The sequence below is a fragment of the bacterium genome (assembly GCA_030649025.1).
In the GTDB taxonomy this organism is placed as follows: Bacteria; Patescibacteriota; Minisyncoccia; order JAUYLV01; family JAUYLV01; genus JAUSGO01.
Map to the genome: position 1 here is coordinate 1 of JAUSGO010000002.1, position 57671 is coordinate 57671.

Annotated in this window: 57 protein-coding genes, 3 tRNA genes and 1 pseudogene (1 of these 61 running past the window's edge); 46 read left to right on the forward strand and 15 right to left on the reverse strand. The window is 48.3% G+C overall.

The annotated features are described in order from the left end of the window. The 9 genes from Q7S09_00025 to Q7S09_00065 form a co-directional block, all read left to right on the forward strand. The coding region (locus Q7S09_00025) for an NADH-quinone oxidoreductase subunit D (GenBank protein MDO8557567.1) at positions 1–387 on the forward strand (387 nt) is incomplete at its 5' end. A 27-nt stretch (positions 388–414) separates the two neighbouring features. Further along, positions 415–1353: an NADH-quinone oxidoreductase subunit H gene (locus tag Q7S09_00030; protein MDO8557568.1), complete on the forward strand. Its 939-nt coding sequence runs from the start codon at positions 415–417 to the stop codon at positions 1351–1353. A 1-nt stretch (position 1354) separates the two neighbouring features. Further along, a complete protein-coding gene (locus tag Q7S09_00035) occupies positions 1355–1657 on the forward strand; it encodes a hypothetical protein (GenBank protein MDO8557569.1) in 303 nt (100 codons plus the stop codon). Between the two features lies 1 nt (position 1658). After that, positions 1659–2135 (forward strand): 4Fe-4S binding protein, encoded by a 477-nt coding sequence (locus tag Q7S09_00040; protein ID MDO8557570.1) that lies wholly within the window; start codon positions 1659–1661, stop codon positions 2133–2135. A gap of 90 nt (positions 2136–2225) precedes the next feature. Beyond that, positions 2226–2717 (forward strand): NADH-quinone oxidoreductase subunit J, encoded by a 492-nt coding sequence (locus Q7S09_00045; GenBank protein MDO8557571.1) that lies wholly within the window; start codon positions 2226–2228, stop codon positions 2715–2717. An 18-nt stretch (positions 2718–2735) separates the two neighbouring features. Then, the gene (gene nuoK / locus Q7S09_00050; GenBank protein MDO8557572.1) at positions 2736–3032 is read left to right on the forward strand and encodes an NADH-quinone oxidoreductase subunit NuoK; all 297 of its coding nucleotides are present in this window, start codon (positions 2736–2738) and stop codon (positions 3030–3032) included. A gap of 344 nt (positions 3033–3376) precedes the next feature. Beyond that, complete coding sequence (locus Q7S09_00055) at positions 3377–5344, forward strand: NADH-quinone oxidoreductase subunit L (protein MDO8557573.1); 1968 nt, start codon at positions 3377–3379, stop codon at positions 5342–5344. A gap of 50 nt (positions 5345–5394) precedes the next feature. Continuing rightward, positions 5395–6834, forward strand: coding sequence for an NADH-quinone oxidoreductase subunit M (locus Q7S09_00060; GenBank protein MDO8557574.1), 1440 nt, complete (start codon positions 5395–5397; stop codon positions 6832–6834). A gap of 3 nt (positions 6835–6837) precedes the next feature. Then, entirely contained in the window at positions 6838–8256 is a 1419-nt protein-coding gene (locus tag Q7S09_00065) for an NADH-quinone oxidoreductase subunit N (GenBank protein MDO8557575.1), read from the forward strand. A 67-nt stretch (positions 8257–8323) separates the two neighbouring features. Here the strand turns inward: Q7S09_00065 and Q7S09_00070 are convergent, their stop codons facing one another. The 9 genes and pseudogenes from Q7S09_00070 to rpmE all read right to left on the reverse strand — a co-directional run bounded on the left by Q7S09_00070 (position 8324) and on the right by rpmE (position 15985). Beyond that, on the reverse strand, positions 8324–9571 hold the full coding sequence (locus Q7S09_00070; GenBank protein MDO8557576.1) for an FAD-dependent oxidoreductase: 1248 nt from the start codon (positions 9569–9571) through the stop codon (positions 8324–8326). 95 nt (positions 9572–9666) lie between these two features. Then, entirely contained in the window at positions 9667–9939 is a 273-nt protein-coding gene (locus Q7S09_00075; protein ID MDO8557577.1) for a ferredoxin, read from the reverse strand. Positions 9940–10051: 112 nt separating this feature from the next. Then, positions 10052–10708, reverse strand: coding sequence for an alpha/beta fold hydrolase (locus Q7S09_00080; protein ID MDO8557578.1), 657 nt, complete (start codon positions 10706–10708; stop codon positions 10052–10054). A 26-nt stretch (positions 10709–10734) separates the two neighbouring features. After that, a complete protein-coding gene (locus Q7S09_00085) occupies positions 10735–11766 on the reverse strand; it encodes a cytochrome b N-terminal domain-containing protein (GenBank protein MDO8557579.1) in 1032 nt (343 codons plus the stop codon). Continuing rightward, entirely contained in the window at positions 11738–12199 is a 462-nt protein-coding gene (locus tag Q7S09_00090; protein MDO8557580.1) for a hypothetical protein, read from the reverse strand. Before Q7S09_00090 ends, Q7S09_00085 begins: the two co-directional genes overlap by 29 nt. Positions 12200–12296: 97 nt before the next feature. Continuing rightward, a complete protein-coding gene (locus Q7S09_00095) occupies positions 12297–13544 on the reverse strand; it encodes a hypothetical protein (GenBank protein MDO8557581.1) in 1248 nt (415 codons plus the stop codon). Between the two features lie 136 nt (positions 13545–13680). Beyond that, positions 13681–13983, reverse strand: coding sequence for a hypothetical protein (locus tag Q7S09_00100; GenBank protein MDO8557582.1), 303 nt, complete (start codon positions 13981–13983; stop codon positions 13681–13683). A 620-nt stretch (positions 13984–14603) separates the two neighbouring features. Then, positions 14604–15656 carry a peptide chain release factor 1 gene (gene prfA, locus Q7S09_00105; GenBank protein MDO8557583.1) on the reverse strand — a complete coding sequence of 351 codons (1053 nt, stop codon included), beginning with the start codon at positions 15654–15656 and terminating at the stop codon, positions 14604–14606. A gap of 128 nt (positions 15657–15784) precedes the next feature. After that, positions 15785–15985 (reverse strand): annotated as a pseudogene (gene rpmE / locus Q7S09_00110) (50S ribosomal protein L31). Between the two features lie 312 nt (positions 15986–16297). Here rpmE and rpsB point away from each other — a divergent pair. The 10 genes from rpsB (at position 16298) to uvrA (ending at position 25368) form a co-directional block, all read left to right on the forward strand. Next, on the forward strand, positions 16298–17083 hold the full coding sequence (rpsB, locus tag Q7S09_00115) for a 30S ribosomal protein S2 (GenBank protein MDO8557584.1): 786 nt from the start codon (positions 16298–16300) through the stop codon (positions 17081–17083). Positions 17084–17103: 20 nt separating this feature from the next. Continuing rightward, entirely contained in the window at positions 17104–17691 is a 588-nt protein-coding gene (locus Q7S09_00120; protein ID MDO8557585.1) for a translation elongation factor Ts, read from the forward strand. 3 nt (positions 17692–17694) lie between these two features. Beyond that, entirely contained in the window at positions 17695–18366 is a 672-nt protein-coding gene (locus tag Q7S09_00125; GenBank protein ID MDO8557586.1) for a hypothetical protein, read from the forward strand. Between the two features lie 252 nt (positions 18367–18618). Then, positions 18619–18690: transfer RNA gene (locus tag Q7S09_00130), tRNA-Thr, on the forward strand. A gap of 247 nt (positions 18691–18937) precedes the next feature. Next, positions 18938–19021 (forward strand) — tRNA-Tyr (locus Q7S09_00135). A 265-nt stretch (positions 19022–19286) separates the two neighbouring features. Then, positions 19287–19682 (forward strand): hypothetical protein, encoded by a 396-nt coding sequence (locus tag Q7S09_00140; GenBank protein ID MDO8557587.1) that lies wholly within the window; start codon positions 19287–19289, stop codon positions 19680–19682. 339 nt (positions 19683–20021) lie between these two features. After that, complete coding sequence (locus Q7S09_00145; GenBank protein ID MDO8557588.1) at positions 20022–20318, forward strand: hypothetical protein; 297 nt, start codon at positions 20022–20024, stop codon at positions 20316–20318. A 62-nt stretch (positions 20319–20380) separates the two neighbouring features. After that, positions 20381–21610: an SPFH domain-containing protein gene (locus Q7S09_00150; protein ID MDO8557589.1), complete on the forward strand. Its 1230-nt coding sequence runs from the start codon at positions 20381–20383 to the stop codon at positions 21608–21610. 182 nt (positions 21611–21792) lie between these two features. Then, positions 21793–22398 carry a hypothetical protein gene (locus Q7S09_00155; protein ID MDO8557590.1) on the forward strand — a complete coding sequence of 202 codons (606 nt, stop codon included), beginning with the start codon at positions 21793–21795 and terminating at the stop codon, positions 22396–22398. Between the two features lie 96 nt (positions 22399–22494). Beyond that, complete coding sequence (gene uvrA, locus Q7S09_00160) at positions 22495–25368, forward strand: excinuclease ABC subunit UvrA (protein MDO8557591.1); 2874 nt, start codon at positions 22495–22497, stop codon at positions 25366–25368. Between the two features lie 63 nt (positions 25369–25431). Here uvrA and Q7S09_00165 read toward each other — a convergent pair whose 3' ends face one another. Further along, positions 25432–26049 (reverse strand): PH domain-containing protein, encoded by a 618-nt coding sequence (locus Q7S09_00165; protein ID MDO8557592.1) that lies wholly within the window; start codon positions 26047–26049, stop codon positions 25432–25434. A gap of 95 nt (positions 26050–26144) precedes the next feature. On the opposite strand from Q7S09_00165, the gene Q7S09_00170 reads away from it, so the two are divergent. From Q7S09_00170 to Q7S09_00190, 5 genes are all read left to right on the forward strand, one after another. Beyond that, positions 26145–27059 carry a nucleotidyltransferase domain-containing protein gene (locus Q7S09_00170; protein ID MDO8557593.1) on the forward strand — a complete coding sequence of 305 codons (915 nt, stop codon included), beginning with the start codon at positions 26145–26147 and terminating at the stop codon, positions 27057–27059. 63 nt (positions 27060–27122) lie between these two features. Continuing rightward, positions 27123–28421 (forward strand): hypothetical protein, encoded by a 1299-nt coding sequence (locus tag Q7S09_00175; protein ID MDO8557594.1) that lies wholly within the window; start codon positions 27123–27125, stop codon positions 28419–28421. A 271-nt stretch (positions 28422–28692) separates the two neighbouring features. Then, positions 28693–28983 (forward strand): co-chaperone GroES, encoded by a 291-nt coding sequence (groES, locus tag Q7S09_00180; GenBank protein ID MDO8557595.1) that lies wholly within the window; start codon positions 28693–28695, stop codon positions 28981–28983. Between the two features lie 206 nt (positions 28984–29189). Beyond that, entirely contained in the window at positions 29190–30848 is a 1659-nt protein-coding gene (gene groL / locus Q7S09_00185) for a chaperonin GroEL (protein ID MDO8557596.1), read from the forward strand. Between the two features lie 249 nt (positions 30849–31097). Then, positions 31098–31976: a hypothetical protein gene (locus tag Q7S09_00190; protein MDO8557597.1), complete on the forward strand. Its 879-nt coding sequence runs from the start codon at positions 31098–31100 to the stop codon at positions 31974–31976. Positions 31977–32132: 156 nt separating this feature from the next. On the opposite strand, the gene priA is transcribed toward Q7S09_00190, so the two are convergent. After that, positions 32133–34067 (reverse strand): primosomal protein N', encoded by a 1935-nt coding sequence (priA, locus tag Q7S09_00195; protein ID MDO8557598.1) that lies wholly within the window; start codon positions 34065–34067, stop codon positions 32133–32135. 55 nt (positions 34068–34122) lie between these two features. On the opposite strand from priA, the gene thpR reads away from it, so the two are divergent. Further along, complete coding sequence (thpR, locus tag Q7S09_00200; GenBank protein ID MDO8557599.1) at positions 34123–34752, forward strand: RNA 2',3'-cyclic phosphodiesterase; 630 nt, start codon at positions 34123–34125, stop codon at positions 34750–34752. Continuing rightward, a complete protein-coding gene (locus Q7S09_00205; protein MDO8557600.1) occupies positions 34749–35471 on the forward strand; it encodes a WecB/TagA/CpsF family glycosyltransferase in 723 nt (240 codons plus the stop codon). Before thpR ends, Q7S09_00205 begins: the two co-directional genes overlap by 4 nt. Here the strand turns inward: Q7S09_00205 and Q7S09_00210 are convergent. Further along, a complete protein-coding gene (locus Q7S09_00210) occupies positions 35460–36077 on the reverse strand; it encodes a hypothetical protein (GenBank protein ID MDO8557601.1) in 618 nt (205 codons plus the stop codon). The genes Q7S09_00205 and Q7S09_00210 overlap by 12 nt on opposite strands. 49 nt (positions 36078–36126) lie before the next feature. Between Q7S09_00210 and murC the strand changes: the two genes are divergently transcribed. The 4 genes from murC (at position 36127) to Q7S09_00230 (ending at position 38790) form a co-directional block, all read left to right on the forward strand. After that, positions 36127–37614, forward strand: coding sequence for a UDP-N-acetylmuramate--L-alanine ligase (gene murC / locus Q7S09_00215; GenBank protein ID MDO8557602.1), 1488 nt, complete (start codon positions 36127–36129; stop codon positions 37612–37614). An 80-nt stretch (positions 37615–37694) separates the two neighbouring features. Continuing rightward, positions 37695–38039 carry a hypothetical protein gene (locus Q7S09_00220; GenBank protein ID MDO8557603.1) on the forward strand — a complete coding sequence of 115 codons (345 nt, stop codon included), beginning with the start codon at positions 37695–37697 and terminating at the stop codon, positions 38037–38039. A gap of 62 nt (positions 38040–38101) precedes the next feature. Beyond that, positions 38102–38174 (forward strand) — tRNA-Lys (locus tag Q7S09_00225). A gap of 64 nt (positions 38175–38238) precedes the next feature. Beyond that, positions 38239–38790, forward strand: coding sequence for a methyltransferase domain-containing protein (locus Q7S09_00230; GenBank protein ID MDO8557604.1), 552 nt, complete (start codon positions 38239–38241; stop codon positions 38788–38790). 116 nt (positions 38791–38906) lie between these two features. On the opposite strand, the gene Q7S09_00235 is transcribed toward Q7S09_00230, so the two are convergent. After that, on the reverse strand, positions 38907–39230 hold the full coding sequence (locus tag Q7S09_00235; GenBank protein ID MDO8557605.1) for a hypothetical protein: 324 nt from the start codon (positions 39228–39230) through the stop codon (positions 38907–38909). Between the two features lie 79 nt (positions 39231–39309). Here Q7S09_00235 and Q7S09_00240 point away from each other — a divergent pair, with 79 nt between their 5' ends. From Q7S09_00240 to mraY, 9 genes are all read left to right on the forward strand, one after another. After that, complete coding sequence (locus Q7S09_00240; protein ID MDO8557606.1) at positions 39310–40344, forward strand: 7-cyano-7-deazaguanine synthase; 1035 nt, start codon at positions 39310–39312, stop codon at positions 40342–40344. Positions 40345–40466: 122 nt separating this feature from the next. Next, positions 40467–41822: a Glu/Leu/Phe/Val dehydrogenase dimerization domain-containing protein gene (locus Q7S09_00245; GenBank protein ID MDO8557607.1), complete on the forward strand. Its 1356-nt coding sequence runs from the start codon at positions 40467–40469 to the stop codon at positions 41820–41822. Positions 41823–42007: 185 nt separating this feature from the next. Beyond that, positions 42008–42805, forward strand: coding sequence for a HAMP domain-containing sensor histidine kinase (locus Q7S09_00250; GenBank protein ID MDO8557608.1), 798 nt, complete (start codon positions 42008–42010; stop codon positions 42803–42805). 42 nt (positions 42806–42847) lie between these two features. Beyond that, complete coding sequence (aspS, locus tag Q7S09_00255; GenBank protein MDO8557609.1) at positions 42848–44260, forward strand: aspartate--tRNA ligase; 1413 nt, start codon at positions 42848–42850, stop codon at positions 44258–44260. A 32-nt stretch (positions 44261–44292) separates the two neighbouring features. Continuing rightward, a complete protein-coding gene (locus tag Q7S09_00260) occupies positions 44293–44796 on the forward strand; it encodes a YbaK/EbsC family protein (protein ID MDO8557610.1) in 504 nt (167 codons plus the stop codon). Between the two features lie 2 nt (positions 44797–44798). Then, positions 44799–45524: a ScpA family protein gene (locus Q7S09_00265; GenBank protein MDO8557611.1), complete on the forward strand. Its 726-nt coding sequence runs from the start codon at positions 44799–44801 to the stop codon at positions 45522–45524. 97 nt (positions 45525–45621) lie between these two features. Beyond that, positions 45622–46194, forward strand: a complete 573-nt coding sequence (gene scpB / locus Q7S09_00270) for an SMC-Scp complex subunit ScpB (protein ID MDO8557612.1) — start codon at positions 45622–45624, stop codon at positions 46192–46194. 82 nt (positions 46195–46276) lie between these two features. After that, a complete protein-coding gene (locus Q7S09_00275; protein MDO8557613.1) occupies positions 46277–47263 on the forward strand; it encodes a serine hydrolase in 987 nt (328 codons plus the stop codon). Positions 47264–47273: 10 nt separating this feature from the next. Next, on the forward strand, positions 47274–48317 hold the full coding sequence (mraY, locus tag Q7S09_00280) for a phospho-N-acetylmuramoyl-pentapeptide-transferase (protein ID MDO8557614.1): 1044 nt from the start codon (positions 47274–47276) through the stop codon (positions 48315–48317). Between the two features lie 77 nt (positions 48318–48394). On the opposite strand, the gene Q7S09_00285 is transcribed toward mraY, so the two are convergent. Then, entirely contained in the window at positions 48395–48817 is a 423-nt protein-coding gene (locus Q7S09_00285) for a hypothetical protein (protein ID MDO8557615.1), read from the reverse strand. A 65-nt stretch (positions 48818–48882) separates the two neighbouring features. Here Q7S09_00285 and murD point away from each other — a divergent pair, with 65 nt between their 5' ends. The 5 genes from murD (at position 48883) to Q7S09_00310 (ending at position 55331) form a co-directional block, all read left to right on the forward strand. Further along, entirely contained in the window at positions 48883–50277 is a 1395-nt protein-coding gene (murD, locus tag Q7S09_00290) for a UDP-N-acetylmuramoyl-L-alanine--D-glutamate ligase (protein ID MDO8557616.1), read from the forward strand. A gap of 90 nt (positions 50278–50367) precedes the next feature. Continuing rightward, positions 50368–51465: a putative lipid II flippase FtsW gene (gene ftsW / locus Q7S09_00295; GenBank protein ID MDO8557617.1), complete on the forward strand. Its 1098-nt coding sequence runs from the start codon at positions 50368–50370 to the stop codon at positions 51463–51465. A gap of 74 nt (positions 51466–51539) precedes the next feature. Next, positions 51540–52658, forward strand: a complete 1119-nt coding sequence (locus tag Q7S09_00300) for a UDP-N-acetylglucosamine--N-acetylmuramyl-(pentapeptide) pyrophosphoryl-undecaprenol N-acetylglucosamine transferase (protein ID MDO8557618.1) — start codon at positions 51540–51542, stop codon at positions 52656–52658. 23 nt (positions 52659–52681) lie between these two features. Then, a complete protein-coding gene (gene gltX, locus Q7S09_00305) occupies positions 52682–54178 on the forward strand; it encodes a glutamate--tRNA ligase (GenBank protein MDO8557619.1) in 1497 nt (498 codons plus the stop codon). 220 nt (positions 54179–54398) lie between these two features. Further along, on the forward strand, positions 54399–55331 hold the full coding sequence (locus Q7S09_00310) for a glycosyltransferase family 2 protein (protein MDO8557620.1): 933 nt from the start codon (positions 54399–54401) through the stop codon (positions 55329–55331). Between the two features lie 17 nt (positions 55332–55348). Here the strand turns inward: Q7S09_00310 and Q7S09_00315 are convergent, their stop codons facing one another. Then, positions 55349–56041, reverse strand: a complete 693-nt coding sequence (locus Q7S09_00315; GenBank protein MDO8557621.1) for a M48 family metalloprotease — start codon at positions 56039–56041, stop codon at positions 55349–55351. Positions 56042–56098: 57 nt separating this feature from the next. Here Q7S09_00315 and Q7S09_00320 point away from each other — a divergent pair, with 57 nt between their 5' ends. Together Q7S09_00320 and Q7S09_00325 are read left to right on the forward strand one after the other, a co-directional pair. Beyond that, entirely contained in the window at positions 56099–57292 is a 1194-nt protein-coding gene (locus tag Q7S09_00320) for a glycosyltransferase family 1 protein (protein MDO8557622.1), read from the forward strand. After that, positions 57235–57671, forward strand: part of the annotated coding region (locus Q7S09_00325; protein ID MDO8557623.1) for an O-antigen ligase family protein (this coding region is incomplete at its 3' end). The annotated region continues 980 nt past the right edge of the window; 437 of its 1417 annotated nt are in view. The genes Q7S09_00320 and Q7S09_00325, both read left to right, overlap by 58 nt.

Sequence of the window (57671 nt, forward strand, 5' to 3'; positions counted from 1 at the left end):
GAGGGAGACTGCTGGGCGCGTACAAAAGTGCGCATTGAAGAAATGCGCCAGAGCGCAAGTATCATCCGTCAGCTGCTCGCAAAACTTCCCGAAGGAGATATCGTTGCGGGTCCTTTTCTTGAAGATAGGACGGGAAACCAAATGCTAAAGGCCTACACCCTGCGCCTTCCGGCAGGGGAGTGCTTTGCGCGGCAAGAGTTACCGCGAGGCGAAGGAGCTATTTATATGATATCCGATGGGGGCATGAAGCCGTATCGCTTTCGCATGCGAAGCCCCGCGTTCTGCAACCTCTCTCTTATTACACATCTTATTAAGAACGTGAAAATAGCCGATATGATAGCGATTCTTGGAAGTATAGACCTCGTATACGGAGAGATAGACCGCTAATGAGAAATATCCAATATCTAATTTCTAATGTTGCAACAAATTTTTATCATCGCCCTCTATGCCACTGCAATTTCCGCGTTCATCGGAGGATTTGCCGCATTTGGGGGCCTTGCAGAACGCAAAATCATCGGACGCATCCATTCGCGTTATGGACCGACCATGACCGGACCCTATGGCCTTTTGCAGACCGTGGCAGATGCGCTCAAGTTCATTGCCAAGAAACCCCTTATCCCGCGGCTTGCGGATAGAGCGTTATTCATTGTCATCCCTATTCTCATGGTCGCCCTGCCCTTCACCATTTTTGTCGTACTGCCCTGGGGCAATACGCCCGTGTGGTCTTTCAAATACGATCTGCTTTTTATCATCTCGCTTCTTGCCATAAACCCCATCCTCATTTTGCTGGGTGCATGGGCAGGAAATAGCAAATATGCAACGCTCGGGGGACTGCGCGCCGTTTCCCAGATCCTTGCTTATGAAGGCGTACTCTTTGTATCACTTTTGCCTCTCGTGTATGTTTCCGGTTCTTTTTCTATCGTCGATATCGTAAAATATCAGCAGGCGCATACCTGGTTGCTCGTTCTCCAGCCCATCTCGTTCTTTCTTTTTCTTGTAGCACTCGTTGCCATATCCGAGCGCCAGCCCTTTGACCTTCCCGAAGCGGAATCCGAGCTTGTGCAGGGATGGATGACCGAATATGGTGGCGTATTTTTTGCGATGATACTGCTGGCGCAATATGTTACCTTGTGGGTAGGAGCGGTATCACTTGCGGCATTATTCTTTGGCGGCTGGGGAGACATGTTCGGAGTTCCAGGGTTTATCATAAAAATCATTCTCGGAGTCCTTATATTCATCTACTTCCGCGCAACGTATTTCCGTCTGCGCATCGATCAACTGCTCGCCTTTACCTGGAAATGGCTTATTCCGATTGGGATTTTAAATTTATTACTAGTCGTGTTTATTTTTTGATATGAACCTTATTTCAAAAATTAATTTTTGGTATGCTGTGGGGGTAATTGTCATGACGTTACTTTTAGCATCCCCTGGTTGTTTATTAGTCACTAAATTAACAACTACAGCCTTTTATCTTTCCGTGGTTAATTTTATATCTGCTATTGTGATATTTTTTAAAATTCTATCCCAGCGCAAACAGGCTACAAGGGAATTTAAAAGTATTTTAGTCAGTACTTTTTTATCCTTCGCTGCCATGATTATAGTTTTCGCATGGTATGTAGTTGGTTGTGTTTCATCAGCAGGCACTTTAGTAAGTTAATATGTCCTACCTCAAAATCCCCATTCTTTTCATAAAATCCTTCGCGCTTGCGGTGCAAAGTTCCTTTCGTAAACCCTGGACCATTCAGTATCCTAAGGATCGGCCGAAAATCCCTCATGGATACCGGGGGAGGGAAGTGGTGAACCACGAGACGTGCATTTCCTGCGCCAGATGCATGATGGTCTGTCCCGTGGAAGCCATAGACATGTATCACCCGGAGTCAAAAACCATCGCGAATACTCCCGATGAGATAGCAAAGCTCCCCCCTGGAGCTGTCGGCAAGCGACGTCCGGGAGTGGATCTGTCGCGCTGTATCTTCTGCGGCTATTGCGAGGAGATATGCCCCACAACCCCAAAATCTATTTCGCTCAAGGAGATATATGAACTTGCCGAAACCGAATACAGCAAAATGAAGCACCCCTCCACCGACCTTGACCCGCATTGGGTTGAAGGTAATTCAGAAGTGACACTCCCGTAATACCCCGATGCCAATATACGAATGAATGCGGATGTTACGAATAAAATTTCATTCGTTGCATTCGAATGCATTTGTTGATTAGCATCACATATGGAAACTTTCACTTTCTATATCTTCTCCCTATTCGCCGTTGCTTCACTTTGGATGCTACTTCGCGCGCGGCAGATCGTGCATGCCATCGCATGGTTTGCGGTGTTTCTTATTATTACCGCAATTTTCTTTGGGCTTTTACGCGCACCGTTTTTGGCGCTGGGACAACTCATTATCTTCACCGGTGGTATGATCGCGATACTGCTTATCGGAATATCGTTTTCGGGGATGGATTCGCAAATCGGCGAATTACGAATTACGAATTACGAATTACGAAAAAATCATGGGTGGTACAAGATATTAAGCCTGTTTTTTCTTCTAACGCTGTTTATTTCCTTAAAGCTCTTTTTTGCAAAAAACGCTTTGGAATTACCGGCAAGCGGTCTTGCTTTTCAGCTTTTCGGAACCTACTGGCCGCTTATCGCCGTTATCTTATTGATGTTTCTTTCCGCGCTGCTCTCGGCGGTATACTTCCTTAAGAAAGAGGACTAAAGAATCATTATGAATTTGATGTCTTACATACTCCTATCGCTAACGCTCTTTGCGTTCGGAGCATACGGAGTTTTGGTTTCCAAACACCTTCTTAAAATATTTATTTTTTTGGAAGTGATGACCGCCGCGGCAAATCTGCTTATTGCGGCGTTTGCTGCCTACAATCGTATTAATGCCGTGTTGGGGCAAGCGCTGATTGTCATAGTGTGGACGGTATCTGTCGCAAACGCGGTGGTATTCGTAGCGCTTGCCATTTACCTCTGGAAAAAATACGGGACGGTCAATGTTGACGACCTGCGGGAGTTAAAAAACTAGTTTTAAATATGAACGATTTAAAGCAAAATAAAAATATACTATTCGGCTTACTTTTGTTACTCGGAAGCTGTGTCGTATTTGTATACGAGAAATACTTTTATGTAACGCCGGTCTGCTCCGGATACTCATTCTTTCAAGGGTTTAGCCTAATTTTAATAATCTTGCTGTCGGGCGCTTTAATGAATGGCGTGTGGGCATTCATTGAGATGCTACGTTTTCGTAAAGAGCCAACTCCCAAAATAGCTTTTGGAATTGTTGTAATAGCCGGAACTTTTCTACTGTTTTCTTTTGGAAATTTGGGGTGTTATTTCGGCGGACCCATAGTATCCTAAAGTCTTAAATCCTTGATTTTCATTTTTCTCACCATCTTTTCATACTTCGCGGCGTTTCTTGTGATCTTTGCCCTCGGTAGGCGCAAAAACGCATACGCGGACAAGATCGCCCTTGCCGCTTCGGCAATAAGCCTTGCGGCGTTCTTCGTTATGCTGTTTGTGCCCTCGCTACAAGGTGAATTTATATTTGCGTCATACCGTATTTCTGCCATAGAATTCGACTTCGGGTTTTTAACAGACAAGCTTGCACTTCTCATGGGCGGCATCGTATCGTTCGTGACCACGCTTGTGCTTCTCTATTCGCGCGACTACATGCGCCAGGACCCCGAGAAGGGAAGATTTTTTGCGCTTCTTTGCTTTTTTGCCGGCTCCATGCTGGGCATCGTCTATTCCGTGTCATTCGTACAGCTTTTCATTTTTTGGGAGCTTGTGGGACTTTCCAGTTATTTCCTCATCGGATTCTGGTGGAAGGACCCCGCGGTCTCGTCATCGGCCCGGAAAGTATTTACCACCATCGTCGTAGGCGATGTGCTGTTACTGCTTGGTTTTTTGATACTCGGTAGTGCGTTTGGCACTTTCACCTTCAGTGAGATACTTCAGGAGCACCTTCATGTAGCGTTACCAGCGACTGGTGTCTTTTTGGTATTGCTGGGCGCATTTACCAAGTCTGCCCAACTTCCCTTCACCATGTGGCTTCCGTGGGCTATGGAAGGGCCAACGCCCGTAAGTGCGCTTTTGCATTCCGCCACGATGGTAAAGGCCGGAGTATTTCTGATCGCGCGTATCTTGCCGCTTGTTTTTGCGGCGCATTTAACCGGGTTTGTTGTCGTGTTTGCGTTGCTTACCGTTTTTGTCGCATCTTTGGCGGCGCTTGTCGAAGAAGATATCAAGCGAATCCTTGCGTATTCCACCATAAGCCAGCTTGGTTTCATTGCGCTCGGTCTTGGTCTTGGTGCATACGGAGCCTCTCTCTTTCACTTGTTCAACGACGCATTCTACAAGGCCCTTCTCTTCTTGGGAGCGGGAGTTATTATCCACGCAGGCGGATCGCGGAACATTTTTGAATTAAAACAGCTACATTGGGCTCGGGAAAAGACATTTTTACTGCTTACCATTATTGGCGTACTGGGACTTTCCGGTCTCCCGCCGTTCAATGGATTTTTCTCAAAGGACCTCATTATTGATGCCGCAAAAGAATCCGGCAACTTGGGTCTTTTTGTCCTCACGCTTGTTGCCGCGTTCCTTTCGGCTCTTTATATCTCGCGCTGGATATTTCTGATTCTGCGGAATGTTTCAAAAAAAGAGGAAGGAGTGGGGCCGGAGCGCGGAAATTTTTCATGGAGTACAAAAATTCCCATGGGAATGTTGGCTTTAGGAGTTTTAATGACCGGGTGGTTCTCCAAGCAATTTTTCTCATGGGTAGGTGGCGGTGAACCGTCCTACCATTTGCCACTGAGCCTGCTGTCGATACTGCTTGTTTCCGCGGCATTTTGTATTTCCTATCTGGCGTACTTCGAGAAAGTGATTTCTCCCGACAGACTGGCTCTATTATGTTCCGGGGTATATCGGCTGTTTCGCGCGAAATTCGGATTACCTTGGTTTTACGGAATTCTCGGAAGATTTTTTTATGCGCTTGGACAGGCGCTGGGAGAATTTGATAGATATGTCATTGATAGCGCACTGCATGGCGTGGCATTCGTAGGAAGGGGCGTCTCAGCCTTTTGTTTCATGCTTGACAGAAAGCTTTTGAACGGCGCATTGGAGCTTACGGTGCGAGCGGTGACAAAACTCTGTTTTGGTTCATATGCGTTCGATATGTCGTATGTAGATAGGATCGTGAGAAGTTTTTACGATATTCTCGCCGCATCCTCCGGATTTTCCAGAAGGATTATCTCCGGATCCATAGCAAGCTATGTTGCCGCGCTGCTCATTGCCGTTATTTTTTCGGTTCTTTTTCTGAACGGAGTCCTTGCAAAATAATCCCAACGCCAGACATTATTTTTATTTTATTATTATAATCAATCCTTGTTATGCTCCCACTCCTTATAGCAGTACCATTTCTTGGCGCCGGCATCATATTCGTAGCGCCCCGCGCATCGGCAAAGCGCATTGCGACGGCCTTCGCATCGCTCATGTTTGCGGGCGGCCTTTTGACTTTGCCGCTTTTCCATCTTGGCCAAAAAGGCTTTCAGTTTTTAAGCGCGTGGGACTGGATTCCTTCGATCGGCATTTCATTTAAAGTCGGCGTGGATGGCTTAAGCTACCCCCTGGTGCTCCTTACTCTATTTCTTGGATTCATCGTAACCCTTTTGCCATTTCCTCATGTCCCGGAAGGCGTCGAGCGCAAAGAGCGGGCATACTGGGGAATCTTGCTTCTGCTCATTGGGGTCATCGTCGGGGTTTTCGTCTCGCTTGATCTTTTTGTCTTTTATATCTTTTGGGAGCTTGTGCTGGTATTCATGTTTTTCCTCATCATGCTTTGGGGAGGGGAGAATCGCCGGTATGCCGGTATGAAGTTTTTCATCTACACGCAGGCGGCATCCCTCATCATGCTTGTGGGGATCATCGCGCTTTATTTGTATGCGGGCATGCATACGTTCGATCTTACACAACTTGCGAATGCATCGCTTCCATTCCGTCTGCAATACATGATCATGTGGGCATTTCTCATCTCATTCTTTGTTAAAATACCGGCGGTGCCATTCCATACGTGGCTTCCCGATGCGCACGTTGAAGCACCCACGGCAGGCTCGGTTTTGCTCGCCGGCGTGCTTTTAAAAATGGGGGCATACGGCATTCTTCGAATTCCTGGCACGATAACCCCCGATGCCCTGCACTCTATTGCCTGGGGACTCGGGATATTCGCCTTCATCTCTATCGTATATGGAGCGCTGGTTTCGCTTGCGCAAGATAACATAAAGCGGCTCATTGCTTATTCAAGCGTCAATCACATGGGATATGCGCTTTTGGGCATCGCCGCCTTCACTCCGCTTGCCTATCAAGGCGCGGTGTATGTGATGGTGAGCCACGGAGTGCTTGCAGGACTTCTCTTTGCCCTTGCCGGAGCCATTCATGACAAGACAGGCACCTTCTCTATTGCGCGCCTCAAGGGTCTTATGGAAAAAATGCCGCGACTCTCATGGATATTCGTCATAGCGGCGCTTGGTTCCATGGGAGTGCCCGCGATGTCCGGTTTTGTCTCGGAATTCATGGTCTTTGCCGGCTCCTACTCCGTGTACGGAGGATTATTGCTGATACCTCTTTTGGGCGGCGTTGTGATAACCGCGGGATATTTTTTGTGGACACTTGAACGCGTATTTTTTGGCGCGTCAACGCCGGAGTGGGGGAGTCTTGTCGATATAACCCGACGCATGGCCGTACCATTTGTCGTGCTCGCTGCCGTATCGTTGTTTCTCGGTCTTTATCCGACATGGCTGCTTTCCATAGTTCAAGCTTCTAGATTTTTCTAAACCGTGATTACCTTTCTTCCCATTCCCATAGGCGCAGTCCTTATTCTTCTCTTGCATCTTTTGCGCATGCCGAAGCGCTGGTTTTTAGGCGTTTTTTACGGGGCGCTTACTTTTGCATTCGTAACCAATGTCGCGGAGTGGGGAAGTGGAGTGCGCGAAATAGGCCAGATATTCAGGATAGATGATTTTACAAGGTTTTTTGCCCTACTATTTATTTTTGTTATTTTTCTTGCCGCACTCTCACTGAACTCTCAAGTGCCGACGCATCGAAGTACGGCAGAAGACAACGCCATCATCCTGTCGCTTCTGCTCCTTGCTTCTTTCGCCATGACACTTGTCGCTTCCTCAACGAGCGTCATTTCGCTTTTCCTCTCTATGGAGTTTCTTGCCATCGCATTCTATGAACTCGTAGCATTAAAAAAAGATATAATCGGCATGGAGGCGGCAATAAAGTTTTTCGTGGTCGGCGTATTTTCTTCCCTGCTTTTTTTGCTCGGAGCAGGGTTCTATTATGGAGCTCTGGGTACAACGGATTTTTCGGCACTGGCCGGGGCATCCTATACGCCATTTCTTGTCTCCTCTCTCGTACTCATGCTTGCCGGTATCGGGTTCAAAATGAGCCTTTTCCCGCTCAATTTATGGCTCCCTGACGTGTATGAGGGGGCACCAAGCCCCATTACTGCCATTCTTGCGGGAGCCGCTAAAAAGGCCGGTTTTGCTGCCTACATGAGGTTTTTAACCCCCTTAATGCTTCCTGCGCTCCGATTCAAGTATTTCTCTTTGGAAAGCATGGCATCCACTTCTTGGCACACGCTCATAGCTCTTATTGCCGCCTCCACAATGCTTTTTGGAGCTATCGCGGCGGTCTTGCAGCAGAATGTGAAACGACTTATTGCCTATTCCATCATTTCCCATGCCGGTTTTATCGCGATAGGACTTGCGGCCGGGACCAGACTTGGATACACGGCGGCTTTTCTGCACATCTGTATCCATGCATTGATGGCTCTCGGCACATTCTTAATGATCTCAATACTCGAAGAGAAAGGTCTTCGCACGCTCGATGACTACAACGGCCTTGCAAAACGGAATTCCTTATTTGCGTTTACGTTCACCCTGTTTCTTGCCTCACTTACCGGTATACCGCCACTTGCGGGGTTTTTTTCCAAGTTCCTGCTTTGGACAAGCGCGGTGAATGCCGGCATGACATGGCTTGTTGTCGTTGCCGTTACAACCTCATTAATCTCCTCCTATTTCTATTTCATTGTTCTCCGACGCATATACGGATACGAAGCTTCGGAAAAGGCCCTATCCTTGCAGCTGACTACGCCGCAAATCGTCTCCATCGCGCTCCCCGCAGTGCTCATTGTACTCTTTGGACTTTTTCCTAACAGGTTACTGAATCTTATTAGTACATTGCTCTAGGACTGCTTAGAAACAAAAAAACGCTTTGGAGCGTTTTTTTGTTTGCTGTGTTTTATCTTGTGGAACTCTATGCGGGCGAAGCGGTTGCCAGACTTCGTAGATCAACGGAAGGGTCCGCAAGTTTTTCGCGCAGGGATGAAATGTCACGCTGGTCGGTGATGAATTTTGACACCCACGGAAGTTCTGGGGTCATGTTGAATTGCGTTGCCCCGACAATGCGGTTGTTCTTAATGATGAAGCGAGAGATTTTTCCAGAGGCTCTAGAGCCGCGCTCAATCACTTCCTTGTCGGGCGTTACGCGCACATTGCCGACAAAACAAATGGAGAGTCCCAATCCCTGCGTAGTGTATGCGGAGAGCGTCTTAAATACCGTTTTTTTGCCCGTCATGTTCATAGCGGCGCATCTTCCGTGCATCATGGCGTTTGCCCAATTTCCAAGCTGTACTCGCTCGCCCAGTATCACATCAAAATATGCCGCACAGTCTCCTGCCGCCCAAACATCGGGTAAGGACGTTTCCATGTATTCGTTGGTCTCGATAGCCCTCTCTCCTTTTAGACCGGAGGCTTTGAATGGCGCCAGGCGGTCCACAACGCCAATGCCGACAGAGATGAAACCGGTTTTCAATTCCCTTCCCTTGTTTGTTTTGACCGACTCGACCCGTTCTCCGCCCAGCACTTCCGTAACTTCCTCTTCATATAAAATCTCAACGCCGCTTTTTTTTAGCACGTCTTCTATTAAACGGCCGGACGGTTCATCCAACAAGATCTGCCAATAGTAGGGTTCGCGAAGCATTACCGTTGGCTTCATATTGCGCTTTATCATGATGTCGCAAAGCTCAAACGTAATGAACCCTCCGCCGATAAGAAGCCCCTCCTTGAGCGTTTCAAATTCCGCCATAATGCCCCGAGCATCATCCAGCGTGCGAAGATAATAAATTCCTTTTTTGTCGCTTCCGGGTATGGTCCATTTGCGCGGCGTACCGCCCAGAGCCAAGAGAAGCTTTTCATACTGCAACGCCTCTCCGTTCGAGAGGGAAACTTCCTTTTTTACAGCATCGAGCCCCAGCGCAGTTACCCCCTTGGAATATGCGATGTTTTTATCCGTATAAAAAGATTCTTTCTTTAGCCATACCGAATCTTCCGTAAGCTTCTTCAGCATGTAATTCTCCTTGGAGAGCGCGATGCGGGAATAAAAAATATACGGCTCGTCTCCCACGAGCGCAATGGATGCTTGCGGATCAAGACTTCTTAACGTCTCTGCCGCGGTGGTACCCGCAACGCCTCCGCCGACTATCACGTACTTAAAATTTTGCATAGCAAAATTTTCAATATCCAATAACAAATTTCTAATATCTAATCAAATCTTGCCATTGAATATTAGCTATTGGGAATTTGGCATTCCCGAAGCGGTTATGCTTCCGGATACACCTGCTTCCCCGTCTCGTCGTACAGAAATATAGCCTTGGTGGGGCAGGATTGGGCCGCAAGAAGCAGGTTGCCGTCATCGATGGCGGCCACGTTAAGCTCTGATACATCGGTAAGATCGGATGTGGGACCGCTCTTTTTGGGAAGCACGGCCTTATTCTCCGCATCCAACGAGAACACGTCCGGATATATTGCCACACAGCTTGCCGCGCCGATGCACAGCGCCCGGTCTACTTTCAGTTTTGTTATTTTTGCCATAATCTCTAAGGTCACGAATGATGCGAATAGTACGCGAATAACGCGAATTCACGAATAAGACTGCTAAGCATTCGTGAATCTGTACATTCGTGTAGTATCTGTAAATTCGTGATTATTGAATTTGTTTTTCCATCCACTCCGCTATCTGCCCCGTAAGTTCGGTATGTGCTTCAAAGATTTTTACGCCATGTCCTCCGGTTTCAAACTCTTGATACCAGAGATTTGCACGTTGCACGCCGGGTTCTTTGATGAGTTTTTGCGCGTCAGGATACGACGGGTCATCTTTTGTGGTGATGAGAGCCAGTGGACGATGGTATTCTACCATAACGTCATCCGTCCGCAACCCAAAGTAATTAAGTCCGGGGGAGAGGAGTATGGCGGCTTTTACCTCAAAATGGTCCGCGGCATAGGCAAGTGCGAGATTTGCACCTATGGAACTACCCACGACCACAAATTTCCCGTTCGGCGTTTCTCGTTTTAGAAAATCCATCGCGGCCGTAATGTCATAATACATCGTGTGGTAGTCTTCAAACTGATCGAATTTCAGGTCTTTTTTCTTGCCAAACCCTCCGCTCTTACCGTGCCCTCGAAGGTCAATAGCAAGCGTGTTCCATCCTTTCTTTTCAAGTGTTCCGCAAAAATCTTTCCACATCGCATGGTCGCGTCCGCGCTGGTGGAGAAGAAGTGCGGCTTTTGAACTTCCCGGCACCTGATGCCAATCTCCGAAAATCGTTGTATCGTCAATGGTTTTTAGAGATAACTCTGACATGTTCCGGGTTTTAGGCTTCTTGTGCTTCAATGCGCCACTTGTTCCTGCTGTTCGATAAAATGCTCCGTATGCGCAACCTGTGGCGCAAGCGTCGCCCAGAAAGAGAGCGAGATAACTATTGCGATAGCGATAAGATAAATATATACGCCCCAATCAGCTCCGGCGCGGTCTTTGGTAAAAAGCGGAATGAGAATGAAGATGAGAAAAAGCACCGGTGGCGCGATCACAATAGGCGTAAGCCCCCAGACATTCTCGATCGCCACAACCCATAACAGCCACCATGGCGGTTTTGTAACCTCGAGGCCCGCATAAGGAGAGGAGAGCAGGGGAGCGGGAAGCAGAATGGAAAGTGCTACAATGGCCACGCATGCAACGCCCACAAGCCATAAAATTTTCCGCACCGACGGAGAGGAAAAAAATCCGGGTTGGGGCGCGAGTTGTCCGCGGATTGCGGCATCCGTCACTTTCTTCCACGGAGCTATAAGCGCCCGGAACGTCGGCGCAAAAAGGCCATGCAACACGATAAGAGAAATAATACCGAAGGGCAGTAAAACGGCATGCAACACAAAGAATCTGAAAAGCGCATTATGTTGGGAGAAAAAATCGGTGACGAACTCCGTATAGGGCATGTAGCTAGCCACAATGCCCGTAGTGCCTATGAAAAAGTGCGAGTAGGCTTCCAGCGCCTCCTGGTCTCCGCGCATAAAGGTGCCGATGAGCATCTCTGCGCTAACCATGATGAGCATCCCCACGCCTATCCACCAAGCATATCTCCTGGCTTTGCCGGATGGTTTGGTGAGCGCCACACGCGTCATATGGAGGAAAAGGGTGAACAGAAAAATATCTGAAGCCCAGGCATGGAAATTTCGAACGAATGCCGTAATGGGGTTCCCCATGATAGTAATCATGCTTTGATATGTCTCTTCGGGCTGGGCGCTGTAAAAAAGAGAGAGCACAATACCCGATACTATCAGGAGCAGAAGCAGCACCATAAGCAAACCGCCAAGCACTGTGCCGGTCTGTTGAAGCTCAGATTTTATTTTTTGGATAGTGAGCATAATTTTTATCATGAGACCTCAAGGCGAGAACTATAATTAAAAGCGCGACGCTCCCAATGAGATAAGGTATTTTCGTAGTTATGTCAAGAAGTAAAATTTCTTTTTCTGCATTCACTAAATCAATTGTATTTAATTCAGTTCCATTACAAATCCAGGGCCAGTTAAGATAATTTTCTGTATCCGAGCGAATCCTCTGTGTATAAATAAGATACGTCCTGCCTACATCTAAGTTACTATAAGTATGCGTTATTCCAAAACCATCCTCATCAGTAGTAATTAGCATTATCTCGACACTTTTACCTGAAATTCCTTTCCACGACCTTAAAGTTTCGAAGATGCCAGTTATTCTCAGCTGACCCTTGTCAGAGTCCTCACTAATTTTTACTAGCCTCCCAACAAAGACCGCGTCTGATGATTTTAGTAGTTCAGACACGGAACGCGTCCCGCATGAGTATTGTCCGAACATTTCTGCGGGCAAGCTCAGTAGAAAAAAAATAGATAGAGTAAGACCTAGTTTTCTTAAAAACATATCAGAGATTTTCGGGATGTCCCTCTGCTGGGATACTTTGAGAACCTTCTCTGGGTGCATTAGGAATCTTAGCGCCATCTGAAACTGGGACACTGGATATAGGCTGTGGGCGACGGGGATAGAAAAGGAGCATCATACCAAAAATAAACGCGGAGAGAGCGGCGAATTTTACGACAGAGCGCGTCTCTTCTTCTTTCTGCACATCGTGCACAAGTTGGGCAACCTGATCACGCGTGAGGCCGGGAATCATCTCTGTATCGCCGTGGCCCGGAGCATGCGTAATGCCACCCTCCCCGGGCAGTACCTCGATTATAAATGGTAATGCGGTTATTTGCTCTTTTCGTTGTACTTGCAGCCACCCTTTGTAGACTCCGGCTTCTGGAAATGATGTATTGAATACGATGTTGGGCCCAAAACGCAACTTCGAGCGCTCGGCAGAATCTTCGGGAATCTCGGCTTCGGGATGCGCGTGCAAATACTCAAGCGATTCCTCGGATAGTATGACAAGATGCGCGGGTGAGGCCAAATATACTTCAATATCGTCGATGGGCGTGCCCAACACGGCATCATCCAATCGGAACGTGAGTCGCGCGTCTTCTCCAACGCGAAGCGTTGAGGGGGTTGTTCGAAGATCAAGTCGTATATTTCCAACAGTGACAGGGAATTGCGAAAGCTTCAAAAACGGCTGTATGAACGCGCCGCTCCCTACTTGGATATCCTTACGAAGAAGAATACCGTCCGTTCCCGTGGGTTTCAAATCGAAAAAAAGCGAATACGTCAGTTCGCGCGGATAGATAAAATTTTTAAGCACAAACGTACCGTCCGGCTGTAACGCGGGATGTTCATGAAAGAATTCTACCAAGTCAGAGCTGACCATAATGAGGTGGAGCTCTTTGTCATGCGTGACTTCAAAACTTTTTATCTGCCTACCGGCCTCCTTCTCGCTAAATGTAAACTGCATGGTTAGCGGCGTTGTTGCCTGCAGGGATGCCGGCGTGATAGATACCTCAAAAAATGCGCTCATATCCGCGCCTCCACCATGGTCATCTTGTCCGCCCATCGCACCTTCTTCGCCATGTCCATGTCCAACCTTCGCATCGGGCAAGCCGATTTGAGTGGCAGGATGCATGGCGTCAGTGGAGCCGCCATGGTCGCCAGCTGCAAAAACAATGCCCCCGTTCTCGAGGGTCATCAAAAATAGGAAAACGGCCAGAACAGTGCCAAAGCTATAAATGCGATGGTTTCTCACGATATACAGTATACGCCGCTTATTGCAGTTTCCCAAGAGTGGTTTTCCCCACCGTATCCGGCAGGAGAAGTCCGATACATTTACCGATACCGAGCTACAAAATAAATAAAATAAAGCTGAAGGAGACCTTTTTCCTTCAGCTGTCCGGGAAGAGAGGGCGCTGCCTCTCCCTTTCTTTTTTTGCGCGCCGAGTTTTTATTTGGCGCAGGGTGGCTTCTTGCGGAGGTTTTTTCCCGACTCCCTCGGCGCAAGATTGGCAGTAAGTATAACAGTAGTCGAAACGTCTGCCTTCCAGGAATGTCTGCCGATACGCTTTGGTGAGAGCCGGGATATCACAGCCGCACTTGTCGCACTTGAAGACTTTGGTAGTAACCACCCATTCCTCAGTAACTCGGCGGGATTGTCCGATGAGCAGTCCTTCTATTCTTCCGATTCTCATTTTTGCCTCCCAATCTCATATTAGCTCATTATTTTATAAAAGTCAATAGGTACTTGACAAATAATAAACTAATGCTATAATGCTTAATGAGATCATAAAACATTGAAAAATCTGCTTATTTGTGAGAATACTACTGGGTCTGTGGGGGGCGGGGGTTTCCCAAGAATCCCGGGTTTCCCGGAAGATTCTTTACATAAAAAAGGCATTTGCCAAAGTATCTTTTTGAAGCACTCGCTTCCCCCTGACCTGGTAATTGAGTCTTGATGCTATCCGTTCTTGCATTGATAAAAATGCAAGATATAGTACCAAGAAGCGGGTGCGCAAGGGTGCATGTACTTTTAATCAAAACATCACAACACCTCTTTGCGCTCCCACTCCTTGGTACCTTAAGTTCTTTCCCGCCGGGTCGAAAAACCTAAGTAGGCCCTGGGGGAGCTTCCCTCCCCCTCCCACGCATATCAAGGGGGGCAGCATAATAACGCTGTTCCCCTCCCGTCTTTTTGAGAGCTTTGTTCTAAATTTTTACAAAGTTCTTAGAAAAATGGGATTTTGTATACCGATATAGCGAATCTAAAATCCGAGCATATGCTCGGATTTTAGTTACGGATTTTGTCAGGGGATCATAATTCGGTCTGCAGCGTTTCCACTACATCCTCAATGTTTCCTTCCATGATTGAAGGAAGGTTGTGCCACGAATGTTTTATACGGTGGTCCGTAACCCGGTCCTGCGGAAAATTATAGGTTCGTATTTTTTCTGAACGGTCCTGCGTCCCGATCTGTTCTCTTCGGGAATCTTTTTGCGTTTTTTCCGAGGCCGCAATTTTTGCCTCAAGAAGTTTGGCCCCCAATACCTCAAAAGCCCGCTCGCGGTTTGCGGCCTGGGAACGCTCTTCCTGCATGGCCACGATAATGCCGGTTGGTTTGTGGTGAATGCGGAATGCAGTCTCCACCTTGTTGACGTTCTGCCCCCCCGGACCCCCGGATCGGTATGTTTCCGTCTCGATGTCTTCAGGTCGGATCTGCACGTCTACCGTTTCGGCCTTGGGAAGTACGGCCACGGACGCGGTGGAGGTGTGCACTCTGCCCGATTTTTCTGTTTCCGGGATGCGTTGAACCCTGTGTACGCCCGATTCATGGCGCAAAAGACGGTAGCAATTTTTTCCGTCAATATCCATGACAACCTCCTTGATGCCTCCCAGATCCGTTGTGCTCCGGGAGATGACGCGTATTTTCCATCCCTTGCGCTCCGCAAAGCGGCTGTACATGCGGCGCAATTCCTCGGCAAAGAGCGCTGCTTCCCCGCCGCCCACGCCGCCGCGTATTTCCATAATGACGCTTGAGATATTTGACGGAGACACGATGCCCAAAGCCAGGCGGTCAAGTTCCTCCGAGAGCTCCTCGATATTTTTTTGGAGAGCTTTTTTTTCCTCTTCGGCAAGCTCCCGCATGTCCGAGCCCCCCGTCTGTATAAGTTCTTCTACGGTTTCAAGCTGACTTTCGGATTTTTCCAAAGATGATGCGCACCCGACGATTTTGGAAAGATCTCCGTAGCGCTTGGACAGGGTTTGCAGCGCGGCGGTGTCCGCGGTAATTTCTGGCTTTGCAAGCTCAAGTGAAAGCGCCGCGTGTTGAACGCGGGCTTTTTCAACGGCATCTTTGATGTCCTTCCTCATTTTTGTTTTTTTGAGATTTTCTTGCTTTTCACGCTCTTTACAACCGTTGGCGGAGTGGGAGAGGCGACCAGCAGATTCTCTACCCGGGGTTTTCTTATCCGCACTTTCTTCTTTCCTGCGTCCGCTTTTTTCTGCGCCATTTGTTTTTTAAACCGCTCAACGCGGCCTGCCGTATCGATAATTTTCCCCTTTCCGGTATAGAAAGGGTGGCACGCCGAACAGATTTCTATCTCGTACGACGCCTGGGTCGAGCCGACCGTAAACTTGTTTCCGCAAGCACAGGTGATAACCGCGTTTGGATAATATGTTGGATGAATGCCTTTTTTCATAACCGTCTAAGTTTTTGTGCCGTTTTAAGGGTAAAAACCTATCTTAATGCTATCTATAATAATGCGCTAGACACGCCCGCTTTCCAACATGCCGAGAAAAGAATAGTGCAAAAATTTAGCCGAGCATGACCCGGGGCATCGTAACATATCCGCAGTACCCTTGCAAGGGTTTCTGCTCTATGGTAAGGTGTCTGGCGTGTGCCCGGTGCAACAACGGGCAGAAACTTTTTTCCGATGAAGGTCATAAAATCCGTATCAATTAACTTCTTACTATAACTCGATTTGCACCTGCATCTGGTTGTAGTACCAGGTATGTCTCAAGACCCATCAAACAAAGTAGAAGACGTTATTCCTGCGGAAGCAGGTATTCCCGTTTCGCATCCGAAGCTCAATGTGCTTTTGGAAATGCTTCGGGAGGGAGTGCATTTTGGGCATCGCACGAGTCGCTGGTCGCCCAAAATGTACAACTACGTGCACGGCACGAAAGGAACCATTCACGTGATCAATCTGGAAAGTACGCTTGAAAAACTCGAAGAAGCGGAGGCATTCGTTGAAAATTTGGGACGTGAGGGGAAAACGGTTCTTTTCGTAGGGACCAAGCCGTCCGCATGCGCCATCATTGAAAGCGAGGCTAAGCGATGCCTCATGCCGCATGTCGTAAATAGATGGCTTGGAGGAACATTGACGAACTTTTCATCGCTTTCCAAGCGTCTTAAGTATCTTGACGATTTGGAGGCAAAAAAACAGCGCGGGGAACTTGCCAAGTATACTAAAAAAGAACGGGTTGATTTTGACAAGGAGCTTGCGGAACTTGAGGAAAAATTCGGCGGCATCAGGCAACTTACCAAAATCCCCGATGCGCTTTTTATCGTGGACATCACCAAGGAAACGACCGCAGTGCGCGAAGCAAAGCGCATGCGGGTCCCGACAATAGCCCTTGTTGATACGAACGCCGATCCCACGCTGGTCACGCATCCTATTCCGGCAAACGACGACGCGATCACCGCTGTCTCTTACATCGTGAAACGCATTGCCGACGCCATACTCAAAGGAAAATCGGCAATGCAAAAAACAGCGGAGCCGGAACAACATTTATAATCTTATCGCTTGTTTGTATCATGCCAATTTCTACGGAAGCGATAAAGAATCTTCGCGAAAAGACACAAGCGGCTTTGGGCGATTGCAGAGCTTCGCTTGAAGAGGCCGGCGGTGACATGCAGCGCGCAGAAGAGTTGTTGCGCGTTCGCGGAAAGCTTATTGCGGAGAAAAAAGCCAGCCGAGCCGCGCATGCGGGCATTGTTGAGGCATACGTGCATCAGAATGGCCGCGTCGGAGTGCTTGTGGAAGTGCGATGCGAAACCGATTTCGTTGCCCGCAATGAGTTTTTCAAAGCCTTGGCCCACGATGTTGCGCTGCAAATTGCGGCGATGAGCCCGTTATACGTGGAACCCGGAGAAATTCCCGAAGAGATTGTTTCGCGCGAGCGCGCGAATTTTGAGAAAGAATTTTCCTCATCGGGCAAACCCCCGGAGGTTGTTAAAAAAATCGTTGAAGGAAAATTGGCTAAACTTTTTGAAGAAAAATCTCTCTTGACACAGGCATTCGTGAAAGACCCTTCGCGAAGCGTTCGCGATATCATCACGGACATCGTGGGAAAACTTGGAGAGAATGTCCGCGTTGAACGATTTGTGAGATACGAATTTTAAGACATGCTTCCTACCCTTTTCATGCTTTTTGTGATAAGCGGGGTGACGCTTATCGTATTGTTTACGCGCAAGCTTCCGCAGGCCCGCGCTGTTATCGTGCTGAAAAACGCAATGTCTCCAGCCGTGCCGGTTGGTGCGGTGATGAACGCAGCTGCGGCGCAAGCCGGAAATATTTTTTTCAGGCTTCTCGAGAAGTTTTTACGCCGTTTTAAGATTATCGCGATGAAGTCCGATAACGCATCAACGGTATGGATACATCGCATAAAAGAGAGATCGAAAAATCTTTCGCTGCAGTATCACGATTGGCGCATGCAGAAGCACGGCCTGCCCAAGGTTTCGTTTGAATCTTCGCTGGTCTCGGATATTGAGGAATGGTTTGACGGTTTTTTTCACCGGTATTTCAGGAGAGGCGTGGGATACGACCGCACGACGGTGCGAGACGATCTGGAACCGCGCGAGAAGGTGCTGGTCGCGGCAATTCTTGCCGATCCGAAGAATGTCTCCGCGTATCGCGATCTTGGCTTGTATTATTTCGAGCAGGGGAATCTGCCCGATGCCCTTTCGGCCTTTGAAGCCATTCGCAAGATAGATCCGACCAACTCCGAAGCCGCCGATCGCCTGCGGCATATTAAGGAAGTATTGGGAATGCCGGAAGAAGGAACGCGTAACACGTAACGAGTATATATTTCTCGAGACCTCTTTTCCCGCGCACCAGACCAGTTTCACTGGTCGGAGCGGGGTTCCGCTCCGCCTCCTTTGTTGGCGGAGCTTCACTTTTTGCTTGAAATACCGTAAAATACAGGATATACTGCCACCTTAGCGAATTGGGCAAAATGCTCCGGGGGAGCATTTTGCGGGCGGTATCCTCGTTTCGAAAAGATGAAATCCGCCCAGGAAGAGCAGTTGGTTTGCACCAGTCCCGTTAGAGCCGACCTAGCTCAATGGCAGAGCAACGCTTTTGTAAAGCGAAGGTTCCGAGTTCGACTCTCGGGGTCGGCTCTAACGGGATAAACAAGTCGTCGGTTCTCCCGATTTTCACTTATTATGCAATAAAGAAATCGGGATCCTCGATGCCTAGGTATCGGGAGAATCCGACCTCAGGCACATCAACAAATGCAACGGGATAAATAAGTTATCAATGTTGGGCAGGCCCCCACACCAATTGATTAATAAGTTTTTTGTAGCGCTGGAAAAACATTATGCTATTTTAGAAGTGCTTTGTTGCTGGTATACTCGATTGGTGTGGGGGCAGGTACCGAAGTGGTTAAACGGGACTGGCTGTAGACCAGTTGGCATAACGCCTTCGGGGGTTCGAATCCCTCCCTGCCCACTAACAATTTTAAAACACCCAAGCGAGTGTTTTAAAATTTGTTTGTTGTGTTGATGAGGAGGGATTCGAAGGGAGCCAAAGTCTTGGCTCCCAGGGTTTTTACGACTGGAAGAATGAGGGAGTAAAAACGAATCCCTCCCTGCCCACCAAAACAAAAACCCAGACAGGGTGTTTTTTTGTTTCTGTTATGCTGAGAAACGCGGTTTCATTGACAGGCTTTTACTTGTGGACTATCCTCGAATAAGATCTTTAGAGGAGGAAAAAAATGAAGCAGCCAATGCAAGCCCTGCTCATCGCGCCGGAGCCGGAGATGCGCGACGCCATTCACGGTCACCGCAAAGAGATCACGATCCGAGAAGGGCATCGCGCCTATAACTTGGGAGTTGCGATGCTGTGTTGCCAAATCGTTCCTTGGGCGGTCTTGGCGGACATCACGAGCGTAAGGCACTGCCTCGCGAAAGAGGTAACTCCGGCAGAATACAAAGCCGATGGATTCACATCGCGCAAGGATATGTGCGAGCAGATGAGGAGATTTTATCCGAACTTCTCCATGGATTCCCCGGTAACCATTGTCCGATGGACCAATGCCCGCGGATTTTTCGTTGATCACCCCGAGGAGTACTCGGCATTTCACGACTCCGTGAAATCAATCATTGGCTGAAGACTTCCGACTGACGAGTAAAACCGTCAGTTTTTATTCATAAACGGGAGTGTGTGATTATGCCAGAACTAAGTTAAGCGTTTTTCGTCAAAAAAGTTCTTACATCATTCCATGCCGTCCATCTGAACAGATGAGTTGATGGCTATAGCAAAAGAAAAACCCCGGCCTATTGGCGGGGGTTATTATGTGATTAAATAATTTTCCCTTCAGGAAATTATTGACAAAGTTTTAAAGATTAGCTACACTACCATCTTCGCAGAATTCAAGGATTTTTGAATCTCTGCTGAAGAATCAGAACATTGTCAACTGAATACCAAGCCTAAAAAGGAGGTGAATGCCATGTTTTTTTGGTGGGCTCTAGAAACGATCGTTACCTTGCTGGTTTTTTACGTAGCAACCGGCCAAATTCTCATTCCTCTTTGGCGCGGGACGCCTTGCTTCCCAGGGTTCCGAAGTAAGGAAGCCGAGCTTCATCGGAAGCTTGAAAGGGCAAGGCAAGAGGAGATAGAGAGAGAACTTGAACTCCAGTATGAGGCTACTCAAAAGCAGGAGACCAGCCAAGAGGCCGACCCTGCTCCTCAATCTTCACCGGCCAGCGAAAGCCAGCCGGACCCAAAAAACCCTGCCGGTAGCTAAGCGTATCCCGGCGAACAGCGAAGAAGTTTTCGCTAAAAATTTTCTGAAAAGAGGAAAAAATCATGGAACTGACTGTGCCCCGCAGGGCGTTAGCTCTTGTGATAGCAGTTGTTGTCCTGGTCATTGGTCTTTTTTCCATCGGTTCTATTTTTGAGAACGTGGATGCCGGAGAAATTCTCGTTGTCCAGGACGTGTATGACGGCGAACTGCACTGGTACCCCACCGCCGGTTACAAACCGCAGTGGTTTGGGAAAGTGACCAAGTATCACAAACGCTCCCAATTCTGGTTCAGCTCAAGGCCGGATCAGGGAAATGAAGCGAACCAATCGCTCCAGGTCCGTTTCAACGACAAGGGTCACGCGAAGATTTCCGGGTCCCTTGCTTGGGAAATGCCGATCAGCGAAGAACATCTAACCATGCTGCACACCAAATACGGCAGCCAGGAGGCCATCGAGCAACAACTCATCCGCACGGTAGTTGAAAAGGCCGTGTATATGACGGGCCCCCTCATGAGCTCGCAGGAATCGGCAGCCGAGCGCAGGAATGAGCTTTTGCAGTTCATCGAGGATCAGGTCGCAAACGGCGTCTATCGGACCGAAACGGTTCAGGAGAAACAGGCGGATCCGGTTACCGGACAACAGAGGACCGTCAGCATTGTGAAGCTTGTCATGGAAGGCGGCAAAGTTGTACGGTCCGACGAATCTCCTTTGAAAACATTCGGTATCCGGACATTCAACCCCTCCATCAACGAAGTGGCGTACGATCCGACGGTTGAAGCACAGATCCAGGAACAGCAGAAGGCCACCATGGCGGTGCAAACCTCCATGGCAAACGCCAAAAAGGCCGAGCAGGATGCCATTACGGTAGCCAAGAACGGCGAGGCTCTTGCCGCGAAAGCCAAGTGGGACCAGGAAGTCATCAAGGCCACGGCGGTAACAAAAGCGCAACAGGAACTGGAAGTGGCCACGTTGGCCGCCAAAGCCGCCGAGCAGACAAAGCGCGAAAACATCCTTCTGGGAGAAGGCGAGGCCGAACGCAAGCGTCTGGTGATGAACGCCGACGGAGCGCTAGATTTGAAGCTCAAGACATGGCTTGACTCGCAGAAGGTTTGGGCGGATGCTTTCGCCAAACACCAGGGACCCATGGTGCCGAACGTCGTGTCCGGCAGCGGAGGCGGTGGCGCGAATGCCGCGATCAACGCCAACACCATGATAGAAGTGCTTGGCGTCAAAGCGCTCAAGGACTTGAGTCTCGACATGACCATGACGCAGGGAGCTAAGGCGCGGAAGTGATGGGTTTAAGAAAGCAAATTTAATACCCGTAGGCAGGAATTGCATATTCCTCCCGCGGGTTTTTTTATTTTGAGTAATATTTTAAGACTATTGACAATTATCACTAAATTATGTTACGATGAAAAGCACGTTGAAATTCAAAATTTAGACATCTAAATCTCAAAGAACAGGGGGAGGATGACATGTTAGGAAAAGTATTGAAAAAGTTCGGTTTTGCGAAATTGGCCTTGGGTGTGCTGATCGCAGGATTCCTAGCTGGGATTCTCTGGAATGCTCTGGTTTCAGATCAGACGAAGTATTACTGCTGGACGCGGCTTCCGCAGAGCCTCCAGACCGTATTCGATCCCGACATCCGCTATTCGGATCACTTTGTGGAAGTTCCATTGAGGGACGGAACGACCGCAGAGTTCTCCATCGAGGCGAAATTTCACGTCAGTCGGGGAAATAAATTTTTCGACCACGAGCCTGCAGTGGTAGAGCTACGTCGTCTTGCGCTGGAATTCGCCTGCTGGAAAGTTATGCTGGCGCATATGCCGGATTCGCAAACGGTTGAAAAGAGCCAGAAGGAACTTGAGGAAGAGATGCAGTATATTTTCGCCGGCAAGATAAGATCCGCCGTCGATCAAGTTGACGCTGTCAAGTTCGAGGTTCTCGACATCTCGATCCGCAGAATTGTAGTGAGACTGGCCGAGAATGAGTCGATAGGAGGCGATGCAACAGATCTTACGGCGAGTCGGCTTCCCGGTTCTGGTAAAGCCCGGAATAAATCGCAGCGATGTTTTTCATAAATAACATCCTGCGGTTTTTTTATTCCCGTATTGTTCAGAAGCCGTTGCCGCATCTTGACAGGCGTGGTACGATGGATAGCAACTATTGCCTCCCACATGAAAAAAACTTCTCATCAGGACATCATTCGAATCCGTGGCGCGCGGGTCCATAATCTTAAGAACGTCGATGTGGACATTCCGCGTAATAAACTCGTGGTCATCACGGGCCTTTCCGGTTCCGGCAAAAGCTCCCTTGCCTTCGACACGATCTACGCGGAGGGCGAACGGCGTTTCGTGGAATCGCTCTCAAGCTACGCCCGGCAGTTCCTGGGCGTAAAGGATAAGCCCGATGTAGACAGCATCGACGGTCTATCACCCGCAATCTCCATAGACCAAAAAAGCGTATCCAAAAATCCCCGTTCGACCGTGGGAACCATCACCGAAGTGTACGACCACCTCCGGCTATTATTTGCGCGCGTTGGCCGTCCGCATTGCCCGAAATGCGCGCGTCCCGTAGTGAAGCAGTCGGTGTCACAGATGGTCTTGAAGGTCCTTGAACTTTCCCGCGGCACCGATGTGGCAATTCTTTCTCCGCTCGTACGCGATAAAAAAGGCGAGCATAAAGGCGTGCTTAAGCGCGTTGAAGAGGGGAGGTATGTGCGCGTGCGGTTCGACGGAACGGTCATGCGGGTTGAGGAGGCGCTTGCCATGAACATTGACGCCAAGAAAAAACATTCTATTGAGATCGTGATAGACCGGCTTGAAATGGAGCGCGATCTTGACAAGGCGCGCCTCGCCGATTCTTTGGAACAGGCATTGAAGCTCGGCGATGGGACGGTGATCGTGCAGGCGGCAAATACCAAAGGAATTACGGATAATGCAAAAATAGATGCCCAGGACATTGTGTTTTCCGAGCGGTTTTCCTGTGCGAATTGCGGAACGAATTTGCCCGAAATTGAGCCGCGGCTCTTTTCCTTTAACTCACCGCATGGGGCATGCCCGCATTGCACGGGCCTGGGGACGCGTCTTGAAGTCGACCCCGACTTGGTGCTGCCAAATCCGAACCTGACGCTTGCAGAGGGCGCTATCCGTCCGTGGGCGGCCGCATCGCATCGCGTGGGACGCCAAGGATGGTATATGTATATGCTGGAAGAATTTGCGGGACGGAATAATTTTTCCCTCAATGTTCCGGTGAAAAAGCTTCCGAAAAATGTCACGGACCTTCTATTGTATGGGGAAAAGGGAAAGGCGGAGGGAAAGGTTGAAGGGAAGGTGTTTGAGGGTATCATTCCTAATCTTGAGCGCAGACATCGCGAATCGGATTCCGATTACACCAAAGCGGAGATCGAGCAATACATGATAGAGAAAATATGCGAGGCATGTCTCGGCAGACGATTGAAGCCGGAAGCATTGGCTGTAAAGTTTCTGGGGAAAGGGATCGATGAGGTTGTGTCGCAGACTTGTTCGGATGCCATGGCATTCTTCAAGAAGGTATCCGGCGAAGGACTTTCAAAGAATGAACTTGTCATCGTGTCTCCTCTTGCAAAAGAAATTCTCAAGCGCCTGCAGTTTCTGGTTGATGTGGGGCTCGATTACCTTACGCTTGACCGTTCGGCACGTACCTTAGCGGGCGGCGAAGGCCAGCGCATACGACTTGCGACGCAGATCGGCTCACAGCTGGTCGGAGTGCTTTATATTCTGGATGAGCCGTCCATAGGGCTTCATGCCAGAGACCATGACCGCCTCATCACATCGATCAAAAATCTCCGCGATTTGGGAAATAGCGTCATTGTGGTAGAGCACGACCGGGAGACGATTTTTGCGGCCGATTGGGTTGTGGATGTAGGACCGGGAGCAGGGAGGCATGGAGGCGAAATTGTTGCCCAAGGCACGCCTGAGACAGTCCGAAAAACCCATACGCTGACGGGAGATTATCTGGCGGGGAGAAAAGAGATCGAAGCGCCAAAAAAACTGCGCAAGGGATCGGGAAAATTCTTGGAAATTATCGATGCGAGCCAGCACAACTTGCGGCATGTCACTATGCGCCTGCCGTTGGGCACCTTCATCTGTGTTACGGGCGTCTCGGGTTCGGGAAAGTCCACGCTTATTATTGATACCATGGCCCGCGCGCTCGCCCAAAAATTATATCACGCTAAACCCCAGCCCGGAGCGTATAAGGATATGCGCGGCATCGAACACATTGATAAAATGGTGCACGTAGACCAATCTCCCATAGGCCGTACGCCCAGAAGCAACCCGGCAACGTATATTGGTGCCTTCACCCATATCCGAGATCTTTTTTCTCGGACGGAGGAAGCAAGGGTCCGCGGGTATGAGCCGGGACGGTTCAGCTTCAACGTAAAGGGGGGGCGGTGCGAAGCGTGCCGCGGCGAGGGAGTGCGGAAAATTGAAATGTATTTTCTGCCGGATATGTACGTGGAGTGCGAAGAATGCCACGGGCGCAGATACAACCGAGAGGCGCTGGAGATCTTATACAAAGAAAAAAATATCTCCGATATTCTGGAGATGAGCGTTGACGAAGCGCTGAAATTTTTTGACGCCATTCCCTCCCTGAAGCAAAAGCTAAAAACGCTTTCCGAAGTGGGGCTGGGATATATCAAAGTTGGACAGGCAGCTACCACGCTTTCCGGAGGCGAGGCGCAGAGAGTGAAGCTTGCCACAGAGCTTTCGCGCAGAGACACGGGGCGCACGCTCTATATTTTAGACGAGCCGACAACGGGGCTTCATTTTGAAGATATCAAGAAACTTCTCCACGTGTTGCAGCGCCTGGTAGATAAGGGCAACACCGTGCTGGTCATCGAGCACAATCTTGATGTTATTAAGTGCGCGGACTGGATTTTGGATCTTGGCCCCGAAGGAGGGTCCGGCGGCGGCGGCATTGTTGCCGAAGGCACTCCGAAGGATATTATGAAGGCGAAGGGAAGCTATACGGGGGAGTGGCTGAAGAAATTCATGAAACAGGAAACATGAAGCGTGAAGCATGAAAAAAAGAAAGGCTGGGGGAGGCCCCAGCCCGTGATATTCTTTCGCTGTCTAACCAGCCCGAACTTTGACGAGAAGGCCCTCATGTCCGACGAGTGCGGATTCAATTTCTGCCTTCTTCTCGTAAGGCCCCTCGATAGCAGGAATCTCCCACTTCTGCTCCTTCGCTTCGGCGTTGGTGAATGTAATCGTAGTGATCTCCAAATCGCCGGTGTTCAATAGGCGCCCCATACCCGATTGGCGAACGGTGATGTCGGTGATTCTGTCGAATATCACTTGCGCCGTTTCTTTCGCGAATGGGAATCCAAAGCTTTCACTGACCAATTTCTCATGGCGGCCGGCGCTGTTCTTGTGAAGCGTAGTCACTGTTTTCGTGCTGTAGATAGCTGTGCCCAGACCCGAGAGAGCGATGATCCCGATGACGACGTACGAGAGGACCATGCCGCCATAACTGAAGACCACTGCTTCTTCATACTCAAATCGGCTTAAGAAATCGAGTTCTTCAAATGCTTTGAAGGAGTCCACGCCGAGTTTGGCATAGACCGAGTCAATGTAGCCGGAAAGCAGTGTGGCTCCCGTGAGCAGAATGCCAATCCAGACGAGTTCGGCCAAGTATAGACCGAGGTATCCCTTCTGAGTGGTTCTCAGGACAGTTGTGTTCGTATTCATTGTTAATTCCTCCTCGATTTCGCCTTTATTGAGACTTTTTTAGGAAAGAGCCAAATTCTTGTTTACTATTTATATTATAGAACTAGCATATAAATATGTCAAGCGAAATTCTCGCTACGCTCACCTATCACGACATTCTCAACTGCCCCCTGACTGCGTGGGAAGTTTTTAGGTTGCAAATAGCGGACGAAAGGCACTTCGTTATCAATGACTATGCGGCAACGCTTGAAGAACTTGAACGGCTTAAGACAGAAGGGAGCATTGGAGAAAAAAATGGGTTTTACTTTTTGAAAGGACGCGAAAGTTTATATGAAGAGAGGATCGAACGCACAAAGACTGCGGAAGAAAAATGGCACGAGGTTTTGTGGGTGCTGAAATTATTCCCTTCGGCGCCTTTTGTGCGGAGCGCATTTCTTTCGGGGTCGGTTGCAACGGGAAATGCCACCAAAGGAAGCGACGTGGATGTCATGGTCGTTGCCGAAAAAGGCCGCATATGGACCGCGCGGCTATTTCTTTCGTTGCTCGTTCTTTCATGCGGTAAACTGCGCGCAACCAGACTCTCAAAAAAAACATCCGGCAAGATATGTCTGAATCACTACGTAACGACCATATCGCTTGGACTCAAAGCTCGGGGGCTTTATAATGCCGCGACATATGTGCGTATTATTCCCATTTTTAATCCGGAGATGCTTAAAAAATTTTATGATGCGAATCGGTGGATTTTCAGATTTTTCCCAAATGCGTCTGCCGAGAAATTACATCAAAAAACATTTCCAGAAAACCCGTTTTTTTTGAGGCTGCGATGGCTTGTGGAAGCGCCCTTGCGGGGAAGATTCGGCGACCTAGTCGAAAGAGGATTATCCTATGTCCAGAAGATCTTCATCCAAAAAAACCCCTTAACGCAAAGCCGTATAGGTAGGATCGTAGCGGAGGACGAAGAGCTCGCTTTTCACCCGGATTCCCCGGAACGCGAGATACTTGACAAGTTTACAGGAAAAATGCTACAATAAATTGTTCGAACTTTGTGTTCGGATAAGTACTTTTAAAAAAATCATACTGTCCCGGAGGCTCCTATGGCTAGGATACGTTTGAGGCAGGATACGAGAGATTTAGATGAAGCATTCGCCAAACTCGAAGAGGCTAAAAAGCAAGAGAAGGCCGAAGAAGAACAGCGCTTCAAGGGAATCACCGTTAAGTTTGTAGAAGCGGTGGAGGCGACGCTTCGGAGACTGGCGAAATTGTCCGAAAGAGTAGCGCACGAGACTCTTGCGGAATTCAAGAAGATCGCCGATGTCAACGCTATTCCTCAGGAGAATGTGAGGAATTTTCTCGCGCGAGCGGAGGGTCAGGAAATATTCGGGTTTGAGCTGACCTTTACGGACAAATCGCGCTACCTTCTTTTCTTTCAGCACTGTCGGAATTTTGAAGAACGCCACCCGTTCTCCGCAAAAATGATCCAGTATCCGCGCCAGGAACGCGGAACGGAAGGGCATGTCGCCATCAACGCATCACGGGTTTTCTGCTACGGCAATTCACAGAGGGGTATTATCCGCGTTCTTACGGACGCCTCTTATGGTGAACTTTCGCGCGTGGTCGAAGTCGTGGTGCAGATACGTCTTAAGGGCATCCAGGAAGAAAATTACCTGCGCCAGGCTCTGCAGATGATCCAGAGAGAAGGGTATTTGGTCGATCCGAGAGAGCGGAAGGGAAAATCGCTGCCCCGATACGATGACCGTGATTTTTTTCAGCGTAGCGCCTGGGATGACAGCCACGGCGCGGATTACATGCTTCCGTACTGCTCGAAAGACGGCCAGTATCTCGTCATGAAACTTCAATTGAAATCCAATCCCGACGACGTCAAAGTCCATGCCAAGCGTTTCGCGACCATTCCGTGCATTGTAAGTCCTCGGGGGCTTTGCAGGAGATATCCAAGGCCCGTTGAAAAAATAAGTGTCTTGAAGGAGATGACCTTGCTTGCCATGATTGCGAACGCCCAAGGCACCGTTCTTCAGCTTTCCGATGACCCGGTTGCATTGGTCCTGGGCGCTCTTCTGAAGAAGAACGTTATTTCTCAGGCCGAGAGAGAGGTTTACGAGTGCCGTATGCGCGACCATCATTGGGGGCATAAGCGGTATCTTTTGTACCATATGCATTTGTCCAATGGAGAGAAGATCAGCTTTGCGGCCTTTGCAGAAGATTGGAAGGGTCGGCATCGTCTTTTCAATCGCGATCATCCGAATGTGCCATATGTAGTAATGCAGCCCCTGGAGAGCGAAGAAGCTATCGCGCAGGACCTGGAAGACCAGATCCTACACATGCTTCCTCTCGAGGCCGTACAATCCCAAGAAAACACGTCCCACGTTTCTTCATGAGCGTGGGATTTTTTATACCCATATTTTCCACAAAATTTGCACAAATTCTTCCTGGGACGCTTTGTTAAATAGCTGTTGACAATATCTTCACCATCCTTATAATGCCTTTAGAGATTAGCAGTTAAAGGTCTAGAGTGCTAAATTAGCAATATCACGAATTTACAGATATCACACGAATATACAGATTCACGAATGCATGGAGGGGTTACAGTCATTCGTGAATTCGCGTTATTCGCGTGACATTCGTATCATTCGTGATTAGCAGAGCTTTATGCAATTAAAACCCTTACGCGATTATGTGGTCATCGAGCCCGTCAAGGCAGAGGAGCGCACGAAAAGCGGCATTGTTCTACCCGACACGGCCGACAAGGAAAAGCCGGAACAGGGCAAGGTGATTGCCGTAGGTTCGGGAAAGGTAACGGACAGCGGACAGAAGATTGCGCCGCAGGTGAAGGTGGGCGACACGGTGCTGTTCACTAAGTACGGTCCCAACGAGGTCAAGATCGATAAAAAAGAGTACCTCATTTGCAAGGAGGAAGATATTTTAGCAATACTGGAATAACAATGGTGGGCTCCCCCGCCCAAATTTTGCAAGTAGCGCGTGCGGCAGGCCGCTTCGCGCACCAAGGGATGTGCCTATCCGGCACCCGCGGCCTGCAAGAATTTGTCGGAACAGTCTTACCAAAAGAAAATTAATGGGTGTATCGGGAGGCAAAATTTGAGCGGGATGCTCATTTTTGCACCTACTCGCTATACTCGTAGGCAAAAATGGCAAAACAAATAAAATTCTCCGAACAAGCGCGCCGAAGGATGCTTGCAGGCGTGGATAAACTCGCCGACGCGGTAAAAGTGACGCTCGGGCCGCGAGGCAGGAGTGTGGTGCTCGATAAATCCTACGGCTCGCCCACCATCACCAACGATGGTGTTACCATTGCGAAGGAAATAGATCTGCCCGACAAATTTGAAAACGTCGGAGCTTCTTTGGTTAAAGAAGTTGCAACAAAAACGAACGATGTAGCGGGAGACGGCACCACCACCGCAACGGTCTTGGCGCAGGCGCTTATTCACGAAGGGCTCAAAAACGTAGAAGCCGGAGCAAACCCCATGGCGCTCAAACGCGGACTCGAAAAAGCCACCGAGGCTGTTATCGGAGAACTGCGCAAGATGTCGAAGATGATCGATGCATCCAAAAAAGAGGAGATTGCCCAGGTAGCCAACATCTCCGCACGCGATCCGGAAATCGGAGACCAGATCGCCGCTGTCATAGAAAAAGTCGGCAAAGAAGGCGTCATTACGGTTGAGGAAGGACAAACCTTCGGGACGTCGTATGAAGTGGTGGAAGGGCTTCAGTTTGACCGTGGGTACATTTCGCCCTACATGATCACCAACACCGAACGCATGGAAGCGGAGTATGAGAATCCTTCCATCCTGCTCACGGACAAAAAAATATCAACCATTCACGATATTCTGCCCTTGCTTGAAAAGCTTGCGCAATCCGGAAAAAAAGAGCTTACGATCATTGCCGAGGATGTCGATGGCGAGGCGCTTGCAACCTTTGTGGTCAACAAGCTCCGCGGCACGTTCAATGTTCTTGCGGTGAAGGCTCCGGGATTCGGTGACCGGCGCAAAGAAATGCTGGAAGATATCGCAGTAGTGACCGGTGCCAAGGTTATTTCAGAAGAAGTCGGTCTCAAGCTCGAGAATGCCACCTTAGACATGCTTGGAGGGGCGCATCGTGTTATTGCGACCAAAGACAATATGACCGTTGTGGGCGGTAAGGGCGATAAGACTGCCATTGAGAAACGGGTGAAAATGCTCAAGACGCAGCTTGCAAAAACCGACTCAACGTTTGATAAAGAAAAACTGCAGGAGCGGCTTGCAAAGCTCTCCGGAGGAGTAGCGGTCATCAAAGTTGGCGCCGCGACCGAGACGGAACAAAAAGACAAAAAACTTCGCATCGAAGATGCTATCAATGCGACGCGGGCTGCGCTTGAAGAAGGCGTGGTTCCCGGCGGAGGTGTTGCGCTTTTGCGTGCGCTTGTCGCAGTCGATAAGCTTCAACTGCATGATGATGAGATGACCGGCGCAAATATTGTGCGCAGAGCCTTGGAAGAGCCCGTCCGGCTCATCGCCCAGAATGCAGGCCTTGATGGCGCCGTTGTTGCTTCTGAAGTGAAGAAAGCTCACGGAAGCCATGGTTTCAACGCAGCAACGTTGAAATACGAAGACCTCATGGCCGCAGGCATCATTGATCCGACGAAAGTTGTGCGCAGTGCTCTGCAAAATGCCGTATCTATTGCAGGACTGTTTCTTACCACTGAAGCAGTTATCACAGACCTTCCTGAAAAGAAAGGGGGTTCGGGCGGTATGGGCGGAGGCATGCCCGGCGGCATGAGCGGAGGCGATTTCGGAGGAGAGGATTATTAAACTCGCTTCCAGAATCTTGCAGATTTATTCAGCAAGAACCCTGTCAAAAAACAGGGTTCTTGCGTTTTTAGTGGAGAAATGTTATTGTAGTGCGTTGGCTTGCTTGATGGAAAATGAGCGAGTTGACCTGTGCTTTTTGGCATAGAACCCGGCTTGCGCAGCCATAAACAGCGCAACCGACTGCATACCGGCTTTTCGGCGAAAGTTTGCGCGGAAAGAAGGATGATGTAGGAGGGGAAGGAGAGCGCAATGAGAGCTCTTTGGAAATATAATAGAAAGACAACTCTTCCGTGGGGAGCCGCATGTTTCTTCAGGATCGAAAAGGGCAAGGAAAGTGAAGTCCTGCATGTCTTTGAGATTCAACACTGCGCCGCATTGGAGTATCATAGTGGCGGAGTTATATCCACCCCGAATGTGGTTCCTGTTGTTTCATGCAATACCTGCAACCAATTCCATCACGGGATTGAAGTGAGAAGAATCGCAAGGCCTGATATCAATGTAACGCGGATCAGCGTGCAAGATCCTCTGAAGGGCGACACGTTGCTTATTGAGGTACCGAATCAATCCGGGGGAGTTTTGGGCGCTATCTTCGTATACACCGGCTGGCGGTGGAAGGCTCTCAAAAGTCTGGACAATTTTCACAACAGCTGGGGAATCCGTGGTTTTCGCTTGTATCTTTATCCGGATTCGAAATCAGCATCCCGTCTAGAGCTGTGGAAGTATGACTCAGGGTTGAGATGGCCGGGGTTTAAAGAAGAGGAACTCAATACGGAGTTCTCCGAATTGCGGGAACACCGTGTTCCTCGTGGGAAAATCCTGAACTTTGTGGGGGGCGGGGAAAGTTTGGAGTCTCTTGAAGATTCTGCCATGCACCTTGTCAATGAAAAATTCAGGAAACTCAATGTACGTTTTTATGAATTCCGGAGAGCGGGTATCAATTTTTCGGATGCGATTTACGCTTCCCGGTCCTTTTCCAGATCTTCCAAGGTTGAAGTAGTGCGGAAAATATTCGAGCGCGAAGGCCTTGGCATGGAAAGGGCTGCGCGAGGCGGAGCGCTTGTACCGCTTGCCAAGAAAGATGCAGTGAACGAAGAAAACCCCCAGAATCATTTCATCCGATACTGGTAATGTGTCGGCAAAAAACAGTACAACGGTCGCACGCAGCAGTGCGACCGCTTTTATTTTTCACTCTGAATGTATCCAAAAGCCATCTTTCTTTTTTAATCATGACTAAATTAGTCAACATTGAAAATAGAAGAAGCGGATCCATAGCATCTCCGCTGCCTACAACAACTCTCTTGGACGCGTCTCGATCTGCCAGAACGGAGGAATTTCTTCAAGCAATGCAGTCCTCGTCTCAGACGGCATGCCGGCCGCGAGTTTCAATAAGATCACGAATTTCCACTTGCCACGCTCTTTGGGAATGAACGCGGGGGAAGGACCGAGAAGCTGGCCTTTCATGTTAAGGCGCTTGCAGGTCTCAACAAGTCCCTTCGCAAGTTTATTTGCTTCATATAATGCGCGCTCGCGATGACTGTGGGCGAACGTAAGTTTTGCGAGTTCTCCGAATGGAGGATAGGCAAATGTACGCCTACGCGCAAGTTCCTCGTCGAGAAATTTTTCATATTCACCATTTTCTAAAAACTCCAGTAGCGGCATATTGGCGTCCAGTGTCTGCACGATCATGCGTTCCCGCGTCAAGCTCTTCATTACTTCAAGAAGCCGGAATGTGCGCTCGGCGGCGTCTATCTGTGGGAATACCAGAGCGCTTTCCGCTCCCAGCACCGCGCTAAGCGCAACATGCGGCAGAAGCTCTTTTTTGAGCATTTGTTGGGTACCAATGAGGATATCTATGCCGCCGCTCTTGAACGAAAGAAGGATTTTTTCAAGCTCCTTTTCGGTCTTGACCGAATCGCTATCTACGCGAGCCACGCGTGCTTCAGGAACAAGATTCTTCACGTCTTTTTCTATTTGAGCACTTCCTGCTCCCAGGGGAAAAAATTTATAGCTTTGGCATTTTGCGCATTTTGTGGGCGGGCTTTGCGACGCACCGCAATGATGGCAACGAAGCTCTTGCCGTAAGGAGCTTTCGTGCAGCACCATCGCCGCCTCGCAATTTTTGCATCGCGGAATATAGCCACATGTTCTGCATATGAATGCTGTGGCATTCCCTTTCCGATTAATGAAGACCATGGCTTGTTTGCGCGTATGTGGGTCCTGCGAAGGCTCAAAAAGACGCTCACCGCGGATGACGCGACGAAGCTCTTCTCTAAGGCGTAGCGTCAGCGGATGGCGCGAACTCCAATGGGTTTGATGGCGCAGATCGATGATCTCTAGGTGCGTGTTTTGCAAAAGAGGAGATTTCGTCATTATTCTCTTGATGTTTTGTCCTTTCACGCGATCCCAGAGCATTACGGGAGAAAGCGCGTCTCCAAAGATAAGACGGGCAGCATGCAGACGGGCAAGTTTTTCTGCGCATTCCAAGGCGTTGTATTTGGGTACCCTTCCCCAGGCCTCATAGCTTTGGCTCGAAGCCTTTTCTATCACAACAAGACCAAGATGCCGCCAGGGCAGAAAAAGCAGCGAGCGCATTCCGATGAAGATGGCGGGTTTTTGGGGATTATGCAATGAAGCGTGAATGCGCTCCAAGGATTTTTTACCGGCTTTTTTTACATAAAGCACGATTTCTGCGTCTTGTTCGCTCTTCTGCAGTTTTTGGAACATCTCCATTGCGGCGTAAATGTCCGGACAAAGCAGACAAATATGTTTTTTTTGCTTCAGCGCTTCTTTGAGATGCGGCAGATATATTTCCATCCGTTCTTCTCCTTCAATAAAAAGATCGGTTTCGGGCGTATGGCGCTTATCCTGTTCGGTCCAGCCTGAAGGCGTTGTGCAAGGCTGTCCAAGCGCAAGCGCGCTTCCCATCGGCGCCCAGTACGTTTCCGACATCCAGGAAAAAAGCTCAAGTTGTTCGGGGGTATACGCGGGAATATCGGAGATGATTTTCTTTATGCTTTTGACGGTGAATGCGCTTTTCCGGATTTCGAGCCTTGAGCCGCTCACCGGGCGCGTTGAGATAACCACGCCCCTTACAACACGCCTTCCTATGGGTATTTCCACAAGCGCTCCCTGCGGCAGTTGGCGCGGCAGAAAGTATGAAAATACTTGCGGCTGTGAGCGAGGAATTTTAGCGAACGGGACAATATCGGCGATATACATGTTCCCATTCTAACATCCTCTTGTTTGAAGTTCTACTGGCGAGTATACTTTTTACATGAAAGGGCATCGTCTTTTCATCGCTATTAACATTCCGCCCGAAGTCCGGGAAATGTTGCGCAAGGAAACCGAGACATGGCGCGATCTTCCCATTCGCTGGGTGAGCGAAGAAAATATCCATATTACCCTTCTCTTTATTGGCGCGGCAGATGACGAGGAGATGAGCCGCATTGCAACGGTTTTGCCAATGGCGACAGAAGGCATTGAATCGTTCGATATCACACTCGATCGCATCGGTATCGGCCCAACCCCCAAAACCCCTCGTATGGTGTGGGCAGAAGGGGAAGTGTCTGTAGAACTCACTGCGCTTCAAAGAAAAGTTCGCGAGTGCGTGTTCCCGGAAGGCAGGTATATTCAAGAAGCAGAGGAGGCTGAATATCCAATATCTCCCTCGGGAATACTCGGGACAGGCAATACCAAATCTCCAATGACAGACAAGAAGCCGTTTAAACTTCACGTGACGCTCGGGCGTATGATTCCCTTCCGATGGAAGCAACTTGGGTCCGGCGCTCCGCATATTGAAAAAACTCTTGACATCTCATTTCCAGTCCATTCGATAGAACTTATGGAAAGCGAACCGGGCCCAAAGGGCCCGACGTATACGGTGCTATCTTCGGCAGGACTATGAAGCGCGTTACAATATGTAAAGTTCCGGTTGATGCTGTCTCGAGAGCCGAAGCATTGGAAAGGTGCCGGGAGTTTTTATACGATGGGAAACAACATCGGGTCGCAACGATCAATCCCGAATTTATCGTCGAAGCGCAAAATAATTCCGAATTCCGCAAAACGCTACAAAAAAGCGATCTTGCGCTGGCAGATGGCATCGGCGTTTCTTTTGCCGCAAGACATCTGCATGGTCTAGGGATTGAGCGCATACCCGGCGTTGATTTCTTGTTTGATTTGTGCGAACTTGCAGCAAAGGAGCACGCGACCGTTTTTTTTCTTGGCGGCAGGGGAGGAGTCGCCCGAAGGACGGCAGAATTGCTCCGAGAACGTATCCCGAACCTTCAAGTTGGGGGATGGAACGAAGAGGTTGAAAAGATCACTAACATAGATGCCGACATACTTTTTGTAGCGCTTGGGTCTCCGAAACAGGAACTCTGGATTGTTCAAAATCTTGCGAAGCTCCCAAGAGTGAAAATCGCGATGGGGGTCGGGGGAGCGTTTGATATAATTTCTGGAAAAATAAAAAGAGCTCCCCTGATACTTCGGACGCTCGGACTGGAGTGGCTTTGGCGGTTTATAAAAGAACCTTGGCGGCTCGGACGTATTTGTAAAGCTGTTTTTCTTTTTTCCTCTCTTATTCTTAAAGAAAAAAGCCGAGGGATGAATTCCTCAGCCGGATGAAGGCATTGCCCGTATAAGACGAATGCGCTTGTCGAGTTCTTCTACCGCTTGCACATCATTCTCGCGTTCAATCTGGGCTCGGACTCTTTTAAGGGAAGCAAGAATCGTTTCTTTTCCCACATGTTCGGCCGCGACCGCATCAGCGGCGCATTCTTCACAAAGGAACCTAACCCATGCGTAGAGGAAGTAATGGAGGACGGCATAAATGCGATAACGGCGCTTAAAGTGCGCCAGTTCATGACCTACGATGCCTTCCAGCTCCCGATCGGTAAAATCCTCCACCTCCTTGCCGAATAAAAGAATGGGTATCGGGGAGAGAATCGAATATCCGATCGCTGCGTAATCGGCCGCATCATCATTCGTTATGATCAACGGTTGCGGCATATGATATTTCTTGGAAACACGAAGCGTTATCTCGCTAAATCTCTGAAACACGAATAGTTCGTTCTTGGCGCCTTGACCCTGCCGATACCGGTTCAGAGCCACCGAACCTCTTGTGCGCTGGCGAATATATTGGGTCTGGCGCTTGATTAAGACTGCAGCGGCTGCCGAAGCAAGAGCAGCAACGAATCCTCCAAAGAGAAACCCAATATAGGTGAGTAACATGCTTCTCTCCCTCCGATGTATGTTATGTTAATGTACGACTTTTTATTATATGACAAAAACGAGAAAAAAACAATATACTGCCGCGCGCGCCTATCTCATTGGCATCAAGGGGGTGGGCATGACAGCGCTTGCACAGCATCTCGCGTCTCGCGGTTTTCGTGTCTCCGGTTCCGATACGAATGAGAAATTTTTCACCGATGCAGTGCTCAAGCGCCATCACATTCCTTTTACCGAAGAATTCTCGGCAAGAAATGTTCCTGGAGACGTTCGGTTTGTTGTGGCATCCTCCGCATATACCGCCAAAAATCCGGAAGTAAAAGAAGCACGAAAGCGCGGGTATAAAATATTTTCATACGCCCATGCGCTGGGAGAGCTTTTTAATGAAAAGCACGGAATAGCGGTATGCGGCTCGCATGGGAAGACGACCACATCGGCATTGCTGGGGTATGTATTCCAAAAAGCAGAAAAACGTCCGAATGTCATGACAGGTTCCGAAGTACCGCAATTCCGCGGCAATGCGCTGATGGGAAGTGGCGAGCACTTCATTGCCGAAGCCGATGAGTACCAGAACAAGTTCCGCTTTTTTGATCCAAAAACAATCTTGCTTACCAATATTGATTACGATCACCCCGATTATTTTTCTGATGTAGCGGCATATCGCAGGGTATTTCGTAATTTTATAGGACGTCTTCCCAAAAGCGGCCTGCTGGTTGTCTGTAGCGATGATGCGGAAGCCCGAAAAATTCTTCCTGCAACACGCGCCAAAATAATCACCTACGGTCTTGATGAGGACTACTTTCATATTCGCGCTCACCCCGTCAGAAGTAGGACGCGGACAGCGTCCGCGACTTCTAACGGGGTAAATAAGAATGTAACAAATGTGGATGTGCACTGGATTGCGCGCGAAGTGAAGGTAAAGAATGGCAGATGGCAATTTAACGCGTATCGGAATAATGAGTTATTCGGTTCTTTTTTCCTTCGCATTCCGGGGCGTCACAACGTGCTTAATGCGCTGGGAGTTATCGCGGCGTCCCGAGCTCACGGTATAAAAAAAGATATTATTCAAAGAGCTCTTAGAGAATTTCGGGGAACGCGCCGAAGATTTGAATATAAGGGGATATATCACGGCGCCTTGCTTATTGATGACTACGCGCATCATCCGGCGGAGATTAAAGCGACGCTCAAGGCCGCACGGGAACTGTATCCAAAAAAACGCATTATCGCGGTATTCCACCCGCATACGTATACGCGAACGAAAGCCCTGCTTGGTGATTTTGCAAAATCTTTTTCAGATGCGGACGAAGTCATCGTTTTGGATATTTACGGTTCCGCGCGAGAGAAGCAAGGCGGTGTTTCAAGCAAGGAATTGGTGAAACGCGCAAGTGTCTGGCATAAACATATCCGCCACATCGCAACGATTCCGCGCGCGGTGCTCTATTTTAAAAAACGCCTCAAAAAAGGCGATGTGCTCATTGCAATGGGAGCGGGGGATGTGTGGAAAGTGCACAAGGGGCTTGTCCCGCACTTATCGCGATAAGTTCGGGGTTGACAGGCGGCAAAGAATAATCTACACTTCTGTTTCGACAAAGTTCATTTACAACTGAGGAGGAAAAGAGCATGAGTTCTGCAGAAGGGTCGAGGTTCCCGGCTTTGAGGAGCGATGAAGAGCGCCTGGCTGCTATTGAGAGAGCCAGAGTGGCGATGGTGTCTTCTCCGGACGTTGATATGAGGAAAGTCGCAGATAACTCGATCGCAGTTAGTTTTCTTCTGCATAAACTGCTCCGCGATACGGTATCCATAGTGCACCAAGAGGAAGAAAGAAGGCGCGGATGGTTTGATTTCCGTGATCGAAGGGTAGTCAAGTCCTTTCAGGAGCTCTGGGACCATTTGCGAAACTGCCAGGAATGCCGCACGACGCTGGAAACCGAGATTTGGTTTCTCCAACTCTCTAAGATGCCCTAAGGGCATCTTTTTAATTGACGCAGCTGAAAATTTGAGTTATACTCCGCAGGTATAAAAATTTTCCGCCCGTAGCTCAGTTGGTAGAGCAGCTCCCTTTTAAGGAGATGGTCGCAGGTCCGATTCCTGCCGGGCGGACACTGGGCTGAAATGCCTTTTTTAGGTAATGTATTCTGTATTATAAAACTAGCATTTGTACACGATGCATTCTGTCAGAACACGATGGTCTAAATATCTTTGCGATCTGTTTCTCGATGACATCCCGGCCGGATCACGCGTGCTTGATTTTGGCGCCGGAGACGGACTTGATGGTAAGTACATTGGCGAGCAAAGAGGGGCGAGCGTCACGCTTCTTGATGTGCAGGATAAAAACCAAACGAAGTTGCCAATGAAACTTTATGACGGCACCACTATTCCGTTTTCTCCCGACAGTTTTGACGCGGTTTTCGCTATTGCGGTACTTCACCACATACCCCGCGAGGCCCATAGACATATTCTGGCCCAGATCCGAACAATCGCGCCACGGCTTATCGTTATGGAGGATACGCCGGCAAATTGGTTCCGTTGGTTTTTAAACGTCATTGGCGATACGATCGTCAATGTTCCAAAAAGCATCAGTATGCAGTATAGCTATCGGACAGTCACAGATTGGCGTGATTTTTTTGAAAAGCTTGGATTTACCGTCGAACGCACCGCATCCGTAGCGCCCTGGTATCCCATCCAGCGCACTTTATTCGTGCTTAAGCGGAAATAACGCGCCCCCAAAAAAGTTAAAATGAGATGTTTTTCCAAAAAGGCCAACATGGCACAACAATGTGCTATTTTTTTGTTGTAAAAATTAAAAACCCACCGAAACATCGGTAGGTGTGACTAATTTTTCCCCATCCCCTTTATCTTCTCTCGGAAAAAGCCGATTGAGGAGCAGGTAACCAAGAAGCATGCCGCAGCATACCAGCGGAAGAATTCAAAATTACCGGAGCCGGATATGTTGGTAGCCATGCCGATGTATCCTAAAAAGAACCCGAAACATCCCTGGACGAACCAAAAGAGTGGTTGCATTAAGGCTAGTTCGGATTCCGTAAATCTTATATTTTTCGGAAAGATTCGATCTATAAGAAATACATAGAATCTCAACGTCATCAGCATCAGCGCCACCACAAGGAATATAATCACTATGTCAAATGGTTGTAGCATCGCCACCCTCAGCATTTGAATTTTACAAAGATCAAATGTTTATGATATCATTACTTTTTGAATACGTCAAATCATTTAAATGAAAAAGAAGATTAAAGGCAAAAAACAGGCTTTTCGAGAATGCCGCATCTGCGTAAATTCAACGCGGAATCCTGCCGTTTCGCTCAACAAGAGCGGATTGTGTAAAACGTGTGCGCAGTATCGGAAATATTTTAATTCTAAGCATCTTGCAAGGGAATTTTCTTTTTTCAAATCATTTATTGGGAAAGGGAAGGGCGCATACGATATCATGGTGGGAATCTCTGGCGGGAAGGATTCGAGTGCAATGCTGCGCATGCTCAAGAAACGCGGATTCCGGATACTTGCATTCAGTTTTGATACCGGATATTACCCAAAGCATATTTTTCAAAGGGCCGCTTCTGTTGCAAATCGCCTTAGCGTCGATTACAAGCGCATAGACATTCGAAAATACATCCGGCCGATAGACAGAAAATCGTTCGCGATGATGGCCGATCTTTATGAAGAGAAGCCATCCGAAGTGCTTAAAGAAAAATTCCGTACTTTGTATGCAGAGGGGAGGAAACATTATTCGGTAAAATGTCAGCACGCTCTTCCTTTCGTCCGGACATGCCAGCTTTGCAGGCGCGTGGTGATACGCGCGTATGTCGCCGAAGCGTTAAAACGGAACATATCTATGGTGGTGTTGGGCATCAACGAATGGGCACATTTAAGCCAGAGCGGCTCAAAACATATTTTCTCTGCTATACGGAAACTCAAGCCGTACACCGATAAACAGGTGGTGTATATTGTGCATTCTCCATTTTTATTTCAGCGTAAAGCGGCGGATACAAGAAAAATTCTGAAGAAAATGGGCTGGTGGAAACTTCCGAAAGGGGAGGGGCTTATAGAATCTAATGCCAATTCCTGCCTGCTCGCGCGCGCGACAGAGAAAAAGGCAATCGAGATGCTCGGGTTCCATCCCGACTCTACCCGCCTTTCACGCGAGATAACCGCGGGGTTCATTACCAAGGAACAAGCGAAATTGGCTTTGAGTAAAGCGCATCATTCGCGATATTCCGTTCGTAGAGTTCTTCGGCGGGCGGGGATATTATAAAAAAGAAATAATGAAGGAATTTGCACTTTTTTCTTGCTAAAATCTGAAATCGGGCATATGCTGAAGAACGGCAGAATTAAGTTTTTTAACAAATTTTATTTTCAAGAGAGAGGAGATAAAACATGATGGGCTCCAGAGAAGCCGAAGCGGTTCTTATGCTTCAGCAGATGTTCAGGCGAGTGGACGAAATTTGTGAGATTTTGGGTGTTGACCGCAGAGTTCAAGTGATGCTCAAGGATTTTGATTCACCATATGAGCGGCCGTTTCGGGTGACATTTGCACGTCTTGGCGAAGGTCCCGGAGCTGCAAAGGTAGAACTCAAGACAGAACATTATCACGTCATCCGTGTCCGTCATGTCAATCCCTGGGCGACGGGACACCAACCTTTCGGCGGCGGTCTGCGCTATGACTCTTCGGTGACCCTACCGCTTATGAAGGTTGATGCGATGAAAATGACCTTCAAACATACGCTTGTGGGGCCCCATGACCACGAACGCATTCCGTTCGGCGGCGCCAAAGGCGGTGTCGCGGTAGATCCACGTTTGCTTTCCTGGCACGAGCTTGTGCAGTTGACCCAAGAGGTGGTGCAGAAACTCAACCCCGTTATCGGTCCCCACGTGGACCGGGTTGCTCCCGACATGGGAACCAATGAAAAGATTATGGACGAGTTTATGACGCATTACGCGACGCTCAACGCGGAGAAGAATATTCCCTGCGGTGCTATCGCAAGCGGAAAATCGTTGGATAATTTTGGGTGTCCGGGAAGACTGACCGCGACCGCAGAGGGTATGCTCGATGTTCTTGAGTACTTCCGTGGACATGACGCATTTTCCGCGTATTTCAAAAAAGCCCCCAGGACCATCATCGTGGGCATGGGCAATGTCGGAGGATGGTTTCTGAAGTTCGCAAAAGACCACGGTTTGAATGTTGTGGGTGTTGCGGACATTCACGGAGCGCTCTATCGCAAAGACGGTGGCCTTGAAGAGGAAGCTGACACAATTCTGAAATTGGCATCAAGCAAGGAAGGCATCGCGGCTTATAGCGAAGCCGAACATTGCACGCTCGAGGAATTGCTTGCCCAGGATTGCGATATGCTGGTTCCGGCTGCTTCCGAAGGTATGATTACGTCTCAGGTTGCTTCCAAGATGAAAGCGCGAATTCTTCTGGAAGGAGCCAATAATCCTACAGACGAAGAGGCGCTTCCCATTCTTCGGGAGAACGATGTGCTTACCATTCCCGATATCCTTGCCAATGCCGGCGGAGCTACCGTTTCCTATTTTGAATGGCTCCAGGGAGTACGAGGCCAGCAATATGAGTTGGAAGACATCCAGGCGAAGCGAAAAGCATACTTGGTTGGTGGTGCCAAGCGTACGGTTGAAGCCGCGGATAAGTACAAGACCGACCTGCGAACGGGGGCGATGATTGCTTCGATAGATTTTATTGCGCGACGACTGATGCGGAAGCATCACTGGGAATAAGGGCATATAAGAAAAACCCGCTATATCGTTATAGCGGGATTTTTATTGCCTAGTATCATATTTTTTCAAGCACGATAGACTTGTTCCAGAATATTCACATCACATTGTCAAATGAGGGCCATCCTCCGTTTACAGACATATTATGGTTTGCTATGCTGTGAATGGCCGTGCTAGCCAATTTCTTTATGATGACAAAGAAAAGAAATGCGCGTTCTGTTGTGACAAGGAGGGGGAGGAGCAAGGCCTCTCAAAAGACGCACATACATCACCAAGAGCTTCTTACCAAAGAGCTGCTCGGGTTTCTTGCGCTTTTCTCGCATCAACTGCGCACCCCCCTTTCTATTGTAAAAGGATATGTGGCAATGTTGCTTGACGGCACGTTCGGAGAACTTAGTTTCACCCAAAAAAAAGCGTTCGAAAAAATTTTCACGGCCAACGAACGCATGATACGTTTGGTGAATAATTTCCTCGACCTCCCGCGCATCCATGTAGGTACCATGGAATATAATTTTGAGCCCATTTCTCCTACCGAACTTCTTTCTCACGCCGTGGCCGAAGCGAGGCTCCAGGCCGACATCAAAAAACTCCCCATAGAATGGTTTGCCGAAAATCCACTCCCGAAGATCCTTGCAGACCGAGAAAATCTTCTCCAAGCCCTCTCGAACATTCTTGATAATGCCATAAAATACACCAAGAAAGGGAAGATCAGTGTTTCGATCTCTAAAAAGGAAGACCATGTTCTTATCTCCATTAGCGATACCGGGGTGGGAATTCTGTCCGAAGATTTGCCGAAGCTTTTCAATAAATTTATGCGGGGAGAAGATATGCGGCGGCTCTACCGCGAAGGAAGGGGACTCGGTCTTTACATCGCGCGGCAGATTATTAAGGGGCATGACGGGAAGGTTTGGGCGGAATCTCCCGGACTTGGGAAAGGGAGTACATTCTTTATAGAATTACCGATTACAAATAACAAAAACGAATAACAAGCCCTCTTGTTATTTAGCGTTTGGTATTTGTTGTATATTTTGGAACGGACACTCACATTCGAAACATTGCAAAAAATAGGCCAAGAAGCGACACTTTGCGGTTGGGTGCATGTACGAAGAGACCATGGGAAGATTGTTTTCATTGATTTGCGCGATCGGTGGGGACTCATGCAGGTGGTGTTTACCCCGGGACATAAGGAGGTGTATGCACTTGCCCAGACTTTGCGGCCCGAGTGGGTGGTGAAAGTAAGCGGCATGGTTAAAGAACGACCGGAGAAGCTTGCCAACCCCAAGCTTCCGACCGGAAAAATAGAGCTTGAAGCGACGGCCCTTGAGGTATTGAATAGCGCCCAAACTCCGCCATTCGCGCTTGATACCGATGGCTACGAAATAGGCGAGGAGCATCGCATGAAATACCGGTACCTTGATCTGCGCCGGGACCGCATGAAAAAAAATTTGATGATGCGCAGTGGCATCATACAAATGATGCGCCGATTTCTGGGTCGGAATAATTTTATTGAAATTGAGACGCCAATCCTCACCAGGTCAACTCCCGAAGGTGCACGGGATTACGTGGTGCCTTCCCGGCTTCATGCAGGAAAATTTTACGCGCTTCCGCAATCCCCGCAACAATACAAGCAGCTTTTGATGGTTGCCGGCATAGACCGTTATTTTCAGATTGCCCGGTGTTTTCGCGACGAGGACACGCGGGGTGACCGCCAGCCGGAATTTACACAGCTGGATATCGAGATGAGTTTTGCAGATCAGAACCAGATATTACAGCTTGTTGAAGACCTGTACATCGATATCGTGCGGCATGTTGATCGCGACAAAAAAAAGATCCACCAAGTCCCTTTTCCGCGCATTACCTATAAAGAAGCTGAAGAAAAATGGAAAAGCGATAAGCCGGACTTGCGCGAAAATACCAAAGATCCCAACGAGCTTGCCTTTGCTTATATTGTGGACTTTCCGCTTTTTGAATGGAAGGAAAGTGAGAAGCGATGGGATGCGACGCATCATCCATTCACCGCTCCGCAGTTTTTGAAAGGCGAGACGACGGAAGCGTTCATTAGACGCATGAAGGAAGACCCTGGCTCCGTTCTTGCCCAGCAGTATGACCTGGTGTGCAACGGGTATGAACTTGGAGGAGGCAGTATTCGGATACATGATGCAAAACTGCTTTCCGCGATTTTTGAATTCATGGGACATTCCGCTTCGGCGGTGCGGGAAAAATTTGGGCACATGCTGGACGCCTTCACCTACGGCGTTCCGCCGCATGGCGGCATGGCTCCAGGAATTGACCGGTTGGTCATGCTTCTCATGAACGAGCCGAATATCCGCGAAGTTATTGCATTCCCAAAAACGGGTGATGGCAGAGACCTCATGATGGACGGTCCGTCGGGACTCGAAGAACGTCAATTAAAAGAGCTTCATATAAAAATTCAGAAGTAGATCAGACATTTAGTATCATTAAAACATCGTCTATGGCTATACCAAAACCTTTCAGTACTTTTCTCGATACCAACAAGATCAAGTATGCGGTTGTCGAACATCGGCGCGTATTTACGGCACACGATAAGGCCGCAACGCTTCATGTGGAAGAAAAGTTTGTCGCCAAAACTGCGGTGTTCCAGGTCGGGTCGAAAGAGCATGTTCTGGTGCTTGTTCCGGCCTCCAAGCACATTGATAAAAAGAAGGTGAAGACCGCGGTCAATGTGTGGCTACGAAAGCAATCAAAAAAGCCGGAGAGCAAGGTGGACTTTGCCACCGAACAATGGATGAAAAAAAAATTGAAAGGCGAGGTGGGCTCAACGCCGCCGTTCCCAAAGATGTTGAAATTGCATGCCTTTGTAGACAATGCACTTTTCAAACAGCCGAGATTATATTTGAATAGCGGCGATTACGAGCATTCTTTTTTAGTGAATCAGGCGAATTTCAAAAAGATCTTAGGAGTAAGTTTTGTGAAAGGAGCGTTTGCAAAATCTTAGACATGCCTGTCAATAGCAATCCTTATACCGTAAAAGTTGCTACCTTCGAAGGACCTTTGGACGTCCTTCTTAGCTTAATTGAGGGAAAAAAGCTCGAAATAACGCAGATATCGCTTGCGGAAGTTACCAATCAGTTCATACAATATGTAGAAACGACTCCCATACCTCCCGGGATCCTTGCGGAATTCCTATCCGTTGCGGCGCATCTTCTTATTATCAAGACCAAAGCCCTTTTGCCGTTCCTGGTGTTAAGCGAAGAAGAAGAGGAGGAGTTGGTAGACCTGGAAGCGCGCCTGAAACTCCTTCAACGGTATCGGGAAGCGGGAAAACATCTTCAAAGCCAGATTCGCAGAAAACAATTTTCATTCGGGCGCGAGGCTACTTCCATTTTTTCCATAACATTTTATCCGCCGGAGAATATCACTGCCAATATACTTCATGTCCATATGCGGCGTATTGCCGACGAGTTCCGTGCATTCTATGAAAAACAGCAGTATGCGCAAGCCACCCTTGAGAAAGTTGTGTCGCTGGAAGAGCGGATCCGCGATCTCATGAAAATAATCGAAGGAGCTCTCGAGAAACGTTTTCACGAAGCGGTCGGAAGCGCCTCGAGCAAAATGGAAATTATCGTAACATTCCTTGCGATGCTGGAGCTTATCAAACAACGGCTCGTGGCGGTTGAACAGCAAGGACTATTCGGAGAGATTACTATAAGAAAAACGAATTAACCTAATTTCTAATTATCCTAAGTGCTCTAAACAAATCCCAAAGCCCCAATTCCCAAATTGTTTAGGTCAATTAGGTCAATTAGATCAATTAGAAACTGTGTCCAAGTCATCTTCCATTATCGAATCCCTTCTTTTTATCGCAGGGGAGCCGGTAAAAATAAAAAAACTTGCGCGTGCATCCGGTGCCTCCGAGAGTGAGGCGCGCACTGCATTAGAGGAACTTGCCTCCGTACACGAAGATCGGCGTGGGCTTCGGGTTCTTATAAAAGATGACGAAGTGGAACTGGTTACCCATCCGGACAATGCCGGAATAGTTTCGGAATACCTTAAAAGCGGCATGGAAGAGGATCTGACCGATGCGACCTCGGAGACGCTCGCCATCGTGGCATATAAAGGCCCTATTGCGCGCGCGGCCATTGACGATATCCGCGGCGTAAATTCTCAATATACCCTTCGCACGCTTCTGGTCCGGGGACTCGTGGAGCGTATTTTGCACCCCGAAGATGCCCGCACGTATCTCTACCGCATTTCACTTGATTTTCTTAAAAAACTCGGGTTGAAATCCGCACAAGACTTGCATGAATTTACTCCGCTTTCACAGGCAAAACTTACTCCACCAGAAGAAACAAACACAAAAACCGAGCCAGACGCGACAAAGCCAGAAATCTAGCTCTAACTTGAAAGCCAAAACTCACAAATAAAAGTTCCGGAAAAAATTTAAAACGGTCTATACAAACGATTCTCTCTCCGCCATGACCAGCCTTCTTACTTATATACTCATTACGGTTTTGGGGCCTCTGGGTCTATTTGTTTTGCCATCGGGAAGCCCTGGAGTATCCCGCACGCTTGACACGGCTCAACAAAACGTCAATCTGGCCCTGCAGAAACTTCCGCTCTCCGCAGAGTTTTTGGCGTATCCTGCTCGTAATATTCCCGATACGCGGATATCCTCGGATTCTTTGCCATATCGTAAATGGGAAGTTTCTCCTCCCGATATGAACGCAAAATCCGCTGTTGTCGTTGGCGCAAAATCTGGCAAGATATTTTACGAACGCAATATGCGTCTGCGTCTGCCGATCGCGAGCCTTACGAAATTGGCAACGGCGCTCTCCGTTATTGAAGAACTTTCTCTTAATGAGGAGGTGACCGTCTCGCGGCATGCGGTAAATACCGGAGGAGATTTCGGGAATTTGGTGGTCGGAGAAACGCTTACCGCGCACGATGTACTTCGGGCAATGCTGATTGCTTCTTCAAACGATGCCGCAGTTGCATTTGCGGAACATGTGTTGCGTACGCGGGGCAAGGCCCTTACAGAACTTATGAATGCGAAAACCCATGCTTTAGGACTTCTGCAGACACGGTTTTCATCCGTGAGCGGCCTTGAGGATAGGAATAACTATTCAACGGCAGAGGACCTTTCCAAGCTCCTTGGGACAGTGATGCATCAGAGCGCGCTGGCGGATATTTTAAAAACTGACGCGGCAGACATTCATTCTACTGACGGTCGGTTCACGCATCGTCTTATAACATCCAATAAATTATTGGGACGTTTCGATGGGGTTGTTGCGGGAAAAACCGGATACACCGAAGGAGCAGGAGGCTCGCTTGCGATTTTTGCGAAAAACGAAAAATCAGATGACGATTTTTTGGTGATAGTGCTGGGATCCGCAAATGAAGAGACAAGATTTGAGGATGCAAAAACACTAATCACGTGGGTGAATGAAGCGTACCAATGGTAAAAGATGAATTATGTTACCCGTCATCAAAATTCTTATTCTGGCGACTATCGCGTTTGGCGTAGCAATTATTTTTACACCGTTCTGGCTGAAGGTGCTCGTGCGATATAAGCTTGGCAAACAGATACGCACCGAAGGCGCGCCGATTTTTGCTTTGTTTCATGGGAAAAAAGCAGGCACGCCGACCATGGGAGGACTGCTTGTGTGGGTGACTGCTCTTGCGCTCATCGTGTTCTTCTGGATTATGAGCCGGTGGTTTTCCGATGCGTTTATATCGCGGCTCGACTTTCTCTCTCGTGGACAGACTCTCCTTCCGCTTGGCGCCATGGTCATTAGCGCGATTATCGGTCTCGGGGATGATGTCCTTGGTATATTACGCATCGGCTCAAATGGAGGCGGATTCCGCATGCGGCATCGCGCCCTGCTCTATCTTCTTGTTGCGGTTGGAGGAGCATGGTGGTTTCATTACAAGCTTGATTGGGATACGCTGGTTGTTCCGTTTCTCGGGACGTTCCAGATCGGATGGTGGTATATTCCTGTTTTTGTATTTATTATTTTCGCGACGGCTTTTTCGGTCAACGAAGCGGACGGCCTTGACGGCCTTGCGGGGGGGCTTCTTTTGATCGCTTTTGCAACGCTAGGCGCGATATCTTATGCGCAGGACAGGTTTGATCTTGCGGCACTGTGCGGCGTGATCATGGGGGCGCTGCTTGCATTTTTGTGGTTCAACATCTATCCGGCAAAATTCTTCATGGGCGACACGGGTTCTATGGGGTTGGGCGTGACGCTTGGCGTTATAGCCATGCTTACAAATTCGGCACTGCTTCTTCCTCTCATTGCCTTCATACCGATGATCGAATCGCTATCCGTCATCCTGCAGATGCTTTCAAAAAAACTTCGCGGAAAAAAATTATTTCACTCAACGCCTCTGCACCATCATTTTGAAGCTGTAGGTTGGCCGGAAACGCAGGTAACGATGCGCTTTTGGATTGTGGGCGGAGTTGCTGCGGGCCTAGGGCTCATTTTGTCGCTTCTCGGAACCGAATTTGTATTTTAATAACGCACAGGAGAATTGAATTAATTAAAAAAGCGGCATCATTGCCGCTAAAAGAGAAATTGTTTCCTGATAATACGCTATTTTTGCTGTAACGGCCAAAGTATGACCGGATCACCTTCCGCAATAGCTTTACGCCACCGATCCATTTCAGGGATATCGGAAGTCTCAATGATAACGCGAATCATTCGGGGAGGGATAGTTCCGTAAAGGACTTCTCCTAAGACGTATGGTCCCGTACCGGGATCATTATTACTGGCGTCTCGAGACGATGAAACTACAGTGATGTCCGCAAGGTCCGCGACATATACCGCACCGCGTTCGTTTCCGGAAAACCGGAGCTGAAGCAGCTGGCCGCCCTTACTAGAGTTGTAGATTTCTGCGAAAGTAATAATAAATAGCATCGGCGTGTTGGCAGGCGGGGGTTCCCGACGCCGACTCACTAAGGCGAAGGCTACAAGGCCGAAAATCAAGAACAGGACCAAGCCAATTGTACGCATCATGCCCATTCCTCCTTTTTCAATGAACTATAATTGCTACCTGCGATACTATATGAGTAGGTACGTATATGCAAGTCCAGCACCCAAAATTTAATGGTAAAAAAATAACCGTGATGGGATTAGGACTTCATGGCGGAGGAGTCGGCACTGCGAAATTTCTTGTGCGGCAGGGCGCAAAGGTTACGGTAACCGATCTTAAAACCAAGAAAGAGCTTGCATCGTCTTTAAAAAAATTAAAGGGATTGCCGATTCGTTTTGTTTTGGGGAAACACGACTCCAGAGATTTTAAAAATGCCGATATGGTGGTGTATAACCCCGGCGTGCGGACAAAATTCCTGCGACTCGAAGATTCACCGCATTTGGCTACCGCGATGCGGCATCATGTTCCGCTTGAAACCGATATCGGAATTTTTTTTCAACTTGTTCCGAGAGACCAAATCATCGGTATTACAGGCTCAAAAGGAAAATCGACAACTGCGACCCTCATAGCCCACATATTGAAACAGAAGTATCCGCACACGCTTCTTGCGGGCAACATCCGAACATCGGTTCTCGATATACTTCCCAAGATCAAGCCCAGCGTACCAATTATTCTGGAGCTTTCAAATTGGCAGCTTGAGGGACTTGCCGCAAATCACATAAGCCCTCACGTTGCGGTTGTAACGAATATATTACACGAACATCTCAATACCTATCGAAGCTTTCATGCGTATACAGAGGTAAAAAAGCACATCCTGCGCTTCCAGAAAAAAAATGACGTTGCAGTGCTTAACAAAGACCTAAAAAAGTTCAAAGAGTTCCAGGGGTCTTCTCGTAAAGCTCGACGCATATGGTTTTCCAAGCGCACAACCCCCGCACTCTACGCCGATGTTTTTAAATTGCCGGGATTTCATAATCGCGCGAATCTTGCCTCGGCGCTTGTAGTTGCCAAAATTTACCGTGTCGGACCAAAGAAGATTCGAAGGGCGCTTGAGACCTTCCGGGGATTGGAAGGAAGAATTGAAACTGTGAAGAAGGTCGGCGGGGTAACATTCGTCAATGATACGACTGCAACCATGCCGGACGCGGTTATTGCCGCACTTCGGACCTTTCCGGACCCCAGAAACCTGATACTTATTGCCGGAGGCGTAGACAAGAAATTTAATTTTCGACCGCTGGGGGAGATTCTTAAAATCTGCTCCATAAAAGCCATTGTGTTCCTTCCGGGAACGGCAACCGTCAAGATGCTCTCGGTGGCAAAAAAATACGTGATACCGCAAACCAAAATTCGGGAAGCGGGCTCGATGAAAGAAGCCGTGAATATTGCATGGCGTTACGCCGAAAAAGGCGATACGATACTCTTATCCCCGGGTGCTGCAAGTTTTAATCTTTTCCAGAACGAATTTGACAGAGGAGAACAGTTTGTGAGGGAAGTTAAGAAGCTGAAGCCAATTTATCAAATCCAAATGCCAAAATCCAAATGACAAATCAATGACTAAAATCCAAAATCCAAATTTTTGACATTTGGGCTTTGGGTTTGATTTGACATTTGAGCTTTGACATTCTGGTTTTCAATGCAGCGTCGTCCCGATTATGTGCTTATAACGCTCACCGCTTCACTTCTTGTTATGGGGCTTATTATTCTTTCCAGCGCCTCGGTAGCGATATCCCATAACCAGTACGGCTCCACGTCCAGACTCATCCTCAACCAGCTGTTCCCCGGAGTAGTCGTTGGGTGTCTTGGATTTTTTTTCTCTTGGCGCATTGTTCCATATACATTTTGGAGAAAAGTTTCTTTGCCGCTGCTTCTTGGTACGCTTATTCTGCTTGGGGCGGTTTTTACGGATCAATTCGGGTTTAGCGCCGGCGGAGCAAGACGCTGGATCCATTTTAAATTCATATTCTTTCAGCCGTCCGAACTTGCCAAGCTTGCCATTATCGTGTATCTGGCTGCATTTTTTGCAAAGTTCAAGGATAATCTCGAAAATTTCTGGCAGACCGTATTCCCCTTCATGCTGGTATCGGCGGCAATCCTGGGATTTATTGCCCTGGAGCCCGATATCGGAACCCTCGGCGTCCTTACGATGATCATTGGGGCTCTCTTTTTTGTTGCGGGGGGCGCATGGAAATACATCAGCTATTTCATCGGAGGCGGCATAGCCCTTTTTTTTATACTGATTAAGACCACCCCGTACCGCTTCGATCGTTTTCTCGTTTTCTTGCATCCGGAACTTGATCCAAAAGGCATCGGCTATCAGATACAACAGGCGCTTCTTGCCATAGGTTCTGGAGGATTGTGGGGGCTGGGGCTTGGCGAAAGCCGTCAGAAATACAGCTTTCTTCCGGAATCCGTCGGTGATTCTATTTTTGCCATTGCCGCAGAAGAACTTGGGTTTATTGGCGCCACAGTGCTTGTATTGCTTTTTATGTTTTTTGTCCTGCGGGCTTTTCGTATTGCCTATCGGGCTCCAGATCTTTTTGGCAGATATCTTGCAGTTGGTATTGCGTCATGGATAGCGTTCCAGGCTTTTATAAATATGTCCGCTATCACCGGACTCATACCCCTCACAGGTATTACGCTCCCTTTCGTGAGTTATGGAGGATCCTCTCTGGCGCTGGTGCTGACGAGTTGCGGAATTTTAGTTAATATATCGAAGTACGCTAAATCATGAAGCAAAAGACACATAACAAAAAGCAATAAGACCCTGTTATTGCTGTTTGCTATCTGTTATCTGCTGTCTGCAAGATGCATATTTTACTGACTGGGGGCGGTTCCGGAGGACACCTCTTTCCTCTGATAGCTGTCGGGAGGCAACTAAAGAAACTTGGCCAAGACCAGAATATTGACGTGAAGCTCTATTATATGGGGCCTGACGACTTTGGGCGCGATTTTTTAGAATTGGAAAATATAAAAGTGGTGAGAATTAGTGCGGCAAAATGGAGAAGGTACGCTTCGGCATATAATGTGCTGGATATTTTCAAGATTCCTTTCGGAGTGCTTAAAGCCTTCTGGAATCTTTTCTGGATTATGCCAGATCTTGTCTTTTCCAAGGGCGGATATGGTAGCTTGCCGGCGCTTTTTGTAAGCCGATTGTATCGTATTCCCGTCATGATCCATGAATCAGACAGTGTTCCGGGGATCGCGAACAAATATGCGGCGGGATTTGCCAAAAAAATCTTTACATCGTTCGATGCGGCGACTCAATCCTTTAAGAAGGAAAAAACAATTCAGACCGGCAACCCCGTCCGCGAGGAACTCTTCGGCTGTGCGCGGGAAGATTCCAGAGAAACGTTTAATGTGCGATTCCGGAAACCGCTTCTTTTGGTGCTCGGCGGCTCGCAAGGAGCTCAAAAAATAAATGATATTGTAGTGAATACGCTTCCGCATCTTCTTGAGCGCTACGAGATTATCCATCAATGCGGTCTGGGGAATTTCGAAGAGATCAAGGAGCTTGCCGCGAAAGAATATAAATCCGAATTGTTGCAGGGGTATCATCCTTTCGGGCTTTTAAAAGAAGGGGAGCTTTGTGCGGCGTATGGCGCATGCGACCTTATCATCTCGCGCGCGGGTGCAAATAGCATTTACGAGATAGCCCGGACCGGAAAACCGTCCATTATCATTCCTCTTTCAAGCTCCGCCGGCAACCATCAATTCGAAAACGCTCATGCCTATGCTAAACATGGAGCGTGTACGGTTCTTGACGAGCAGAATCTTGCGCCGAATCTATTTTTGGAGACTATCGCAAGCATCATGAACGATGAAGCAAAAATAGCCGCTATGTCCGCGGCGGCAAAGGAATTCTCGCGTCCGCGCGCAGCGCTCACCATAGCCGAGAACCTATTCGAATTTCTTCGTAGCAATTGATTTGTATTATATGATTAGCCACCATGATGTCCGAAATTTCTAGAGAAAAAAATATAAGGGTTCGCATTGCCCCTTCTCCGACGGGGAAACTGCATATTGGGACGGCGCGAACCGCGTTATTTAACTATCTTTTCGCGAAACGCACCAAAAACGGTAAGTTTATTTTACGTATTGAAGATACGGATTTGGAGCGTTCTGATCCTGCGTTTGAAAAAGATATTTTAGAAAATTTACGATGGCTGGGAATTATATGGGACGAAGGTCCGGATATCGGGGGACCGCACGCTCCATATCGGCAATCGGAACGTACTGTGTCATATCGAAAATATTTGCAGAAATTGTTGGATGAAGATAGGGCATATTGGTGTTTTTGCAGTGAGGAGGAATTAAAAAGTGAACGGGAAAGGGCGCGAGAAGAAGGAGGGGCACCGCGCTATTCGGGAAAGTGTAGAGCGATCCCTCTCGGAGATGCGGCAAAAAGGATTGAATCGGGAGAGAGGGCAATCATACGTTTTAAGACGCCGCCAAACAAAAAAATTGCGTTTGAGGATATCATAAGGGATAAAGTTGAATTCGACACTGCGAACATGGACGATTTTTCCATCGGAAAGGCCGTTGATGTCCCGCTCTATAATTTTGCGGTTGTTATTGATGACTTTGAAATGGAAATATCGCATGTCATACGCGGGGAGGACCACATTTCAAATACCCCAAAGCAGATCTTGCTTATTGAGGCGCTTGGATTCCCTACCGTGCAGTATGCCCATCTGCCGCTCATTTTAGGGCCGGACAGGTCAAAAATGTCAAAACGCCATGGAGGGGTTTTGGTAGCGGAGTATCGCGAACAAGGGTATCTGCCCGAAGCTATGTTCAACTTTATGGCAATGCTTGGCTGGAACCCGAACACCAATGAGGAAAATCTTTCGCAAAAGGAGCTCATTGACAAATTCTCCTTGGGAGATGTGCAAAAAGCCGGCGCAATATTCAATCAGGAAAAGTTGGACTGGATGAATGGCAAGTACATACGCTTACTATTTGGAGACAGGGGACCGCTTTTGGAAAAAGTTAGGCCCTATATCCAGAAAGCCGGGCACGGAAACGCATTTGAAGCATATGGTGAAGAGAGACAGCGCGGCATGCTTTTGCTAGCTAATGAGAGAATGAAAAAGTTGTCGGATATTGTTGAACTTTCCGATTTCTTTTTTGAAGAACCGGTTTTTGAAAAAGAACTTTTACGCTGGAAAACCATGAGCGATGCTGACATTGCGTCTTCCCTGGAGAAGACGGCTGGGTGGCTTGAGGAGATTCCTGAAAGAGATTTTTCTGGTAGTGGAGAGGCGCTGGATGTTCTACTGAAAGAAAAAACGAAAGACCTTAAAGACAAAGGTTCCATATTTTGGCCCTTGCGCGTTTCACTCACGGGGAAAAAGGCTTCTCCGCCGCCCGCGCCCATCATGGCGATTTTAGGAAAAGAAAAAACGCTGGAAAGATTGCGGGGCGTGATTGCAATATTTTCTTAACGGCGAACATCCGAAAAGAATATACGGGCAAAGTAGTTACATACTACATCGGTCCTGGTGCGGTTTTTTTATTAAGGAGTTTTGAATTGCCGTGTACGAACTTCCAGGGTTTAATCATGACTAATTTACTCATGATTAGGGCAGGAGGAGAAAAGACATAAGAAAACGGAAGGTTTACGCGTTTTTATCATGGACAATCTATGCTATACTATCCTTTGTTATGCCATCACCGACTCCAAAAGTCTCCATCATTATTGTGAACTGGAACGGGTGGCAAGATACCATTGAGTGCCTTCGGTCGCTCGAAGAAGTGGAGTACAAAAATTTCTCCGTCACCGTTGTTGATAATGGTTCAGCGGATGAATCTTTGAAGAAATTTGGAGAATTACGGATTACGGATTACGGATTACGGATTATTCAAAACGACGAAAACCTCGGATTTTCTGGCGGGAATAATGTAGGCATCAAGAAAGCGCTTGAGGATGGAGCAGATTACATTCTGCTGTTGAACAACGATACGCTCGTTGAGCCAGATTTTCTTGAAAAGCTCGTGGAAGTTGCCGAAAGCGATCCGCATATTGGCATAGTTGGCCCGAAAATATATTTTGCTAACACGGCAGGGGGTAACCGAATTTGGTTTGGAGGCGGAAAATTGAATTGGCTAAAAACCCGCGGCTCGCATACCGACTACGAAAAAATCGATGCATCCAATAAGCCATCAGCTATTAGTTATCAGCTATACGACGTCGATTATATCACCGGTTGCTGTTTGCTTATTAAGCGCGCAGTGATAGAGCGCATCGGACTTCTTTCGGAAGACTTTTTTTTATATTATGAAGATGTCGATTGGTGCCTAAAAGCTGGAAAGAAAGAGTTTCGCATCGTATACGCTCCTGCCGCATTTATCTGGCATAAAGTATCCCGGTCGGCAAAACCTGGAAGCGCATCATACGTTTACTACCATGTACGGAACGGCCTCATGCTTTCCTGGCGACACGGAAACACGTTGACGCGGCTTATCCTGCCACTTTTTATTCTTTGGACCTTGGTGAAGCAGGTTGCCAAGTTCACAATTCCATCCAAGCGTATGTGGGCCGGAGCCTGTTTTCACGGAATAATCGATTTTTATCGAGGAAGGACGGGGAACCTTTAAACTAAAAAAGAGCAGAATTACTTCTGCTCACGTTGGTTGCCTCGGCGCTCATCAAGCAACTTCTTTAGCTCTAGAGTTTGCGGACTATCTTTTGGTTCTGAAAAATGCACAACTTCCGACTCGAAAAGCCATTTGTCTATTTTTTCCGAAGCATACACCATCGTCCATGGATCGGCACCATAGCGCTCAAGGAGCGCAATCGCGTACGCGTTGGCTAGACGTTGATCGTGATACTCATTCCGTCTTGGTTTATGCCGGATAGTATTCAGCGAGAGAATGCGAACAAGCGTTCGAAAGAAAATCTTCTTCCTGTCGAATGTCACATCATAGTGCGCGATATGACCAAGTTCGTGGGCAATAATCGACGTTACGTCATTGTCATTGGCAAAAGAAAGAAGAAGTTTTGTTACAACAACAACGTGACAGAGCGAGTCAGTGTGAGAGTTCGGCGGCTGTATCGGTGTTGGCTCAAGTGTTACGTAAGCTATCTGAGACGAATGTTTCTCTGCCCTTACGTGAAGCTCAATACACTTGTTCTGAAGATGCCTATCGGCAGAGACCTCAATAAATTTCCTTGTGATTTCCTGTAGCTGATGCTCTTTAAGAGCAATGTTGCTTGTGACGAGCTTGGTTTCTTGGGGGGCTGCGCTGAGTAGCCATGGAAGGAAAATCATCGCAATGAGCAAAAATATTGATATTTCTCGTCGCATAATAACCTCCGAGACTTTGATTTTTAAAGAAATTAATAATATAGCATAACTTTTTTCATGAGTCAAGTTCTCAAAATCGGCATAGATGGACGGTGTCTCGAGGGTAATCGTACGGGAGCGGGGAGATACCTTGAAAATCTTCTACGGTATTTTGGGAAAGACCAGGGCTTTGCTTTTTATCTTTACTTCAAGCACGAAATTCCGACAGATGCGTATTTTCAGGAGAACAGCTATAAACTGCGCCGTTTAGGCTCTCCGCTGGGATTTGAGAGCAATGCGTGGTTCACGCATGTTTCATTGCCTCGCGCGCTCAAGCAGGATAATGTCGACATGCTTTTTGCACCATCTTACGTGGCACCTTGGTTTTGTCCCATACCCACAGTACTTACGCTCCATGATATTTCTTATGAGGCGCATCCCGAATGGACTCCGGTGCTCGGCCGCTTCTTGTTGGGTTCCGTTTCAAAACATGCGGCAAAAAAGGCGGCGCGCATCATTACCATCTCGCAATTTTCAAAAAGCGAGATCATGCGGCTCTACGCTATTCCGGACCCGCACATCACCTTAACGTTACTTGCGCCAAACGGGAACTTTAATCAGGTAGTCGCCCCAGAAGAAGAAGCCGATATTTTAAAAAAATTAGGCGTTGCGGGCGACTTCATGCTATCGGTCGGCACTCTTATTAATCGGCGCTATCCCCTGGAGACTCTCCGTGCATTTGAAGCCTGCGCGAAAAGAATTCAAGGACTGAAGTTTGTTTTAGTGGGTCCGGATCGCACATATCCGCCGCTTGAGATAGCTCGCCACATAAAAGAAGTGAACGAGAAATTTGGCGAAAATGCGGTTTTCCATATTATCTCGGTATCCGATCGGGAGCTCGCAGTGTTATACCGCAAGGCCAGGGCATTGATCTGGTTGTCGGCATATGAAGGATTCGGCTTGCCGGTGCTTGAGGCAATGGCGCTGGGCACGCCGGTTATTACGTCAAACACTTCGTCACTTCCGGAAGTTGCGGGAGACGCAGCTCTTCGTCTTTCTAATCCATCGGGAGCCGTAAGCTCCACGTCCGGCGTTTCTTTGTCCGCTGGGCCAACCGTGGGCTCTATAGCTGATGCGATGATAAAAGTTTCTACCGACCAGGTTCTGCGAGGGTGGCTAATTAGAAAAGGGAGGGAGCGGGCGCAAAAATTCTCATGGGAACTCGCAGCGAATCAGACGCTCTCGGTATTCAAACAAGTCTTGCAAAAATGAAAAAATCGATTATTACTCTTATAGTTCTTCAGGTTCTTGCGACAGTTGCCGCAGCCTTTGGCATTGTTGAGCGCGAAGCGGTTTTTTTTGTTACCGCCGTTCTCGTGATATTCACGGCTCTTCGGCCCCTTGAAGAGGGGCTTATTCTTTTTATTTTATCCATCCCGTTCTTTTTCGCTCTGCCGTTTTCCGAATCGTTTGACAGCATGGCAAACTGGAGAGTGCTCTCGAGTATTCTCTTTTTAAAGTATCTTTATGCAGAAGGTTGGTTAATTGGAAGATCATTTAAGAGCATTCGTATAAAACTATCCGAGCTTTATCGATCAAAATTGTTCTGGGCCGCCTTTGTTTTTCTTGGATGGGGATTTTTAAGCGCCCT

Excerpts from the sequence above, each read along its gene's own strand:
- Q7S09_00030 (MDO8557568.1), top strand. The coding sequence starts at position 415 with ATGTTGCAACAAATTTTTATCATCGCCCTCTATGCCACTGCAATTTCC.
- Q7S09_00035 (MDO8557569.1), top strand. The coding sequence starts at position 1,355 with ATGAACCTTATTTCAAAAATTAATTTTTGGTATGCTGTGGGGGTAATT.
- Q7S09_00040 (MDO8557570.1), top strand. The coding sequence starts at position 1,659 with ATGTCCTACCTCAAAATCCCCATTCTTTTCATAAAATCCTTCGCGCTT.
- Q7S09_00045 (MDO8557571.1), top strand. The coding sequence starts at position 2,226 with ATGGAAACTTTCACTTTCTATATCTTCTCCCTATTCGCCGTTGCTTCA.
- nuoK (MDO8557572.1), top strand. The coding sequence starts at position 2,736 with ATGTCTTACATACTCCTATCGCTAACGCTCTTTGCGTTCGGAGCATAC.
- Q7S09_00060 (MDO8557574.1), top strand. The coding sequence starts at position 5,395 with ATGCTCCCACTCCTTATAGCAGTACCATTTCTTGGCGCCGGCATCATA.
- Q7S09_00070 (MDO8557576.1), bottom strand. The coding sequence starts at position 9,571 with ATGCAAAATTTTAAGTACGTGATAGTCGGCGGAGGCGTTGCGGGTACC.
- Q7S09_00075 (MDO8557577.1), bottom strand. The coding sequence starts at position 9,939 with ATGGCAAAAATAACAAAACTGAAAGTAGACCGGGCGCTGTGCATCGGC.
- Q7S09_00080 (MDO8557578.1), bottom strand. The coding sequence starts at position 10,708 with ATGTCAGAGTTATCTCTAAAAACCATTGACGATACAACGATTTTCGGA.
- Q7S09_00085 (MDO8557579.1), bottom strand. The coding sequence starts at position 11,766 with ATGCTCACTATCCAAAAAATAAAATCTGAGCTTCAACAGACCGGCACA.
- Q7S09_00100 (MDO8557582.1), bottom strand. The coding sequence starts at position 13,983 with ATGAGAATCGGAAGAATAGAAGGACTGCTCATCGGACAATCCCGCCGA.
- prfA (MDO8557583.1), bottom strand. The coding sequence starts at position 15,656 with ATGAGGAAGGACATCAAAGATGCCGTTGAAAAAGCCCGCGTTCAACAC.
- rpsB (MDO8557584.1), top strand. The coding sequence starts at position 16,298 with ATGTCTCAAGACCCATCAAACAAAGTAGAAGACGTTATTCCTGCGGAA.
- Q7S09_00120 (MDO8557585.1), top strand. The coding sequence starts at position 17,104 with ATGCCAATTTCTACGGAAGCGATAAAGAATCTTCGCGAAAAGACACAA.
- Q7S09_00125 (MDO8557586.1), top strand. The coding sequence starts at position 17,695 with ATGCTTCCTACCCTTTTCATGCTTTTTGTGATAAGCGGGGTGACGCTT.
- Q7S09_00140 (MDO8557587.1), top strand. The coding sequence starts at position 19,287 with ATGAAGCAGCCAATGCAAGCCCTGCTCATCGCGCCGGAGCCGGAGATG.
- Q7S09_00145 (MDO8557588.1), top strand. The coding sequence starts at position 20,022 with ATGTTTTTTTGGTGGGCTCTAGAAACGATCGTTACCTTGCTGGTTTTT.
- Q7S09_00150 (MDO8557589.1), top strand. The coding sequence starts at position 20,381 with ATGGAACTGACTGTGCCCCGCAGGGCGTTAGCTCTTGTGATAGCAGTT.
- Q7S09_00155 (MDO8557590.1), top strand. The coding sequence starts at position 21,793 with ATGTTAGGAAAAGTATTGAAAAAGTTCGGTTTTGCGAAATTGGCCTTG.
- uvrA (MDO8557591.1), top strand. The coding sequence starts at position 22,495 with ATGAAAAAAACTTCTCATCAGGACATCATTCGAATCCGTGGCGCGCGG.
- Q7S09_00165 (MDO8557592.1), bottom strand. The coding sequence starts at position 26,049 with ATGAATACGAACACAACTGTCCTGAGAACCACTCAGAAGGGATACCTC.
- Q7S09_00170 (MDO8557593.1), top strand. The coding sequence starts at position 26,145 with ATGTCAAGCGAAATTCTCGCTACGCTCACCTATCACGACATTCTCAAC.
- Q7S09_00175 (MDO8557594.1), top strand. The coding sequence starts at position 27,123 with ATGGCTAGGATACGTTTGAGGCAGGATACGAGAGATTTAGATGAAGCA.
- groES (MDO8557595.1), top strand. The coding sequence starts at position 28,693 with ATGCAATTAAAACCCTTACGCGATTATGTGGTCATCGAGCCCGTCAAG.
- groL (MDO8557596.1), top strand. The coding sequence starts at position 29,190 with ATGGCAAAACAAATAAAATTCTCCGAACAAGCGCGCCGAAGGATGCTT.
- Q7S09_00190 (MDO8557597.1), top strand. The coding sequence starts at position 31,098 with ATGAGAGCTCTTTGGAAATATAATAGAAAGACAACTCTTCCGTGGGGA.
- priA (MDO8557598.1), bottom strand. The coding sequence starts at position 34,067 with ATGTATATCGCCGATATTGTCCCGTTCGCTAAAATTCCTCGCTCACAG.
- thpR (MDO8557599.1), top strand. The coding sequence starts at position 34,123 with ATGAAAGGGCATCGTCTTTTCATCGCTATTAACATTCCGCCCGAAGTC.
- Q7S09_00205 (MDO8557600.1), top strand. The coding sequence starts at position 34,749 with ATGAAGCGCGTTACAATATGTAAAGTTCCGGTTGATGCTGTCTCGAGA.
- Q7S09_00210 (MDO8557601.1), bottom strand. The coding sequence starts at position 36,077 with ATGTTACTCACCTATATTGGGTTTCTCTTTGGAGGATTCGTTGCTGCT.
- murC (MDO8557602.1), top strand. The coding sequence starts at position 36,127 with ATGACAAAAACGAGAAAAAAACAATATACTGCCGCGCGCGCCTATCTC.
- Q7S09_00220 (MDO8557603.1), top strand. The coding sequence starts at position 37,695 with ATGAGTTCTGCAGAAGGGTCGAGGTTCCCGGCTTTGAGGAGCGATGAA.
- Q7S09_00230 (MDO8557604.1), top strand. The coding sequence starts at position 38,239 with ATGCATTCTGTCAGAACACGATGGTCTAAATATCTTTGCGATCTGTTT.
- Q7S09_00235 (MDO8557605.1), bottom strand. The coding sequence starts at position 39,230 with ATGCTACAACCATTTGACATAGTGATTATATTCCTTGTGGTGGCGCTG.
- Q7S09_00240 (MDO8557606.1), top strand. The coding sequence starts at position 39,310 with ATGAAAAAGAAGATTAAAGGCAAAAAACAGGCTTTTCGAGAATGCCGC.
- Q7S09_00245 (MDO8557607.1), top strand. The coding sequence starts at position 40,467 with ATGATGGGCTCCAGAGAAGCCGAAGCGGTTCTTATGCTTCAGCAGATG.
- Q7S09_00250 (MDO8557608.1), top strand. The coding sequence starts at position 42,008 with ATGATGACAAAGAAAAGAAATGCGCGTTCTGTTGTGACAAGGAGGGGG.
- Q7S09_00260 (MDO8557610.1), top strand. The coding sequence starts at position 44,293 with ATGGCTATACCAAAACCTTTCAGTACTTTTCTCGATACCAACAAGATC.
- Q7S09_00265 (MDO8557611.1), top strand. The coding sequence starts at position 44,799 with ATGCCTGTCAATAGCAATCCTTATACCGTAAAAGTTGCTACCTTCGAA.
- Q7S09_00275 (MDO8557613.1), top strand. The coding sequence starts at position 46,277 with ATGACCAGCCTTCTTACTTATATACTCATTACGGTTTTGGGGCCTCTG.
- mraY (MDO8557614.1), top strand. The coding sequence starts at position 47,274 with ATGTTACCCGTCATCAAAATTCTTATTCTGGCGACTATCGCGTTTGGC.
- Q7S09_00285 (MDO8557615.1), bottom strand. The coding sequence starts at position 48,817 with ATGATGCGTACAATTGGCTTGGTCCTGTTCTTGATTTTCGGCCTTGTA.
- murD (MDO8557616.1), top strand. The coding sequence starts at position 48,883 with ATGCAAGTCCAGCACCCAAAATTTAATGGTAAAAAAATAACCGTGATG.
- ftsW (MDO8557617.1), top strand. The coding sequence starts at position 50,368 with ATGCAGCGTCGTCCCGATTATGTGCTTATAACGCTCACCGCTTCACTT.
- Q7S09_00300 (MDO8557618.1), top strand. The coding sequence starts at position 51,540 with ATGCATATTTTACTGACTGGGGGCGGTTCCGGAGGACACCTCTTTCCT.
- gltX (MDO8557619.1), top strand. The coding sequence starts at position 52,682 with ATGATGTCCGAAATTTCTAGAGAAAAAAATATAAGGGTTCGCATTGCC.
- Q7S09_00310 (MDO8557620.1), top strand. The coding sequence starts at position 54,399 with ATGCCATCACCGACTCCAAAAGTCTCCATCATTATTGTGAACTGGAAC.
- Q7S09_00315 (MDO8557621.1), bottom strand. The coding sequence starts at position 56,041 with ATGCGACGAGAAATATCAATATTTTTGCTCATTGCGATGATTTTCCTT.
- Q7S09_00320 (MDO8557622.1), top strand. The coding sequence starts at position 56,099 with ATGAGTCAAGTTCTCAAAATCGGCATAGATGGACGGTGTCTCGAGGGT.